Raw genomic sequence first — 57,671 nt, 5'->3', positions numbered from 1 at the left:
TTATGGTTGCTATTATTTTTCTTTACATATTGAGTGCAATTTTTATTTTGGGAGGAGAAATAAACGCGGCGATAATGTTTTATCGCAAGCATTTGCAACATTCAGATGAATGAAAGAACCTAACTATTGCGTGAAAGCCAAGGTATGAATATCCCAATAAAGCCTGCTATCACTTTGTTGATTGATGCGGATGCTTGTCCTGTAAAAGATGAAGTTTATCGTGTGATGAATCGTTATCAGCTTAAGACATTTGTTGTGGCAAATCGTTTTTTGTCCCTTCCGGATGAAGCACTCATTGAAAGAGTGGTCGTTGCTGGTGAATTCAATGGTGCTGATGATTGGATCGTAGAACATGTGCATGAGGCAAGTATTGTTATTACCAGTGATATTCCTTTAGCAGCACGGGTTGTGCAAGCTGGGGGTTTTTGTCTTTCGCCAACGGGGCGTATTTTTGATGTAAATTCAATTGGTCAGGCTTTGGCGATGCGCAATTTGATGGAAGATTTGCGGGGACAGGGCAGTATAACGGGTGGTCTCCGTCCTTTTTGTCGTAAAGACCGTTCTGCTTTTTTATCAGCACTGGATCTCGTTATACAACGTTTAAAAAGACGCGGTTATTAGGTTATAGGGCTTCTTTTATAACAGCTTTTATAAGTGCTTTGGCATCGTCATTGGCCCATGGAGCTGCACCATTGAAGGAAGCAATGAGATATCCCTCTTTATCGATGAGAAATGTAATGGGGAGTCCTAAAGCAAGCCCCTGTTTTCTAACATTGTTGAAAATATCCATTGTTTCATCGCGATAGTAAAGCAAATTATTCGCATGAATATTCTGTAAAAATTGCTGAATTTTTTCAGGAGAAGCAGTTTTATCGATATTAATAGCTATGACATCAAAGTTTTCTCCACCTAATTCGTGTTTTAATTGCGCAAGTTCGGGCATTTCTGTGCGGCAAGGTGCACACCAAATAGCCCATAGATTGATCAGCATCGGTTTTCCAATAAATTCGCTGAGTGTGTGCTCTTTTCCTTGAATATCCTTGAAAGAGAGTTTCTTCATATCTGAGGGCGTATCAGCAAATCGTATGTGGCTAAAAAAGCCTTTTGCTGCTTTTCGGATTGCCATCATTTTTTCTTCTCGTGTTTTATCAATGTTTATTTTTTGTGCTTTTGCTGCTGAAATGAAATTGAAAAGGAAAGACTCTCTTTTGTTATCGTAGTTTGTGGTTGCGTATAAACTCAATGCAATGATAAAGAATGCAAGGGAGAATTGCCTTTTTTTATTGTTTTTTTCGCTGGTGAAAATTTGAGAAATCATAATTTTGTCCTTTGTATGGGTGTTTTCAGAATATGACAGATGAGAAGTTAAAGAACCAAATGTGGAGTGGTCGGTTCGCGGCAGGTCCTTCTGCAATTATGGAAGAAATTAATGCCTCAATTGATTTTGATCAAAAACTTTATCGACAAGATATTGAAGGTTCCCTTTCTCATGCGGCTATGTTAGCGCAAACGAAAATCATTTCACAATCAGATTATAAAAAAATTGTTCATGGTTTGAAACTTATTCGCCAAGAAATTGAAGACGGTAAATTTGTTTTTTCACGAAAGCTTGAAGATATTCATATGAATATTGAAGCGCGGCTGAGCGAATTGATTGGTCCTGTAGCAGGGCGTTTGCATACGGCGCGTTCACGCAATGATCAAGTTGCTGTTGATTTTCGCTTGTGGGTGCGTGAAGCAACGCAAAAGATAGCACAAGCTTTAAAAGGATTGATAGAGCAATTGCTTATTCGAGCAGAACAACATGTTGATACCTTTATGCCAGGCTTTACGCATTTACAATCAGCACAACCGGTAACATTTGGCCATTATATGATGGCTTATGTTGAAATGTTTGGTCGAGATTTATCGCGGATGCGTGATGCTCTTGAGCGAATGAATGAATCGCCTTTAGGGGCGGCTGCTTTAGCAGGGACAGGCTTTCCAATTGACCGTTTTATGACAGCAAAAGCGCTAGGCTTTCGAGAACCAACACGCAATTCGATTGATAGTGTTTCAGATCGTGATTTTGCATTGGAATTTTTAAGCGCTGGCGCTCTTTGTGCAACACATCTTTCACGTTTAGCAGAAGAAATAATTCTTTGGTCAAGTGAACAGTTTTATTTTATTCGTTTATCAGATGCTTTTTCAACTGGTTCGTCTATCATGCCGCAAAAGCGAAATCCTGATGCTGCCGAACTTGTGCGGGCTAAAGTAGGACGGTTGAATGGCGCATTAATGGGGCTGTTAACGGTGATGAAAGGGTTACCCCTTGCTTATTCGAAGGATATGCAAGAAGATAAGGAATATGTCTTTGATGGGGCTTTGAGTTTGGAATTATCACTAGCAGCAATGACAGGGATGATTGCTGATTTGAAAGTTAATAAAGAAGCTATGAAACAAGCCGCTGATTCTGGCTATGCAACTGCAACCGATTTTGCTGATTGGCTTGTACGCGAATCAGGGATTCCTTTTCGCGAAGCACATCATATTACAGGGCGTGCTGTGGCATTAGCAGAAAAAAAACAGTGTCGCCTTCAGGATTTATCATTGGATGAACTTCAAGCAATTTGTCCTAATATCAATGCGACACTTTTTGATGTTTTGACCGTTGAAAAATCTGTTGAAAGTCGCAAAAGCTTTGGGGGAACAGCACCTTCAGAGGTTCTTCGGCAAATTACGTATTGGAAAAAGCGTCTTGTGAGCGCTTGAGTGATTGTATTTTAAAGGTAAAAAAGAGATCGAGATGAGGAAAGAGGACAGATGAAAATTATATTAAAGGGGTTAATGATTGTCCTTTTAGGAGGCGTTTGTGTCGCTGGGTGTGGGCGTAAAGGGTCATTGGAAATGCCTCTTACAAGTGTGGAAAAGTCTGTGCAAGGAACATCTGTTACTCAAAGTGAAGGTGATAAACCTTTTATTCTTGATCGTTTGATAAAGTAGGAGGAAAGTGTGGATTTTTTCTCTTACCATCAAGGTATGCTTCATGCTGAGGGTTGTTCACTTGCTGTTCTTGCGCAGGAGGTGGGGACTCCTTTTTATTGTTATTCCGCCAATGCATTGGTTACACGTTTTAAAGACTATAAAAAGGCATTTCAAGGGATGCCTAGTCTGCTTGCTTATGCGGTTAAAGCCAATTCTAATCAAGCAGTTTTACGGCTTTTAGCGAACAATGGAGCGGGAGCTGATGTGGTTTCAGAAGGGGAATTACGGCGCGCCCTTGCTGTTGGTATTCCGGCACATCGTATTGTTTATTCTGGTGTTGGTAAAACCATGAGAGAGATAGATTTTGCTCTTGCTCAGGATATTTATTGTTTTAACGTTGAATCAGAGCCGGAACTTGAACAGTTATCTCAACGTGCTGTTGCGCTTTCAAAGATAGCACGTGTTTCATTGCGCATTAATCCAGATGTTGATGCGAAGACCCATAAGAAAATTACAACAGGAAAATCTGAAAATAAATTTGGTATTCCATTGTTGTTGGCAAGAGAGGCTTATAAAAAAGCGGACTCTTTACCTGGATTGCAGGTTTGCGGTATTGATATGCATATTGGCAGTCAGATTTGTGACTTAAAGCCATTTGAAGAGGCATTCCTTCTTATTGCAGATTGTGTGCGTCAATTGTGGAGCGATGGCTATGCAATAACGCATATAGATATCGGTGGTGGGCTTGGTATTGCCTATGGTTGTGAACAACATACTGTACCTTCTCCTTTTGATTATGCTGCGCTGGTAAAGAAATATATTGCTCCTTTAGGGATTAATATTGTTGTGGAGCCGGGGCGGAGCATTGTGGGTCAAGCTGGTGTACTGATGACATCTGTTCTCTATTTAAAAAGGGGACAAGGGCGGAATTTTGTTATTGTAGATGCGGCGATGAATGATCTGATGCGTCCAACGCTTTATGATGCTTGGCAAAATGTCGTCCTTGTGAAAAAAGCAGCAAAAGACGCTCCCCTTATTCGTGCAGATATTGTTGGTTCTGTTTGTGAGACTGGCGATTATTTAGCATTAGATCGTTACTTGCCGATTTTGGCACCCGGTGATCTTTTAGCAATTACGCAAGCTGGAGCTTATGGTGCTGTGATGGCGAGTACTTATAATAGCCGACTTTTGGTCCCAGAAGTTCTCGTTCAAGATACGTGTTATGCGGTTATTCGTCCACGTCTTGATTATGCTCAATTGATGGGATGTGATCATATTCCTGATTGGGTTGAGAATTCTTAAGTGTTTTTGGTCTTATTTTTACTAAACTTTGATGAAACAATTTATTTTCTAGAAATTGTCTTGTATGGGGTTTATGATCTTAATGCACCACGATAAAAGGGGATAAATGCTTGTTTATGAAAAATAAAAACATCAAAGGCTTTGCAATGAAGCTTTTGTGTGTGCGCATTTTGATGTGGGGAATCCTTTCATTTGAACGGATGTGGGTACGGTTGTTGCCATTTTTCCTCGTTGTTAGTCTCTTTTGTTCGTTTAGCTGGTTGGGACTTTTTGGCATTTTGGGCTATTGGTCACATTTGCTCTTACTTGGGGTTATACTTGTTTGTGCTGGAGCGAGTTTATTTTTTCTTGTTCGTTTTCGGTTTCCCACAATACGGGAAGTGAATTGCCGTCTTGAACGCGTCAATGATCTTAGACATCAGCCTTTGAATATTCAGATAGATCGTTTATGTTCTGAAAATGATGAAGATTTTAGTGCTGTTATTTGGCGTGAACATCAACGCCGAATGGCAAAACAATTATACCATTTAAAAACTGGATTTATCTCTCTTAATAGTGCGGATTATGATCCTTTGGCTTTGAGGGCTTTGTGTGTTCTTCTTTTTGTTTGCGCTTTTAGTTTTTCTTTTGGTTCACAAGGGGGGCGTTTGGCTGATGCCTTTGATTTTCGTCCTGTTGTTGATGAAAAATTCATGCGGATTGATGCTTGGGTAACACCACCTGCTTATACCGGTGTGGCACCGATTTATTTGACAAAAGATGAGAAAACACAACTAGAAATCCCTGAAGGGAGTAATGTTGTTGTGCGTGTTGTCAATGGGGCTGGCGTTACAGTAAAAGCAAAGTCTGTAGAAGATGGGAGGGAAATTTCGTTTTCAGAGAAAACGGAACAAACAGCTTTGAATGATCCAATCGCTCATTTTGAAACACATTTAAATCATTCAATGAATTTATTTGTATCATCACGTCGTAAAAAACAGCAGTGGCATTTGCAGATGATCAAGGACACGCTTCCGACAATTCATTGGCTGGAAAAACCAGGGCGGATTTTAACGGGATCGTTAGAGTTACGATATGTGGTGGATGATGATTATGGTGTGACAAAGGCTTTTGTTGAAATAGAGCCTTTTCTTCCTCGGAATAAAAGTGCTTCTTCTCTTTATAATGCTCCGGAAATAGAGCTTCTTCTTCCGCGTGGTGGAAAGGGGAAAATGCGGATGGTGCAAGATATATCAGCGCATCCATGGGCGGGTTCGCAAGTCAAAATTACTTTGGTGGCAGAAGATGGTGCGGGGCAGAAAGGGCGTAGCAAAACTTTTGTTATGACATTACCGCAACACGTTTTTTCAAATCCTGTCGCGCGTGCGGTGAGTGAAACGCGTCGTTTATTAGCGCTTGATGCTTCTGCGAGAGAGCGTGTATTGGATATGCTTTCTGCTTTGCTTGTGCGTCCAGAAAGGGGGGTGCAAAATGTAATGCATTTTCTTGTTCTACAAAGTGCGTGGACAAGACTTTCTTTAGCACAAACAGAAGAGGATTTGCGTGGTGTGGTGGATTATTTATGGCAAATTGCTTTGGGTATTGAAGACAATCAGCTTGAATCCGTGCAAAAAAATTTAAAACAAGCACAAGCTGCTTTACGTGATGCATTGCGTTACGGTGCTTCAGCGGCAGAAATTGAACGCCTTATGGCAGATTTACGTCAAGCTATGGATGAGTATATTCGTGCTTTGGCTGAAAAAGCACCAGATACTCAAGTTTCTAAAAATTCTAAAAGCTCAAAAAGCACCAATCTTTCTGAAGCTACACTACAAGAAAAGCTAAATTTAATTGAGGAAATGGCTAAAACGGGCTCTTCTTTAGCAGCTGAACAACTCTTGGCGGAAGTTGAACAGACGCTTGATCATTTGCATGTGCAAAAAGGCAATCAAAATGAGGGAGAAAAAAGCCAATCTGCACAAATGAAAGAAAAGATGGACCAGCTTGGAGATTTAATGCGTCGTCAGCAAGAAATTCTCAATGAAACACATCAGTTAGAGATGGAACAAAAACGCGGAGAAAATGTGCCGGAAACACAGAAAAAATCTTTAAAAAAACGTCAAGCTGAATTGCAGTCTGAATTATCAACATTAGAAAAAGAATTATCAGAACAAGGATTTGAAACAGGAGGCGCATTGAAAAGGGCAGAAGAAAAAATGAATTCTGCGGAAAATGCTCTTGATAATGGAAATCATCAGGTATCTATACAAAATCAGTCTGACGCTTTGGAATCTTTGAGGCAAGGTGCACAAAATGTTTTGAAAAAAATGCGCGAGACACTCAAAGAAACGGGAAATGATCAAAATGCTGATTCTGGTCCTAAGGATCCGTTAGGACGTCCACTTTCTTCAAAAACAGATGAAGGACAAGAAGGTGAGGCACTACCACAAAAAAGTGATCAAATGCGTACGCGGCAGATTTTGGATGAAATTCGCAAACGTCTTGGTAAAGAGCATATTCCAGAAGAAGAAAAAAACTATCTTGAAAGATTGCTTCATTTTAATTAACCAGTGTTGGCTTTTTTCTTAATTGATGTCAGAAACAGTGTATGAAGAACCTCTATGGGGTTCATCTCCAAGAAAATGATTAAAGCGCTTGTAACGCAATAATCATCCTGCTGTACTGATTTTTAATCATTTAAGTTTAAAATATGAAATATTGAAATATTCGCTATTGCGGAAAAAGAGCAGAAGTCCATATAATTTGGGTATATGAAAATCTGTAATGTTTGGAATTTGTTTCTACATGGTATGTTGAATTGGATATCGTTACGCTGAAAGATTTTTATGCTTCTGCACTTGGGCTGCGTGTGCAAAAGACGCTGTGTGACCAATTGAATTTATGGTGGCCTAATCTTACGGATAAACGGATTATGGGGTTGGGTTATGCACTTCCTTATCTTTCTACATTGCGTGAACGTGCCCAACAATGTTTTGCTTTTATGCCAGCTTCCCAGGGTGCTTCGCCTTGGCCTTGTGCTGAGCAAGTTGCTACAGCGCTTGTTTTTGAAGAAGATTTGCCGCTTCCTGATGCGTCAGTTGATTGTATTTTATTGGTACATGCATTAGAATATACAGAAAATTCATTTGAAACGTTGAATGAAATATGGCGTGTTTTAGCACCCAATGGCCACTTGATCGTTATTGTACCTAATCGCTCTGGCTTTTGGGCGCGCAGTATTACTACGCCCTTTGGTTATGGCGAGCCTTATAGTCGGCAACAAATTACACGTTTGTTCGAAAAAACAAATTTTGTTTCTGGGCCAATACAAGAAATTGTACATTATATGCCCTCTACGGGTTATGTTTCGCGGTTGTTCTCATTTTTTTATGAGCCATTTGCACGCTATCTTTTGCCTTATTTTGGTGGACTCTTAATGTGTCAGGCACAAAAACGTGTTTATCAAGGTTTGCTGGTACAGCGTCGTCAATCGCGACGTGTTTTTATTCCTGCTTTATCACCACAAGTGCGAAATATTTTAATTTATAAAGATAATTAATCATTCTGCCATTGGCATAAGAACCGCAAATATAGAAGGCTTCCCTTATTTCAATTTTTGCACATTATATGTGAATTATATGTGAAGGTTTTTTCATCTCGTTTTTGTTTTCATTTAAGATATTAAAATTGTTTTTGAAATAGTAAATCTCGAATTAAAGATTTAAACGATAACCATTTTGATCTGTCATGAGAATTTGTGCATTGGAGGGATCTTTTTCGATTTTTTGTCGCAAACGATAGATATGGGTTTCTAAAGTATGGGTAACAATATTTTCATTATAACCCCAAACTTGTTCTAACAATGTTTCACGGCTGACAATTTTATCATTAGCATAATAGAGACATTTAAGAATTGCTGCTTCTTTTTCTGTGAGACAGATTTTATTGTTGCATTGATCAAGAAGAAGTTTTTGTCTTAGTTTAAAAGTATAGGGGCCAATATGAAAGGTTGCGTCTTCATTTTGTTCATATTGGCGCAACTGTGCTCGAATTCTCGCTAATAACACCGCAAAGCGAAAGGGTTTTGTCACATAATCATTGGCGCCTGTTTCAAGATCCAAAATATTATCGCAGTCTGTATCATGATTTGTTATCATGATAATGGGGGCACGAAATCCTTGGATGCGTAATTTTTTCACGGCTTTGAAACCATCAAGATCAGGAAGTTCAAGTCCCAAAATAGCGAGATCAATATTTTCTTCTTGGATTATTTTCATTCCCTCTTCTGCTGTTTTTGCTTGGAAAATTTCAAACTCTTGATGCATTTGCAATTGTTCTACTAAAATGGGGCGTAGATTATCGTCTTCAACAATTAAAAGAGTATAGTGGTTCATGTTTTTCCTTATAGGCATGTTGAGGCACTGATTGGTAAAGAGTAGTTTCATGAAAAATGAGATTTCATGCAAGAAAAATTAAAACAGGAAAATTAAAAAAGAGCGTTTCTAAAAAATAAACTTTTATAATTTCTATGGTTGCTTGCCGAAAAGAAGGTATTTCCGTCTGCAGAGTATTTTACGTATTGGTTGGAAGCATTTGTTTATGCTCTAGAACGTGTTTTAGCTATTGAGTGTTATCATCTTTACGCTTATGGAGAAATAAAGCCGGCACTATCATACACTTTGCCAGCTCGTGGGTGTTGCGGATAGTCCTTGGCACTTGAGACTCTTCATAAGAGGAATTTTTAGTCCTTTCTTTCACGTTTTTTATCCATACGGGACTTTTCCTGCTTGTAATGTGAAAGAAAATAGCTTTTGATTGATTTAATATAAACAGGTTGGGAATGAGAGAATCCTGCGGTATGAGGGGCTCTCATCCAACATGTAAAACAATGAACACTCAATATGATGCGTTTTTTAAGCGTGAAGATAACTGTGCAACACCTTACACATATGCACTGTTTAGGAGAATTTCACGGTTATTTTTATTGTTTTTTATCCACGTTCAGTTTTGTTTTTTCGTTGCATTTGTGTGCGAAGGGGTCTGTGTGTGATGTTTGTGGTGTTGCTTATTATAATCGTTGAGTAAGCTTTGTCTTTAGCAATGCCGAAAAGATGCATCATAAAGAGGTTTTTTATGCAATGCTATGAAGCATCTTTTTATATGAGCTAATGAATAAAAATTATTGTTTTAAGATAAAAGCATTTCCATCTTAAGGTTGCCCATCAAACAAACTTCTTTCCATTCATCTTCTGTCACGGGTTGCACTGATAAGCGGCTGGCATTAACCAGTACCATATTTGCTAGCTTGGGATTGGCTTTAATTTGTTTTAATGAAACAGGTGTTGGCATGTCACAAAGTGCGCGGATATCCACACATTCCCAGCGTGGATCAGAGCTTGTAGAATCAGGGTGTGCTTCAGCACATATTTCTACAATGCCTACAATTTCTAAACCTTTATTTGAGTGATAAAAAAAACCTTTATCGCCATATTTCATGGCGCGCATATTATTACGGGCTTGATAATTGCGTACACCATCCCATTGTTCGCCATCAGCTCCTTTTTTCTTTTGCATCTCCCATGACCATTTATGGGGTTCAGATTTAAAAAGCCAATAAGCCATGAGTTCTCCTTTTTCATAGACTGTTATGCATTCATCATGTGCATTTTTATAAGCATCTTTGTAACACCATCAACGATGATTTTTAAAATGGGGTAAAGAACGGGCATTATTTGTTTTTTCTTGTTTCAAAATAACGTGTAGCAGAGAAACGCGATTCATTGATATTTCATGTTGTATAAGGGTATTTTGCTCTTTGCTTATCTTTTCAGCTATGGTTTGAAATGCGGTCACTATAAGAGTTTTTTGGAGAAAATTAAGAAAATTGATTCTAAAAAGCTTCAAGATTACAACGGCAATGAAACGAATAGATGATCAAAGATGATGAGGTCAAAGAATGGTTTTCATATCTATACTTCGTGGGAGAGAATAGATCTTATTATGCCGTAAAATACCGTCATTTGAAGTGTAATGATATAAGGCAGTTTTTTGAAACATGAAATTTTTTAGAATGTGTGGTGCATATTTAGGTTTGCGTGTCGAGCTTTGGATTAAGTGAATTGTGTGAGTGGGAAGCAGGTGGAATCCGCTCGATAGGGAATTCGGACTATCTACAGACCGGATTGAGTAGAAATCTTCGTTCTTTAAGATGTGTGTGGGGCGTCAGTGTTATTATGCTTTTGTTCCACGGCGTCCCATCCCGATCAAGGGCGTGGCTTTTTCATCTAATGGCCAGCGTGAACGGGGTGCAATGTCAAGAGAGCTTGTTTCTCCTCGTGCGAGTTTTTGTGCACCGGCAAAAGCAATCATTGCAGCATTATCGGTACACAAGGAAAGAGGAGGAGCTATAAATTCAAAACCATGTTGATAGGCAAGTTCTTGCAACGTAGAACGAATGGCTTGGTTTGCAGCAACACCGCCTGCGACAACCAAAGCAGGAGAACGCTTTCCTTGATCATGAGAGAGAGGATATTGGTGGGTAAAGTGTTGTAGGGCTAGGTGAATACGATCATGTACTGTATCGGTCACGGCGGCTTGAAAACTTGCGGCAATGTCAGCAATATCATTTTCCGTAAGAGGAGCTATGGCTGTTGCGGCTTGTCGAACAGCAGTTTTGAGTCCTGAAAAAGAAAAATCTAACCGTTTTTCACCTTTTAAAGGGCGTGGAAGGGGGATGCGATTTTTATCACCAAATAAAGCTGCTTTTTCAAGTGCTGGTCCACCAGGATAAGGAAGACCTAAAAGTTTTGCAGTTTTATCAAAGGCTTCTCCTAATGCATCATCAATGGTGGTTCCTAAACGTTGGTAGTTACCTACTCCATGAACAATGATTGTTTGTGTATGACCCCCTGAAACTAAAAGTAATAAATAAGGAAAGCTAACGTTGTGCGTTAACACAGCTGTTAAAGCATGTCCCTCTAAGTGATTTACCGCAATAAATGGTTTGCCAGTGGCAAGAGAGAGAGCTTTTGCGCTCATAACGCCTACCAACAATCCTCCTATCAAACCTGGTCCACTGGTGGCTGCAATGCCATCAATATCTTTTAATTTTGTGTTTGCTTCTGTTAGTGCTTGCAGAATTAAATGATCAAGAACTTCAACATGGGCACGAGCAGCAATTTCAGGAACAACACCGCCGTAAGGTGCATGGTGATCAATTTGGCTCCAAACAACATTGGAAAGAATTCGGCTGTTTGATTCATTGTTATATTCAATGACAGCCGCTGCCGTTTCATCACAACTTGTTTCTATTCCCAGCAGACGCATTTTAAACAAAACCTTATATTGAAGCTTCTTTCCTGCGTGCGTACCATGAACAGAAAAAGATGCAAAGTATTTCTCTCAGAATTGATTTTTCTATGAAAAAATATGTGTTTTGGCATTTTCTTTGAATTTCATGATATTGTTGATTAAAAAATAAAGCTGTATTTTTGAGTATAAAATGCAAATGTGTTTTTTAAAACTTGTCTATTAAAGTCTATAATTGTAAATATTATTGAAAAAAATGAGATTTGGAAAATCTCTATAAAGTTATACTCTTTATAAAAAGAATGTAAAACAAACGAAGATATTTGAGAAAAGCTTCATTTTTAAAACTTTTTTCATTTTATTATTTTATCATTAAAAAAAGTGTGCACAAAAAGTGACAGAGATGGTCGATTCTTCAAAACCAAAAGTTAAAACACATTATGCTGGTACGCGCCGTAAGAAACCAGTTATTGAACATGAAGCTGTTCCCCATGATTCAGAGGAAAAAATCCACAATTCTGTAGAGTCTCATGCGCGAGAAAAACAGAATATGCAAGGTCAGGATAAAAGTAGCTCTCGTACAACTTGGCTTTTCTTGTCCTTTTCTGGGATTTTGGGGGGATTCATTGCTTTGGGAATTTTTATGGGGCTTCAATGGGCTGGTTTTTTTCCTTCTTCTTTTGTGGAAAATTCTGCTGGAGGGGAAAAAGCTTTGCAGATTGCTGAAGCCGCAAAAAGTCAAGGTGAAGACACAAAGGAACAATTGAGACGGGTGTTTCAAGAAATCGATGCGTTAAAAACAGAGTTTTCTTCTTTTTCATCACAACAGTTTAAAACAACGAAAAACGATGAATTATCGAAAGAAGAAATCAAAAAAGCTTTTGCGATTTTAGAGGAAAAAGTAAAAGCTCTTGAAGAAACTGTACAAACTTTTGTTAGAGAGTCGAAAGAGATAGAGACGGCTTTGTCTGTTGGGCAGAGCAATGCAAATGATCTTGCTGCGTTAAAACAACAGTTAGAAGCTATACAGGAAGAAACTGCTGTTAAAAATAGTGAGAAAAAAGAAATAGATACCGCGCTCTTTACTGCAATTAGTTCATTAAAAAATGCTATAGAGCGTGGTGGATCTTATAATAATGAATTAAAGCTGTTACAGCAATTATCGCCTTCGATTGATAGACTTGATGTGTTGCAAAAAACAGCTACTGTGGGTCTTCCAAGTTCAGCACAACTTTCTGTTGATTTTTCTCATGTTGCCGATGCAATTGTTGGTACGCAAAATATTGTTGCGTCAGATGCTGGTTTTTTTGACCGAATTTTAGCGTGGATAAAAGGGCTCATTGTTTCGCGACCGATTGGCAATGTTGAAGGGACGACGCTGGGGGCTATTGCGGCACGCATGGAAGTTGCCATTCAAGCTGGTGATTACGAAAAGGCTTTGAGCGAATGGCAATCATTGCCTCAAAGTGCAAAAGATGTTTCAATGGATTTTGTTAAGCAGCTTGAAAGACATATTGCTATTCAACAGTTGTTGCAGCAATTGTTATTGTCTGTGCAACAAGGATCTTTTAAGGCAACAAAGATGTAAATAGGCCCAAGATGATACGTGTTTTTATTTATATTTTTGTTGTTTGTATCCTCGGTTTAGCTTTCGCGTGGGTTGCTAATCACAATGGTATTTTTGTTCTTACATTTTTGCATTTCAGATTTTCTGCTTCATTGCTTACAGTGTTAAGTGTGCTTATTTTGCTTTTTGTAACGCTGGTGCTTTTATGGTGGTTATTGTCTTTCTTTTTTTCCTTACCGCGTGCTCTTTCCAATTATTTGTATAAACGCAATCAAAAGCGCGGTTATGAAGCTCTTTCAAAGGGGATTCTTGCAACTTTTGCTGGTGATAGTATGGTTGCGCAAAAAATGGAAGCACAGGTTGCTAAATATCTTGCAGGAAAACAAGAGCCATTGGTAAAACTCTTACAAGCGCAAACCTTGTCTTTACAAAATAACTCTGTTCGCGCCATCGGTCTTTATGAGGGGATGAGAAAGGAAGATTCGACAAAATTGGTTGGACTTTATGGTTTGTTTCGTGAAGCGATGAAGAGTAAAGCTTATGAGGCAGCGCAACAATATGCCGAAGAGGCGCTGACTTTATCGCCAGCACTTTTATGGGCGCATCAGGCGGTGCTTGATCGGTTAAGTACTGAGGGTAAATGGGATAAGGCACTTACTATTTTTGAAAGAGCGCAAAAAGCTCTTCCGCGTTCTGTTCGCGCGACTCCAGAGCGGCAGCATATACAGGTTTTACTATTAAGTGGGCAGGCACTTTCTTTGTTTGATACACATCCTGTACACGCACGTGAAGCCATTTTGAAAGCCCATAAATTGGCACCTGATTTTGTTCCAATAATAGTTATTGCTGCTGATATTCTTTATAAGTTAAATGAAACGCGTAAAGCGGATAAAATGATTATAGCGGCTTGGCAAAAGGATCCTCATCCTGATTTGGCGGCGCTTTATCTCGAAAGAGAAGAAGGAGCTATTGGGCGATTGAAAAGGGCTAGGACACTTGCTTCTTATAATAAAGATGCATTTGAATCGGCTTTCCTTATTGCTAAAGCAGCTTTAGATGCTGGTGAAACAGCATTAGCGAGAGAGCAGGCAAAAAAAGCATTACAATGTCATCCACGGGAAAGTGTTTATTTATTGTTGGCAGATATTGAAGAGGCACAGGGAAACAATCAAGGTGCTGTGCGTCAATGGCTTTCTTTAGCACTTCGTGCTGAACGTGATCCAGTATGGATGTGTGATGGGTCCATTTTTTCTTCTTGGTCAGCGGTTTCTCCAATCAGTGGACGTTTGGGCGGTTTTGAATGGAAGGCGCCTCCCTGTATGCCTTCTCTCACATTAGAGGCGGACAATATTGTGCCGAAAAAGCAAGGCAAAGAGTATGTTATGGGAAAAAGTGATGGTGTTGAAGATAAGAAGCTTGAAAAATTAACACCCATAGACGATTCTCTTTTGCATAATGTGCAGGTGGAGAAACAAGATATAAAAGAACAAGATGTAAAAATGTTCAGTCAAACTCACTTAAATGTTGATGATCCAGGGGTGAAAACAGAAGAAGAAACATCTTTATCGAGGAAAAAATTTCGTTTATTTTAAATTGCGCCAATGTGATATATGAGTGTTTTCTAAGAAGAAATAATTAACCTAGAAGAAAAAACATCATTAGTCTTGTCCAATAAAATTATTCTCTTATGCTTTAAAAATGAAGTTTTGCTTAGTTGCAGAGGTGATTGGTTAAAAAATGTTTTTAAATCAGAGATGTCTTGATAAAAAACAAAAAAATAACAAACCAAGGATTGCTGTTGTTATTCATCGGCGGTCTACCTATACTGGTCGTTTAGGAAAATTTTTACAACAAAATGGTTTTGTTCTTGATATTTATCGTCCTATTTTTGGACAAAAACTCCCTGATACATTAGAGCATTATGCCGGTGTTGTTATTTTAGGGGGACCGATGAGTGTGAATGACAGCGAAGCCTATATTGGTGAGGAAATTGATTGGATTTCGTTATCACTAAAGGAAAATAAGCCTTTTTTGGGTATTTGTCTTGGAGCACAAATGTTAGCGCGAAATCTAGGGGGGCGCGTTGGTACAAGAAGTGATGGGACTGTAGAAGTCGGCTGGTATCCACTAGAAGCAACCCCTCAAGGGAAGGAATTGATGAATTGGCCAGAAATGGTCTACCATTTCCATGAGGAAGGTATTTATGATTTACCGAAAGAGGCAATGCTTTTGGCAACAGGGCATACATATCCTACACAAGCTTTTCGTTATGGAAACAATGCATGGGGTTTGCAATTTCATGCTGAGTTTACACGTGCTATGATGCGGCGTTTGGTCGTGCGTTCGGCACATAAATTGACTGAAAAAGGTGCTCAACCTGCTTGTGCACATTTGAAAGGTCGTTTAATTTATGATCAAGCTTTAAGCCAATGGTTTGAAGGTGCATTACGACAGATTTTTTGTGTACCGCCCGCATTTGTGTGAGTGTTAGAAACACTATTCATTATCGTTCTTGTTGTGCTGTAAAACAGTATCGTTTAAGGTAGAGATAGAAAACTCATGTAAAACTTTACACATGAGGTATTTTTTGTTAGAAAGTGTAACGGATTTTCTTAAAAAGATCTTGCTGATTAGGCTTATGAGATACTGTACTTTAGAACGATGTATAGGAACTCCTTGAAGTGATCAGTAGATAAAATCCGGTCGATTAAGAAGTTGTATTGTTTATAAACTGACTGTGGTTAAGAATCTTTGTCCTTTTTAGGGTGGGGAGGAAGTTAAGAGATAAAGAAAGTTTTAATGTTGTCTAAATCCTTTCAAATACCGTCATCACAAAAGAGATTTTCTTTGAGCTATTTAATTTGTGGGCTCGTTTGTCTTGCTCTGATATTTATTTATAGCGCACTCTGGTTTTTTTTTCACGTAAAATAGAAGAGCAAGTTTCTGATATATTTGCAAAAGCGTCTTCCTATAATATGGCGGCGGTATGTGAGAATGTGCGCAAGGATGGTTATCCTTTACGTATCGGTGTTGTTTGCGACAATTTTCAATTTTCTTGGCCTTTACATGGGGTTTCTTTATCGACGGGGCGTTTGACGGCTGGTGCACCAATTTATGCACCTCATTTGGTCGAGTTTAATGTTCATTCTCCTGCATCCATTGTTTTTTCCGGACAAACTTCTATAGTATCGCGTTGGCGCAATTTGGTTATTGAAACAGAACCTTATTGGAAAACGGGTAAAACATTGAAGTTTATAGCTGAAGGGCTTGAAATTTCACCACTTTCCTCTTCCCTTGAAGATAAAAAACCTCAAGAAGCATTAGGAGCACAAACAACAGATAAAAAAACGACACAGGAAAATGTAGAAGATCAGGCATCTTTGCAAAATACGCATGACATGATTACTCAGCCGTTAGAGACAAAAGATACGCCTCAAAAAATAACGGCAGAATTTTTGCGCTTTGATCTGAAACATGAAAATAATGATTTATTGGGAAATATAACTTTTGACGGTTTTGATGTTTCTCTGGTTTTTACATCTTCTTTTGTTGATGTCCCAAAAATTGATGGTAACTTGAAAGTGATTTTAAATGACATCTCTTTTTTGTCTGAAGATGAAGGAAAAAATTGGCAACAGCGACTGTATGGAAAAAGTGGGCTTTTAAAGCAAGGTGAATTGACTTTTCATACAGGCGGTGGGTTACGTATTAGTGGACCTTTTTCTTTTGATGAAGAAGGATATTTGACAGCAGAATTCGAACTTGTCCATATTCAGCCCATGAAGCTTCTTAACACTTTGCAGCGCTTATTTCCCGCGCAGGACAATAATCTTCAAGCGTTATTTTTTATTTTGGGTGCACTGCCTAAAAATGCCGATGGCGCTCCCGTTCTCCCCTTGCTCATTAACAATGGGTGGGTAAAATTAGGTTTTTTAAAACTTGGTCGTCTCGCTCCACTTTAGGTTTTATACCCAAGCCTTTTTTCATTTTTACCACCAAATTTCGATTTTTTCTGATTTTCACACTTTTTTGCAATTTTAGAGTGTCAAAATCTATTTTAACAAAATGCGTATTTAATGGTAAAAAAATAGCTGTAAAAATAAAAAATTACCACTTACTCCTAACTAATCCCACCTCTTTTCACTTAGTACAAAATCTTATGTCAAACTACATATAGCAACAGTGTTTGTGTGGAAAAAGTGGCATTTTAAAGTATGCTGAATTGCCTTTTTATACAGGTAGTGTGGTGCCGTGTTAGGAACCTTTTTTCTTTATGTATGGAATTTGAGTATATTGCATATGTCTGTTTAGGGTGACCTTTGAAATAGGTAAAACAGCCTAGTTGGATGAGAATATGAAGTTGTAAAGGGGAAAATGGACGTCCATCTTTTCATTTATGGAGTAAGAAGCTAAGGGGGGCACCATCATATTTATATTTTCCCACTCCTAATGTTTATACAGCTTTTGGCATTTGAGGTGGTTTATGAGGGGCATTTAGTTCTTTCTTTAATATTTTTTATCTATACGGTTTTCCCATTTGCAATATGCAAGGGGAAATGCGTTTAGTTGATTGAATATAAACAGATTTGAAATGAGACAAACTTAGAATATCAGCTTCTCCTTCAACATAAAAATAATAAAATTATGATTGTAAATCAATATATTATATTTTTATGTTGAAGGATGTTTGACAGTAAAATTTGAATTTATTTTTTATTTTAAGTGCTTTGTCTAAAAATGCGGGATAGCGCTTCCGTTCTTTCCTTACTGATTAGTCATGGATGGATAGAACGGGAGATTGAGTGGGTCGTTTTGTATTTGCTTTAGGTTTGAAAGCCGGTATTTTGTAGTTGAGAAATCAATCCTGCTGCAAAAGTAAAACGAGAAATATTGAGATCATTTTCAATAAGGGCACTAATGTGGTTTGTAATTTTGTGAATATGATCTTCTTCTGTTTTTTTCCAAGTGTCAAAAGGATCTTTTTTCTTTCCATAATTTTTGAGGATTTTCATAACGATTTGCCGTAAGCTTTCAGAAACATTTTCTTTTGCTTGGCTTAAAGCCATACTATCATAATAATCTACTACAGGAATTATACGACTTGCTTCGTTAATGCGGTTTATACGAATGATTTGCGCAAGTGAAAAATAGATCTCTGCGGTTTTAATAAGATCACTGTTGCTTTTTTTTGCAATTAAAGAAATATCACAGATTGTTGAAGCAGCTTCTAAGAGAGCTAATTGTTTCGCTAATGCTTTTGGTGCTCCCTCTTCGCTGTAGTGTAATGCTTTTTCTTCAATTTTTTGCTTAATATCGTTGTCGTGAGAATGCATAAGCTCTTGTTCAATAACGCTACGGGCTTGCTTTATTGTTTTTACAATTTCTTCTAATGGACGTGAGAGATCTATGTTGTGTAAACCCCAATTGGTTGTTTCAAAGAGCATTGGGGTCATTGCTGCGTAGAATTTGTTTTGGACAAGACCGGGTATTTTATTATCAAGCTTATCAATTTGCTCAGACAATTGAGGAATTTCAAAACCATCGCGAATGGCAATGAAAACGCGAATAATATTTTCAGCTTTTTGTTCTGTTGCATCGTGTAGTCTATTAACAAAAGTGGGGCCTCCACGATTTACAATATCGTTGGCAATCAGCGTTGCTATAATATTACGACGCAATTGATGGTTAATGACTTCCTTCTTAAAATTTTCTTGAATTTGTGTTGGAAAATAGTTCAGCAAGGTTGTATTGAAATAGTGATTATCAACAATGGGGCTATTAGCAATTTCTTCTTTTAAGGTTAATTTAGCATACGCAAAAATAACAGCGAGTTCTGGACGGAGAAGACCTTTGCCTTGGGTTGTTCTTTGTCGTAAAATTTGCTCATCAGGGAGTATTTCAACTCTACGATCTAGAAGCTTTTTTTGTTCTAAATCGTGCATAAAGCGTATTTGATAGGGCAAATCAGTAGTGCTTTGATTTTCCGCCAAAGAAAGAGCAAGGGGTTGTAGATAATTGTTGCGCAAGACGAGTTGCTCGACTTGAGGTGTCATTTTTTTCAAGAGCTTATTGCGTTCTTCGCGGGTTAATGTTTTGGCGCGTAGTGCTGATGCAAGAACAATTTTGAGATTGACCTCAATATCAGAACAATTCACACCAGCAGAATTATCAATGGCATCCGTATTGCATCGACCACCATTTAAGACATATTCAATCCGTCCACGTTGTGTAACACCAAGATTAGCCCCTTCGCCAATAATTTTTGCACGCACTTGCTCTCCGGTAATGCGTATCGCATCATTTGCACGATCACCTACTTGGGCATCATTTTCTGTTGCTGCGCGGATATAAGTACCAATGCCGCCGAACCATAAAAGATCAACAGGGGCTTTGAGAAGAGCAGAAATAATTTCAAAGGGTGTTCCTGTTTGTTTTTCAAAACCAATGGCTTGTGCTGCTTCAGGTGAGAGAGTAATGGTTTTTTCTTTTCGTGAGAAGATGCCACCGCCCTTTGATAATTTGCTTTGATCGTAATCTTGCCAGCTGGAGCGAGGAAGTTTAAAAAGGCGCATACGCTCTGCATAGCTTTCGTCTATGCTTGGATCTGGATCAATAAAGATATCGCGGTGATCAAAAGCGGCAATCAATTTTGTTTGTTTGGAAAGCAGCATCCCATTACCAAAGACATCGCCAGACATGTCTCCAACACCGACACAGGTGAAGGACGTTGTTTGAATATCCTGATCAAATGTTTCTCTAAAATGTCTTTTGACAGCTTCCCATGCACCTTTGGCTGTAATACCAATGGCTTTGTGGTCGTAACCTGCTGAGCCTCCAGAGGCAAAAGCATCATCGAGCCAAAAGTGATTTGCTTGGCTGATGGCGTTGGCGGTATCAGAAAAAGTTGCTGTTCCTTTGTCTGCTGCGACAACAAAATAGGGGTCAGGGTCATCATGACAGATGACATTGGGGGGAGAACTTATTTTGCCGTTAATCAGATTGTCTGTAATGGAGAGCAAAGCTGTGATAAAGTCTGTATAAGCTTGTCGTGCTGCTTCTACGATGAGAGCACGGTCATTTGTTTGGGGAAGCCGATGGGGATAGAAACCACCTTTTGCACCTGCAGGAACGATAACCGCATTTTTAACTTGTTGGGCTTTGACTAAGCTGAGGACTTCGGTGCGATAATCTAATGCACGGTCAGACCAACGGATTCCGCCACGAGCGATAGGTCCAAAACGCAAATGCACCCCTTCAACTTCCGGTCCATAAACAAAAATTTCTCGGTAAGGGCGTGGTTCAGGCAAACCCTCAATTTGGCGCGGATTTAATTTGGTGGCTAAAATACGCCGTGGACTTCCATCGTCAAGAGGCGTAAAGGCATTTGTTCGTAAACTCGCATCGATAAGGTTGCAATAACGGCGTAAGATGAGATCATCATCTAAACCAGATACTTTCCGTAATTTTTCTCCAATACGCTTTTGAATAACCTGTTGGCTTTTTTCCCGTTCTTTTTCTGTATGGCTTTGGTGAAATTTTAAATGAAATAAAGTATAAAGATCTTGGGTAATGTCAGGATAAGCATTTAAAGTTTGGGCAACGCGATCTTGCGAATAAGGAATACCAGCTTGCTGGAGATAGCGCCCATAATGGCGCAAAATAACAATTTCATACCAATCAAGTTCAGCTGTTTGGGTGAGCGCGTTAAAAGCGTCATTATCAGCATTTTGTGCCCAAATGGCCTCAAAGGTTTCGGCGTGTTTTTGACTGTTTTTTTCAAAATCGATACAGAGTTGGAAAGTGCTTTCTAGCTGCATATCATGAAGATACACAGAGTGCCCATAGCCATCTGGTAATTCAAGGGTTTGTTCAGCAATAACGCGAAATCCCATATTTTCAAGGAGTGGTACACGTTTGGAAAGGGCAAGAGCTTCATGGCGGTGAAAAAGCCGAAGAGAAATGGTACGTTTTTCTTTGTTTTGTGCGTGATAAAAGTTCACGAAAAGGGGCTTCTCATCATGAAGATTTAAAATATGTCCGGCATCGTTAATAGCGTCTTCAGCTGAAAATAAATCACGATAGCTGTTGGGGAATTCGCTGGCTAGACGTGTTTGTTGCTCTGTTGTTTTCTGAGCAAGAGCGATGGCTTGAACGCTGTCTTCCCAACTTCGTGCAATCGAACGTACATGTTGTTCAAGTGTGGAGCGCTCGTGAAGGGGAACAGTTTCGTTTCCTTTGCGATGGATGATATAATAGACACGTATAAGGGTGCTTTCCAAAAATAGCGGATAAGATTCAAAAAAGTCGCCTTTATAGAGCTCAACAAAATGTTCGCCAACTTTTTCACGCAGGCTGCTGCTATATTGGTCACGCGGTACGTAGACAAGGATAGAAACAAAGCGTCCAAAAGAATCAGTGTGGGCAAGAACCCGTAAACGTGGGCGCTCATCTAATTGTAGAATAAGTTTGGTGTTTTCTGTCAATGTATCAACATCAGAGCGAAACATTTCATCTCTTGGATAGGTTTCTAAAGCACTGATAAGTGCTTTTCCTGAATAATCGGCGTGATTGTGTCCAAGACGTTGAATAATAGTTTGGGCTTTTTCTTTTAAGAAAGGAATTTGCAAAATAGAACGTGTATAAGCTGAGGAGGTAAAAAGCCCTACAATGCGTAATTCTCCACAGAGTTGGTTTTTTTTATCAAAGATTTTAAGACCAATATAATCGAGCCAGACAGAACGGTGAATTTTGGAGCGGCTGTTAGCTTTTGTCACGATAAACAGATTATCGCTTTCCATGAAGGATAAAACTTCTTGAGGAGGTTCTTTCATACTTTCATCGTCAACAATATGAATAGAAGCATCCGTGAGTATACCAAGTTCAATATTACTCGCTGTAAAGGATTTTAGGGGTTTTTGGTCTTTGATGAAGTTGTAGGTGCGCATACCAAGGAAAATGAAATTATCGTCCATTAGCCAGTGAAGAAATTCAATAGCTTTTTCGCCTTCTTGTTTGTAGTGCGGGGGAAGACTTATTTGGTAGGCATGAATATGCTTTTTAACTTCTTCAAGCATAGGCTTCCAGTCTTGTACAGCAGCATTCACCTGTTCAAGAACTAAGGTGAGTTCATTTTCAAGTTTTTGTATTTGCTGTTTGTTTAATGACTCGATGTGAATTTGCATCAGACTGATGCGTTTTCCAGAAGCACAATCAAGAATAGGATGCGCAATCAAATAGATATGGTTTTTGTGTTGATTGAAAACATTTAAAATAGAATCGAGAAGGAAGGGTTTGTTATCATTGACAAGCGTGATAGCGGTTATAGGCTTGTTATTACGGGTCAAATTTTGTTCAAAGTAGATAGTATTTTTTCCCGTCTGATGGAGATTAAAAGCTTTTACTGCGACGGCTGCGGCTTTTTGAAGTTCTTTATTTTCGTAATAAACAATATCTTCTTCATCGGTTTGAGCAAAAAGGATTTGTTCTATTTTATCTTGGGTGTTTTTTGTTTCTGTTTTTTTTGGTTGCAACACATCCACTCTCCCTTTTTGCTCTTAGGGGTCTTCTCTTCTCTTTATTGAAAGCTGACCATCATATTTTCGTATACTGTAACACCTTCTTCCTGAAGAAAACAGCTCTTTATTTGGAAAGAATGAGTTTGTTTTTGCTATTTTTTAGTAATAGTTTGTACTTTAAAGAAATATTTTGCGTCAGAGAAAGGGCATTTTTAGTATTTTTGTATGTTAATAGTTTGTTTTTTTAAATATACAAAATGTAAAGTAAAAAAAGAAGCAGAAGTAAAGAGAGAATGGCGCGTTTACCAGCAAGACTTTTAAGTGGTTACCAAAATTTTATAAACAATCATTTTTTATATAAAATAGCACATTATCAGCAATTGGCGATTGAAGGGCAGAAACCTGAAGTTTTGGTCATTGCTTGTTGTGATTCGCGTGCAGTGCCAGAAATGATTTTTGATGCTAAGCCAGGGGAAATCTTCACTTTGCGCAACGTGGCAAATGTGGTTCCTCCTTTTTCTCCTGATGATCAATATCACGCAACATCAGCAGCTCTTGAATATGCTGTGCAATTGCTCGAGGTGAAACATATTGTCGTTTTTGGTCATGCCCATTGTGGAGGCATTCGTACTGCTCTTAAGGAGACATGTAAATCTTTATCATCAAATGATTTTATTGGTCAATGGATAAGTCTCTTAGCACCAGCAGCAGAAATCGTTTTGAATAATAAGTCGCTGTCTTGGCCAGAAAAACAGACGGCATTAGAGCAGCTTTCTATTCGCCATTCGTTGAGAAATTTAGAGACGTTTCCGTGGATAAAGCTTCGCAAAGATCAAGGTTTTTTGACATTGCACGGGGTTTGGTTTGATATCTCTAGCGGGAAATTATGGAGTATGGAACAGGAAACAGGTTGTTTTATGCGTGTTGAAGTTGAAAGTTTTGAAGTATAGTATTTGCTGTTTTTATTTCTTCGTATAAAAAGACATTTTATGATAAAACTTGACAAAGCTGGGGTTTTATTGTTTGAAGGAGCAAGCTTTCAGTGACAAAATTAACTTGGAGCCACCGACTGAGACCCCAGTTTAAGGGTATAAAGAGATCTCAGAGGTCAACATCCGACGGCGCGATGCGTTCTCGGATGCTATTTTGGTTTGTTTGTTATGCAACAATGAGGTAAATGATGTTTGAATCCTTGCAAGAGCGACTTGGTTCTATCCTGTCTCATTTGACGGGACGTGGCGCTTTATCGGATCAGGATGTTGTAGAGGCGCTGCGTGAAATTCGTCGCGCTTTATTGGAAGCTGATGTTGCTCTTGATGTTGTACGCTCTTTTACCGATAGGGTTCGGGAAAAAGCCGTTGGGGCCGAAATCGTTAAATCAATTAAACCAGGCCAGATGGTGGTTAAAATTGTTCATGATGAATTGGTTCATATTCTTGGAAATGAAAGCGTTCTGAGTGATTTAAATGCACCAGCTCCAGTTGTTATCATGATGATTGGTTTGCAAGGTTCCGGAAAAACAACTACAACAGCAAAGCTTGCGAAACGGTTCACTGATAAGCACAATAAAAAAGTTCTTATGGCGTCATTAGATACACGTCGTCCCGCTGCACAGGAGCAGTTGCGCCAATTGGGAGAACAGGCGAAACTTGCAAGCTTGCCTATTATTGCGGGACAGCTGCCCGTTGATATTGCATCACGTGCCGTGCAGGCTGCTAAATTGGGTGGTTATGACGTGCTTCTTCTTGACACAGCAGGACGTAATCATATTGATGAAGCTTTGATGCTCGAATTGGCTGAAATTAAAGCATGTTCCCTTCCTCATGAAATTATGTTGGTGGCTGATAGTTTGACAGGGCAAGATGCCGTTCATCTTGCTCGTTCTTTTGATGAGCGTGTAGGGATTACAGGGATTATTTTAACACGTATGGATAGTGATGGGCGTGGTGGTGCTGCTCTTTCTATGCGTGCGGTTACAGGTAAACCAATTAAAGCAATTGGAACTGGTGAAAAAATAGATGCTTTAGAAGAGTTTCATCCCAGCCGTATTGCTGATCGTATTCTCGGAATGGGGGATATTGTTTCTTTGGTTGAAAAAGCTGCTGAAACAATGGATCATGAGAAAGCTGCTGCTTTTGCAAAAAAAATGCAAGCCGGAAAATTTGATCTGAATGATCTTGCAGAACAGTTGCAGAAAATGAAAAAACTGGGTGGAATGGGCGGTATTATGGGCATGTTGCCAGGAATGGGGAAGGTCAAAGAGCAGATTGCGGCCGCGGGGCTTGATGATCGTTTGTTTGATCGTCAATTGGCCATTATTTCATCTATGACACCGCAAGAGCGGGCGAATCCAGAGCTTTTAAAACATAGCCGCAAACAACGAATTGCTAAGGGATCTGGTACAACGGCAGCTGATATTAATAAACTTTTGAAAATGTATCGCCAAATGGCTGATATGATGAAAGCTATGGGTGGTAAAGGAAAAAGTGGTTTTATGGGAAAAATGTTGGGAGGACTTGGTTCCAAAATGGGTTTTGGTGGTATGGGAAATTTGGGGGGGGATTCTCCAGCTATGCCTGATTTGTCGGGATTGGATCTAAAGCAATTCTCAACACTTCAAAAGCAAATTGAAAATGGTAATGGAGGGAAGCTCTTGCCCGGACTTCCCAAGCGTGGACCTACATTTCCTGGTCTTTCCAATGACATTGCTGATAGGGGAAAATTTCCTCAGCATCCTAAGAAAAAATAAGATGTAAAGAGGGAAAGGAATATGATGCAGGAAACAGTATTAAACGAATTGGCACATTTACGAGCATCTATTGATAATTTTGATGCAACTTTGATTCATATCTTAGCAGAGCGTTTTCGTTGTACGAAAGCTGTTGGGCGCTTAAAAGCGCGTTATGATTTGCCTAAAGTAGATCCTCTGCGTGAGCAATATCAGGTAGAGCGTTTGCGGCAATTGGCTATAGATAGTCATCTTGATCCTGATTTTGCTGAAAGATTTTTAAAATTTATTATTAAAGAAGTTGTGCGTCATCATGAAGTTATTGCTGAAGAGCAAAAAACAAAAAAAGTTAATTTAAACGAAAGCCAGAGCTGACAATAGGAGATAAAATATGGCATTGAAAATTCGTTTGTCCCGTGGAGGTTCAAAAAAACGTCCTTACTATCATATCGTCGTTGCAGATGTTCGTAGTCCGCGCGATGGGCGGTTTCTTGAACGTGTTGGTGCATGGGATCCAATGTTGCCTAAAGATGGACCGAGGGTAAAACTTAATGAAGAACGTATCCAATATTGGCTTGGACAAGGGGCTCAACCAACAGATCGCGTTTTACGGTTTTTAGATGCAGCTGGCTTGAAAAAGCGTCCAACCCGTAATAATCCACATAAAGGTGAACCGGGTAAAAAAGCACAAGAACGTATAGCAGCAGCAAAGCAAGCGGCAGAAGAAGCAGCGGCAGCGGCTGAAGCAGAATCTGCTTCAGCATGAGAAGCATGATTGTTTAATCAACGTGTCTTTAAAAGCTTTAGAAAAATAAATATTATCCGTTTTTGTCTATCAAAAACGGATTTTCTTTAAAAAGCTGCTTGTTTAAACAGCGCTGGTTTTATAAAAATCAATGGTTTTAAAAGTCAATAGCGCGGCCTTTAATTTCCCAGTCTCCATAGCGGGAAGGGTCTTTGCCGCCGCGTCCGCCGTTTTCTAAAGGTTGTTCTTTTTTGGCTGCGTTTTTTCGCCTTTCTTCAGCTTCTTTAAGGGCGCGTTGTGCTGCGGGAGAAAGAGATTGCTGTTTAACAACAGTTGCATTTTTTTTGCTTGTTTTCTCATCTTTTTTATTCATTTTACACCTATTCCATTGAAGAAGCAGAAAGAAAACACCATCATATAATATTGATTGACTTTTATCATGGAGTTTTTTGAGTAATGAATATAATGCGTACAGCCATGCTTTTGGCTTTTTTAACTGCTCTCTTTATGGGAGTTGGTTATCTTGTTGGAGGGGGTGGTGGCATGGTCATTGCTCTTTTGATGGCAAGTGGTTTAAACTTTTTTTCTTATTGGAATTCGGATAAAATCGTTTTACGCATGTACGGGGCGCGTGAAGTTGATCAGCATTCAGCACCAGTTTATTATAAGATTGTAAGCGATTTAGCACAAAGGGCTTCTCTTCCTCAACCAAAGGTTTATGTTATTGAGAATGCACAGCCAAATGCTTTTGCGACGGGACGTAATCCGCAAAATGCTGCTGTTGCTGCAAGTACTGGGTTGTTAGAGCGGTTGAGTTCAGAGGAAATTGCCGGTGTTATGGCGCATGAGCTCGCACACATTGAGCATCGTGATACCTTAACAATGACTCTAACCGCAACGATTGCAGGGGCAATTTCAATGCTTGGTAATTTTGCTTTCTTTATGGGAGGACCGCGTAACTCTTCAGAAGATTCTCATGGCGCTGGGGCAATTGGAGGATTTATTGCACTGCTCGTGGCACCTTTTGCAGCAATGCTGGTGCAAATGGCGATTAGTCGTACGCGGGAATATGCTGCGGATCGGAGAGGGGCTGAAATATGTGGTAATCCTTTATGGTTGGCTTCGGCATTGCGTAAGATTGCTGATGGGGGACGTGGGGTATATAATGAAGAAGCAGAGCATAATCCAGCAACCGCGCATCTGTTTATTATTAATCCTTTGAGCGGTGAGGGAGCGGATAGTCTTTTTTCTACACATCCAGCAACTGCAAACCGTATTGCTGCTCTTTATCAGCAAGCAGAAGAGATGAAAGGGGCTCTTGCCAAAAGTGTGGGATGGAATAAAGAAGATACTATACATGAAAAAAGCAACGGGATGAACTATGGAGATTTTCATAGTGGTCGGGCTCATGCATTAGGTGAGCAAGAAAACAGTTCTTTTCAGCGTGTTACAAAACGTCCTTCTTGGCTTCGTTATGAAAATTCAAAAAGATCTCGTTCATAGAGTTACTGAGGGAGTTTTTAAGGAAACAGTGATATAAAGGTGGTGTTTTGAAACACAAAAAAGCGGGGCATGTGTCTGAAAAAAATGTTCCAGGATTAGCTGTTCGGCAGGTGTGTGTGCGTCTTTTGGGGGCGGTAGTTGATAAGCACACGCCTTTGTCTGGTTTGACGGATAATGAACACGGACATCCACAATATTTAAAGCTTTCACAACGAGATCGTTTGTTATGTCGGGCTATTTTAACAGCTTCATTGCGTCATCGAGGGCAGATTACGGCAGCTCTCTCACGCCTTTTAGCGCGTCCTTTGCCTTCACAAGCACTTTCACTCCAGCATCTTTTGCATATCAGTGTTGCACAAATTCTTTATCTTGATATTCCAGATCATGCGGCTATTGATTTAGCTGTGCGTGTGGCGAAACTTGACCCTCGAATGCGCCGTTTTTCAGGGGTGGTGAATGCTCTTTTACGCAATATTGCACGTGAGGCGGTGTCTTTACGCCAACAAATTCCTTCCATTGAAGGTGTGCCAGCGTGGTTTAGACAGCTTTTAATGTCAGCTTATGGAACAGAAAAGGCGCATCAGATTATAGCAATTCAAAGTGTGGAACCCCCTTTTGATTTGACAGTGAAATCTGATAGTGTTGGATGGGCTGAAAGGCTTGGTGGTGTGGTGTTGCCCAATGGTTCTGTTCGATTGAATCGTCTGGAGTGTTCTGTTTCTGATTTACTAGGCTATAGTGAAGGAACTTGGTGGGTTCAAGATTTTGCTGCAGCGTTGCCTGCTTGTTTATTAGGAACACTTCGGGGTAAACGAGTTGCTGACCTTTGTGCGAGCCCTGGGGGAAAAACAGCACAATTGGCTTTACAAGGAGCGCAGGTGACAGCAATTGAGCTTTCTGCTAACCGCGTAAAGCGTTTAAAAGAAAATATGGAACGGCTTCATTTTTCAGTTCACATTTGGCAGGGCGATGTGAGAAATTTCCATCCCACACAGCTTTTTGATGCGGTTCTTCTCGATGCTCCTTGTTCTTCTACTGGAACGATCCGTCGTCATCCAGATATTTTATGGACGAAATCGAGGGATGATATTGTCAAGTTAGCGGCGTTGCAAAATGATTTACTTGTCGCAGCAATTTCCTTGGTAAAGGTGGGGGGACGGATTATTTTTTCCAATTGTTCATTGGCAAGAGAAGAAGGTGAAGATCTTATTGAAAAAATTTTATCGACACGCAATGACATTGTTTTAGAACCTATTTATCCAGAGGAAATGGGAGCACTGGCACATTTGCTTTGTGGGGGGATGTTACGTACAACGCCTGCGGATTTTTGTCATAAAAATTTTGATGCTGAGAAAACCGCATTTTTAGGAATGGATGGTTTTTTTGCTGCACGCTTACGAAAAATTGCTTAATTAACGCTTCATTTACAAAAATGGTCGAAATTGTATTTGAATCAGCATAAATGGAGATGAAATTTTGGCGGTTGCGGTAAAAGCTCCTCAGGTAAAAGTGGCAGCCTGTATCGATACGATACAGAATGTTATGCGGCGTTTATGGGTTGGACCATTGTTTCGTTGGCGGTTTTCAGGGTTTCGTCCTCATAAAATTTTAGCGCATCCCATGGATTTGCATGTGGCTGATCCTATGATGGCGCATGAATTTTATCATGGTCGTTTTGCTTTTGCTGGTCACATTGTTCATTCTGGTGCTGTTTCGCCGTTTGCATTGGTTCCACCAACGCTAGAATGGGAAGCAGCTCTACATGATTTTCATTGGTTGCGCCATATGGAGGCAGCAGGAAGTGATTTAGCTTCTGCACACGCACGTTCTCTTTTAGAAGATTGGTTTGACCATGCTGGCAAGAAGGTAAAAGGGCTTGCTTGGAGTGGTCCTGTTGTGGCGCGGCGCTTGATTTCATGGATTTGTCACTCGAAAATGTTGTTAGAAGGAGCAAGTGAGCGGTTTGAAAAACGCTTTTTACGTGCGCTTGGTTTGCAATTTCGTTATTTGCGCGTAACAATTTGCAGTATGGAGCATGATGACCGACGTTTACAAGCAGCAGCGGCTTTGACGTTCGCATCTCTTGCTTTGCCTGTTTCTGTGGCAGTGAAAAAAAAGGTACAAACCACACTTATAAAAGAGCTTTCCCGTCAAATCCTAGTTGATGGTGGGCATATTTCTCGTAGTCCTGTTATTTTGCTGAATTTGTTATCGGATTTATTGTCGTTACGGCATCTTTTTATGCGTAGCAATGAAACAGCACCACGTATTTTGATTGATTCTGTTGAGCGTATGTTGCCAGCTTTACGATTCTTTATCCATGAGGATCAAACGTTGGCTCATTTTAATGGGGTTGGTCCCCTTGTGTCGGAACGGTTATCGTCCCTTTTGGAGCTTGATGAAACAGGAGGGCATCCTTTTAGTTATGCCCGTTATTCAGGATTTCAGCGCTTAAAAGCCAATCAAACAACAGTGCTTGCAGATACAGGAAAGTTTCCACCCCGCTTTGTAGCACAGCAGGCTTGTTCGGGATGTTTGTCTTTTGAAATGTCTTCACAAGGGCACCGTTTTATTATCAATACTGGTGTTAATCCTGATGGTCGGGAAGATTATCGACATTTAGGGCGTGTTACTGCAGCACATTCAACAGCTACGCTTAATGATTGTTCAGTGGGTGCTTTTTATCAGAAAAAGAAAAATGGCGCGCCATTTTTGTTTGATGGACCAACGGATGTTCAAGTGCGCCGTATAGAGGATTCAGAGAAGACGGGTTTTATTGCGAGTCATAATGGTTATGTGCGACCCTTTAATTTTATTCATGAGCGTGGTCTTATTTTGGCAACAAATGGAGATATGATCGAAGGTTTTGATCGCTTTTTTATGCCAAATAAAGGGGGAAAGAGACACAAGAGTGTGCAAAATGAACAAGATCATGTTGCTGTTCGGTTTCATCTTCATCCACAAGTTGAAGTTAACTATGATGGCAAACGTGTGTGTTTAGCTGTAAAGAACGAGAACGTGAAGAGCGAACAAGTATGGTATTTTATATCGCCTGACGCAGATATTTGTCTTGAAGATTCGATTGATTTTGCAGAATTAACAGGTCCACAGCGGACACAACAGATTGTTTTATATTTTCGTCCTGCATTTCAGGAAAAAGTTCGTTGGCGTTTTATCCGTAAAGCGTTTGATAAAAAATCAGAACATTATTCCAACCCATAGTATATTGCGTTTTATCTTCGTGTCGCAAAACATCATCGTTTATTGTGGTAATATTCTCAAAATTTGAAGATCATATAAATTTTATACATGAAGCATTTTATTAGAGTATAGGTTGGATGTTTTTAGGCAAGGTTTGCTCATAGAATCTCATGAGGTGATGCTAAGAGGGATTGGCTCCCGAAAAAAGAGTTTTTGACAGACCACTGTTGATAGATGAGTACTGGTTAAGGATCTTCATTCTTTAAAGATGTGGAGAGAAAATAAAGCTGTTGCTTATCTTCGATAAGTTCTTAAGTGTGCTGTTGGGATCAATATTTCTCTCTGAGAGAGTTGCATTAATAGGGTTACGCTCCCTCACGAAAAACAGAGCGCTATTTATTGCGTATTTACGGACGTATATTAAAGAAAAATCCCTTAATACTTCCAAGCCTATTTCGTGATGATGTCTGTGATGGGTATAACGGTAAATCCATGAAGCACCCCATCTTTACGCAAGGAGCAATTTAGCATCATCACACTATTTATTAGTGCCCAATTTTTGTAACAGCTCTTGGCACTAGAGATGATTCATAAGAGGCATTTTTAGCCTTTTCTTAATAGTTTTTATCCACACAGGATCCCCCGCTTGTAACGTGCAAGCGAATGGTTTTTGTATTCAACATACATAGATTTTAAATGGGAGAATCTTACGGTATTCGGGGTTCTAATTCAATATGAATAACGCTAAATTATCATTATAAATCAAATGTTTTACATCATAGAAGCACTGAGAATTCAAGAAACAACACATAGCAACGTCCGAGAAAAACAACCCTTCTGCTCTTTGTTATTATAAATGAAGTCATAATAACAAGCCACAAAATGCACGTTTTTTCACAGCAAAGCACTCTCTCAAATGCTTCAAACAACGTTTATAAAGATTTACGCGAATAACGTCGTGCAATCAAATTAATATCACCGCGACAAATTCCAAGATCGCTGAGTTCATATGTTGAAAGACACCTTAATGCATTAACGGTTCGACGATAACGGCGCCAATTACTATAAAAACGTAGAATATTCATATCCTCTACTCAAACTTTTCATTTCACTCTTTGGTTTAAGAATAGAGCATATTACTAAAAAGAGTTGTGTTATAATATCATAACAGGTATGCATCTACATACAAGATAATATCCCTTTAACATTTTGCTCATGTGAAAGGGAAGCCATTAAAGTATTAACAACAACAATATCTTATCCCTAAATAATGGTTAAATTATGTGCATTTTCTGTGGTGATAAACGTCTTCACGAGTAGATTCTTTGGATTGAATAACTGCTTCCATTTCAATAGTGATCAATAGTCATACGATGATTATGAAAAATTCCTTGAAACATTTGTCTCATATAATAGAGAGAATCAGCAAAATTATTAATGGCGGAAGTGTCGTGTTCCTGTGAAAACCATCGCTAAACCCTGCGCATCAGCAGCCGTGATAACTTCTTCATCACGCATGGAGCCTCCTGGTTGAATAACTGCTGTTGCTCCTGCTTCAGCTGCTGCTAATAAACCATCTGCAAAAGGAAAAAATGCATCTGATGCAACAACCGATCCTTTTGTGAGAGTTTCTGTTAAGCCTGCTCTTTGCGCACTTTCTGCTGCTTTACTTGCAGCAATTTTTGCTGAATCGATGCGGCTCATTTGTCCGGCTCCAATTCCAACTGTTGCGCTATTTTTCGCGTATACAATAGCATTTGATTTAACGTGTTTTGCTACACGAAAAGCAAACTGAAGATCACGCATTTCATCTTGAGTTGGTGCCCGCTTTGTCACTACTTGCAATTTAAGATCATCAACCACCACGTTATCACGCGATTGCACTAAAATGCCTCCTGCAAGTGTTTTCGCAAGAAGTCCTCCACAGCGTGGATCAGGAACTCCACCTGTAATGAGCAAACGAAGATTTTTTTTCTTGGCAATAATTTCACGTGCCGCCATTGTGGCATCAGGAGCAATAATCACTTCTGTGAAAATTTTAACAATCTCTTCAGCACATTCCTCATCAAGGGTTTGATTTAAAGCAACAATTCCACCAAATGCCGATACATTATCACACATAAGAGCTTTCAAATAAGCTTCTTTCAAATTTTCTCCTTCCGCAACACCACAAGGATTGGCATGTTTAATAAGAGCGACAGCAGCGGTTTTTTGCGGATCAAATTCTGCCACAAGCTCAAAGGCTGCATCTGTATCATTCAGATTGTTATAAGAAAGCGCTTTGCCTTGTAAAAGTTTTGCTGTTGCAATACCAAAACGTTTTCCATTATTGCGATAAAATGCTGCCTGTTGATGTGGATTTTCCCCATAGCGCATAACACTCTCAAGATGACCAGAAAAACTCTGCCACGATGGAATTTCAATTTTTAAATCCCGTGCAAACCACGATGCTATTGCCGTATCATAAGCGGCGGTGTGTGCATAAGCGCGCATTGCTAGCTGATGACGCATAGATAAGCTTAAACATCCATTATGCTGTTTTAATTCAGCTAGAATCGAATCATAATCTTTTATCGCTGTTACAACACCAGTATAAGCATAATTTTTTGCCGCGGCGCGAATCATCGCCGGTCCACCGATATCAATATTTTCAAGAATCGTTTGCCCATCGGCTCCCGATAAGATCGTCTCTTCAAACGGATAAAGATTCACCACCAAAAGATCAATTCCATGAATGCTGTTCTTTTCCATAGCTTCCCTATGGCTAGGATCTTCTCTTACCCCTAACAAAGCACCATGAATCAAAGGATGGAGTGTTTTTACACGCCCATCCATTATCTCAGGAAATCCGGTAACTTCAGCAACATCTTTTACGGGTAAACCAGCTGCTATGAGGGTTTTGGCTGTTCCCCCTGTTGAAATCAATTCAACATTGTAAGTAGCATGAAGGGCTTGTGCAAAAGCAACCACACCCGTTTTATCAGACACAGAAAAGAGAACACGACGAACCCGATGAAGATCAGGTATGGGAAAATTTTTGGCAACAACACCCATAACAGAAGCCTTAAAAATGAAAGAGTTAAAATTCTAGTAAAACACGCTTATAGATTTATAGCATAAGCCTTTAGCAAAATACACTGAAAGGATAAACTGTCTTTTTAGAATATGGGATGACTCACCTTTTTTTATTATCCTGTAAAAACACTCTCATTTGAGATGTGGTGATAGGTATAAAGTCTCATTGAGACATTAAATGTTTTTTTGTTGCTTATAACTCAACATCTCATCTTCATAGCAGTTTTGAAACAAAAAATGCATCCGTATGTTCTCTGCTATATTAGCTTTTATGCTAGATGAAGGCGAAAGTATTGCGTATATCAATTGGAGTAATCTCTGAGATGGGAAACAATCTAATGAAGCAAGAATATAAAATTATAAAGGCAAAAATGAGTGCCTATCTTTCCTATCATTTTTAAATTTGGCTGTATGTTTTTCAAAAGCGTTTATGACAATGTTTTTTTAGAATGAATTTTTTTTAAGAGTGGAGATAATGCATTGTTTCACATTTTTGGGCATTACATTTTTAATGAATCATCCCTCGTTTTATGATGGTTTTTTGAAGAGTGTCGCGTAAATCTTTTGTGGATGGTATAAAGATTCATTGTATGCCTATGATCTTTATTTAACAAAGGCGCAAGTTAGTAGATTCTGTTCTCTTTATCAGTTTCCAAGATTCTAAAAATTTTTGTTACTTGAGATGGAAGAGGTCTTTTTTTAGTTTTTTTGCCGTAGCAGAAAAAGAAAAGCTCCTAACACACCAGCAGCTAAAATAAACCACGTGATTGCATAAACGAGATGATTATTTCGAAAATGGACAATCGTAAGACCAACGACGGGAAGGTTTGCTTGTGGAGATGTTTTTCTGGCATCAATGAAATAGGGGGCAACAGTGGACAGACCAAGTTTTTGTGCCATAGCAGGGAGATCGCGCGTATACCATAAATTCTTGTCCGGATTATTTTTACGCGGGAAAAATCCATTTTTTTCACTCATGCGTAATAAACCTATAATTGTTGTTTGTTCTGTGTCTGTGGTCGAATTTTGCTGAGATGAGGCATTTGTATGCGATTGCTCTGAGTTTTGAAAATTGTTACGTTCATCCATGGGGATAAAGCCACGGTTGATAAAGATCAGTGTATTATCAGCCGTTTGTAAAGGAGTCAAAACCCAATAGCCTGTAGTATTTTGAGCGGCAGCAGTGACTAAAATATTTTTATCTGTTAAAAATTTTCCTGTGGTAACAACAGGTTGATATTCATTTTTTTCAAAAGTAACATCTGACCATTGATTTTTTGGGGGGGCTTTTATGGGGGGCAAATGAATGCGCTGATTGGCACTGGTGATGAGATTTGTTTTCCAGTTTAACCGTTGTACTTGCCATATACCTAATGCACTGAAGAGAAGAAAAAAACAAATACATAAAGTTCCAAACAAAAAAGAAGAAAAACGGCAAGAATCTTCCTGAAGCTTTGTCATGGGGGGCTCTTTTTTGCTCATGATTTATGCTTCCTTTCGGGACAATAAGTTTTTATTCTAACATGGTATGTATTTAAAAAAAACATTTTGTACGCTTTTTGGTGGAATTTGCACGCCTTATTGAGGAAAAAGATGAAGAATGAGCCAGTAAGATATGAAAAAGGTTTTATAAAAGACTTGACCTTTTGTTGTCGACCCCCTATTAGAAAGAGACTTCCCAATGATGCCCGTTCAAGGTTGCATTGTGCGTGTTTTACGTTCATTGTGTCCTTTGGGTATGGGGATTTGAAAGTTTTTTAGAGTTTAAGGGTGAAGTTTATGTCTCGTGCATGTGAATTGACAGGGAAGACGGTTCTGTATGGTAATAATGTTAGCCATGCGAATAATAAGACTCGGCGTCGTTTTTTACCAAATCTTTGCAATGTGACATTGATTTCAGAAGTGTTGCAGCAAAGTTATCGCTTGCGCATTTCAGCAAGTGCGTTGCGTTCTGTTGAGCATCGTGGTGGACTTGATGGTTTTTTAGTCAAAGCAGATGATAAAGAGTTGTCGCAACGTGCGCGTTTGCTAAAACGACAAATCATTAAGAAAAAAGCTGAGCAAGAAGGTGAGCAAAAGGCTGAACAAGCAGCGTAATTGTTAGCGCCATTCTTTTTGATTTATTGGCGCTTTTATTCCGGTTTTTTTGTTCTAGAAGTTAAGTTTTTTTCAGGTTGATCGTTTAATTTTATTGGTTCCGTATTATAGGTTAAAAAAATGCCCTCAAGCAGTCCTTTACGAGAACAGCAAAAGAAGAGGTATATTGTTTTTTCTATTTTAGCAATGTGCCTTGCTGTCACTGCTTCTAATATTTTTGTTCAATATCCTGTCTACTGGTTTGATTTAAATGAGCTGTTGACTTATGGGGCTTTTACCTATCCATTTGCTTTTCTGATTAATGATTTGACCAATCGTTTTTATGGTCCATCTGCTGCGCGGCGTGTGGTTTATGCTGGTTTTTTTGCGGGTATCTTTGTTTCTTGGATATTGGCGACACCACGGCTTGCACTTGCTTCTAGTTTTGCATTTTTATTTGGGCAACTCCTTGATATTGTTGTTTTTACTCCTTTGCGACGTAAAACATGGTGGAAAGCACCTTTAGCAGCAGCGTTGGTTGGTTCGGCTTTGGATACAGTGCTGTTTTTTGCTCTTGCTTTTTCTAGCTCTTTTGCTGTTCTTGATAAGATAACAGGCTATGCTGATAGTTCACTGGTGGAGAGTACTGTTTTGGGAGGGATAGGCATGCCAGTTTGGCTCTCGCTTGCTTTTGGTGATTTTTCGGTAAAAATTGTTATGAGCCTGTTTATGTTGATTCCCTATGGAACAATTCTTAATATTGTAAAGCTTCCTCTTTATCAAAGTCATTCAAAGGATGATTCTCCTTTTGTAGGAGGGGGGGTCAATTGAATTAACCTTAGCAAAAAGAGGAACAAAAGTTTATGCTTATGATGCTTTTTAAGCCGCTTGTTGTTTTTTGGCAGATGCTTTAGAGGGATGCTTCAGCTCTTGCAGAAAAAGTGAGAGAATATGAAGATATGACTCCCGTAATGTTTTATAATCTCCAAAAAACTTTTGGGAATATTAAAAATCAATTAGAAATTGCTGCCGTTTTTTCTTACTCTTAATTGCTCTTTTTTTCGGAACAACACTTTCTGGCGGTATGTCTCTAGGACATCCTCGATTCAATTATCATTCTATTGAACGACTTAAAGATTTTAAGATTGAAAATTTCACAGTGGAACACAGAGATTTTTCAAAAAGTACTCCTAAACACTTTAACGATTTTCTTTATTGTGATCCTCCATATCTTATTAATCAAAAACTTTACGGTCACAAAGGCGATAAACATAATTCTTTTGATCATCAATTTCTTGCTGAACTTTTGAGAAAGCATCAAGGGTGGGTTTTATCTTATAATGATTGTGTGGAAGTTAGAGAGCTTTATAAAGGACATATAATACTTAATCCTGAATGGATTTACGGTATGGGAAACAATAAAAAATCAAATGAACTCGTAATTTTGAGTAAGGATCTTTAGGAAATTGCATGAAACAGGTAGAAAATGGAAAAGCCTTTGAATATGCTTTGCTATGGGTTTTAAAAAAGCAACAAAGGCTTCTATAGAGTTTAACTCGTCCTTTAAAATAGCGGAGTCTTTTTATAATTTATTTAATGATACTGAAAAAAGGCTTTTAAATCTCGCTTCTATTGAAGCAGCTGTTTTCTTACAGTTACATGATAAAAATATTAGAAAGACGAAAACTATTGTTCTTCAGGAAGATTTTGTTGGGATCAAAGGAGATGTCTGTGATATTATTTTAAAAGTTCCTGAAAATCCTATTGGTATTTCTGCAAAACATAATCATAGCGCTATCAAACATCCTCGCCTTTCCGGTAAAATAGATTTTGGTAAAGAATGGGCAGGTTACCCCGTGTAGCAGCCTTTATTTCAATGAAGTTAGACCTATTTTTGATTATTTAGCAGAGCTTAGAGATAAGAAGATGTTCTTTAGAGATATAGAGGATAAAGACAGCAGAGTTTATCTTCCAATCCTGGAAGATTTTTCTAAAGAACTTTAAAGGCTTTGTTTAGATTATCAAGATAAATTTGTGAAGCTATTGTTTCAGTATGTTATAGGTTCTTATGATTTTTATAAGATTATGATAGATACAAGATCTAAACAAAAACGGGTTATTATTCAGTCTTTTAATTTGAATGGCACTCTGGGATATGGTCGTAAATGGAAAATTCCAAGCAAAATTTTATCAGTTGCAATAAAACCAGAAAGTAAAAACAAACTCATTATAATTTTTGAAGATGGTTGGAGCATTTCTTTTAGAATTCATAATGCATCCAGTAAAGTAGAAGCTTCTTTAAAGTTTGATGTTCAATTTGTGGAATTATCTTCCCAGGTTGTTAGTCATCAAATTCCGATGGTTTAATGATAGAAATAATTTTTTAAGATGTAACTGTTGGCTGTTTCAAGTTAGGTTTATTTCTTATGAATATGAGGCATTTTATCACTAAAAAGTATTTCTAATTGTTTTGTTATGGCGTCGGCGAGTTCTTCAGCATTCATAATTGTTACAGCACGCTGATAATAACGTGTGACATCATGACCAATTCCAATGGCAATGAGTTCGATGGGGGAATGTGTTTGAATTTCTTGAATCACTGCGCGTAAGTGTTTTTCTAGATAATTGCTGGCGTTGACCGATAGTGTCGAATCATCAACAGGAGCACCATCAGAAATGACCATGAGGATGCGACGTTGTTCACGCCGCGATAAAAGGCGTTGATGAGCCCAAATTAAAGCTTCTCCGTCGATATTTTCTTTTAATAATCCTTCTTGCATCATCAAACCTAAATTGCGTCGTGCGCGACGCCATGGGGTATCAGCACTTTTATAGATGATATGGCATAAATCATTAAGGCGTCCAGGATTATGGAGTTTGTTTTGGGTAAGCCATTGTTCGCGCGATTTTCCTCCTTTCCAAGTTTTAGTGGTAAAACCTAAAATTTCAACTTTGACACCACAACGTTCAAGAGTTTGTGCCAAAATATCAGCACAACTTGCGGCAACGCTAATGGGGCGTCCGCGCATTGAGCCCGAATTATCAATGAGGAGTGAAACAACCGTGTCCCGAAATTGGGTGTTGCTTTCCATTTTAAAAGAAAGGGGTTGCATGGGGTCAATAATTAGACGTGGAAGCCGTGCTGTATCAAGATATCCTTCTTCAAGGTCAAAGTTCCAGTTGCGATTTTGTTGCGCCATCAAGCGGCGCTGGAGACGGTTTGCTAAACGTCCAACGATGTTTTGAAGATGATTGATTTGCTTATCAAGATAACGGCGTAAGTGATCTAACTCGTTTTCAGAACAAAAATCTGTTGCTTCCAAAATTTCATCAAATTGATGGGTGAAGATTTTATAATTGCCAAGTCTTTCCATTTGTTCCGAATCGGAAAAAAGGTGTTTGGGTCTGCTCGGCTTTTCTTGCCAAGGTCCATTTTTTTGCTCGCCGTCAGCTTGATCATTGTTGTTTGATTGTGTCGCTTGTGTTTTTCCGTCGTCTTGCACATCACTTTCTTGTTCAGTGCTGGTTTGTTCTTCACTTTGAGCGTGTTTTTTGTTTTTACTCTCTTCTTCTGCTTGGTCTTGAGGTGCACATTCGTTTTTTAATTTTTTATTGTTTTTACTGTTAGAAGCTTCAGCTTGTTGCACTGTCATTTTGAGTGTAACAAGCATTTGGCGAACAATCTGCGCAAAAGCTTGTTGGTTGTAAATATGATGTGGGAGCTCATTGAGTTCTGCCGCTGCTTTTTGTTCGAGTTCTTGACGCCACAATTCTAAGACAGGACCTGCTTCTCTTGGAGCTGTGCGCTTTGTTACTTTTTCACGTAATAAAAGTGCAATCGCTTCTTGGATGGGGGCTTCACTTTGGTTGCTAATTTTATCATAATGGGCTCTTTTGTATTTATCGGCGAGCATGATATCAAGATTTTTTGCAAGTCCCTCCATGGCTAAAGTGCCAATTGCTTCAACACGTGTTTGTTCGAGGGCATCAAAGACAGCACGTGCTTCTGATTCTAGTGGAGCAAATTGCATGTGAATACGGTTATCATGCCATGCTTTGCGTAGAGCCATGGAATCACCTAATCCGCGAGTAATGGTGATGTCTTTATTCGTTGCGTATTGAGGTAATTCTGGTAAACGTGCACAACTTTCGCTTAAAGATGGTCGGTTATGACTGAAGGAAACTTCAAGGTTGTTTGTGCCTGCAATTGCACGCATACAGGTGGAAAGTGCTTTTTTAAAAGCTTCAGCATTAAGAGTGTTGTTGGAAGAGTCCTTTACCGGATTTTTGTTGTCGCCAATATTGGTAGCCATGAGTGACAAATTCCTTAAGGCGAAACACCATGAATGAGTGATTCGGGAAGCTCTTGTCCAAAGGCGCGTTGATAAAATTCTGCAACAGTGGCACGTTCGAGTTCATCACATTTATTGAGAAAGGTTAATCGGAAGGCAAAGCCGACATCTTGAAAAATTGTTGTATTTTCTGCCCAAGTAATAACGGTACGTGGACTCATGACAGTTGAAAGATCTCCATTGATAAAAGATTGGCGTACCATATCAGCAACATAAACCATTTGTGAAATTGTCTTTTTCCCCTCAGCCGTTTGAAAAGATTTGACCTTTGAACAAATGATATCAACCTCTTTATCATGGGGTAAATAATTGAGTATCGTAACAATAGACCAGCGGTCCATTTGAGCTTGATTGATCTGTTGGGTACCATGATAGAGACCGGTTGTATCACCAAGACCAATGGTGTTTGCTGTTGCAAAAAGACGAAAGGCTGGATGTGGAGAGATGACACGGCTTTGATCAAGTAAGCTTAGTTTTCCAGAAGTTTCAAGAACGCGTTGGATGACAAACATAACATCGGGACGCCCCGCGTCATATTCGTCGAAAACAAGAGCAATATTATTTTGATAAGCCCATGGCAAAATGCCTTCTTTAAATTCAGTGATTTGTAAACCATCTTTTAAAACGATAGCGTCTTTTCCTACAAGATCGATACGACTTACATGACTATCGAGATTAATGCGAAGACAAGGCCAGTTGAGACGTGCGGCAATTTGTTCAATATGCGTTGATTTCCCTGTACCGTGATAGCCAGAAACCATTACACGACGGTTAAAGGTAAAACCTGCGAGAATCGCTAAAGTTGTTTGCTGATCAAAAAGATAATCAGGATCGATATCAGGAACATGGGAACTTTTTTTGCTAAAAGCAGGGATTTCCATATCTGTTTCAATATGAAATAGATCGCGAGCACAAAGTGTAATATCGGGCAAATTTTCAACGGTAAGATTTGTCATTGTGTTTTTAGAAGGGAGGGACGCTATTTATTCATTAGAAAACGATACAAGAGTTAGAGCATTTATGCAATGCTCTATAATGAAAGCCTTAGATGTGAAGGAAGATTTTTACGTATTCTATAATGTTTTGCAAAAAAATAATATCTTGCGCAAATAATGATGGTCTAAATGAAAATAGGCTCATATAAGTACATGTTTTTAGCACAAACCAGATTTTTTTAGCAAATTATAAGCATGTAAAACATCACGAAAGCGCTCTTCTGAAGCACGATTACCACCATTGGAATCAGGATGGTGCTTTTTTACCAACTCTTTATATTTCATTTTGATGTCTTCTGCTGAAGCGTTTGCCTGTAGTCCCAGTGTATCAAAAGCTTTTGCTTCTAAGGGCTTTAATTTTCGTGAGAAATTATTGGTTGAATGCCGCTCAGTAAAAAGCGTGAAGGGATCGCGCATGCGATTTTGATAGGCAGCTGTTCCAGAGCGAATCTTTGCATAATTAGCGGCTGTTTTTTTCGATGTACCATTGCTCAGATCTGTAGGCCATGTCGGACGATGTCCTGTGAGAGCATCCTTTTGAAATTTTGCGATATCTTTATTGCTAAGACCAGAGAAGTAATTAAAATTTTTATTATAGGCGCGTACGTGTTCAATACAAAAATATAAATATTGTCCTTCGTGATTTCGACCTGCTGGTGCTTTATGGGACCCTGTTTTTTCACAACCTTCCCACTGACACTGTTGCGCTTCTGGCTCAGCTTTTTGTTTTTTATTTGAGCTTATGCGAATTGAATCGAATAATTTAGATGTTATTGTCATACTCTTGGTTTATGCAAAATTGATTAATTTTACAAGAATTGACTTTTGAAAAATTTGTTTTCACACTTATTTTATTATGAAAAAGGTGTATTTTTGCACGTTCATTTTGTTTGAGGAATGAAAAATGTTTATAGAAACAATAATCAAGAGAAAGCTTCAGGATGCTTTTCATCCGCAAAAGCTTGAAGTGATTAACGAAAGTCATCTTCATGAGGGGCATCCTCACAATGAACATGCTTTTGATGGTAAAGGAGAAACACATTTTCGAGTGAAAATTTTATCTTCTTCTTTTTCCAATATGACACGCGTAGAAATACATCGAGCGATTTATAAAGTTTTACAAAAAGAGTTAGCTACTTGTGTCCATGCCTTGGCACTTGAGGTTGAAACACTCTAATTTTTTTGATGAGACGTTTTTTAGGAACGGGGATGGGCCTTTTGATAAATTTCTAACAAATGGTCTGTATCGACATGGGTATAGATTTGTGTGGTGGAAAGACTAGCGTGCCCAAGAAGTTCTTGAATCGTGCGTAAATCTCCTCCCCGTGATAAAAGATGGGTGGCAAAAGAATGGCGCAGTGTGTGAGGCGTTGCAGTTTCTGGTAAACCAAGGCTTGCTCGTAAGTTGCGTACAGTTTTCTGAATAATGGCGGGCTGTAGGGGGCCGCCTCGTGCCCCGCGAAATATGGGTTGGTTATCCACTAAAGGATATGGGCAACATTTGAGATAATTTTGTACAGCTTCGTAAACAATTTTGATGAGAGGAACAAGGCGTGTTTTGCCGCCTTTTCCTGTTATAAATAAACTTGTTTTTTCAGGATCAGAAAATTGTTCTGGTGTGAGGCTTAAGGCTTCTGATATTCGCATTCCACAGCCATAGAGAAGCATGAGGACAGCCGCATTACGAGCGCTAATCCAAGGTTCATTTTCTAGCTGGTTTTCTTGTTTGACTATGTGAAGTGCTGATTTGATCGCTAAAGGTTTTGGGAGTGATTTTGGGTGTTTGGGGCTTCGGATAAGTTGAGCCGCGGGAACATTGACGATTCCTTCACGTGATAGGTACTTGAAAAAAGAACGTATGCCTGCCACTCCGCGGCTTAAAGAGCGAGCACTTACATTGTTTGTACGCCGATAAGCAAGATAAGCACGCAAGTCACTGATGCGTAAATGAGCAAGATCTGTAAGGGTTGGTGTATGGCTTAAGTGTTGACAGAGAAAAGACAAAAATTGCCGCGTATCACGTTCATAGGCTTGCACTGTTTGTGCTGACATACGACGTGTTTGGACGAGACACTCTAACCAATTTTTCCTTGCGTTTAAAATTGCATGGTCTGCTGGAATGAGAGGAATATTTTTATCTTTTCTCTTGTCGTTTTTGATAGGCATTATCTAGTTGAGAGTTTCTTTCTTTTTAGATTTTTCATCGTTAGAATGACCATTCTTGTTTTGGGGTTGCTCTTCACGATTGATAAGTTGCTTTTCACCTTTGAGAGAGAGTATTTTTAAGAGATTGTGCGTTGACATCAAATGCGCAAAAATTAATCCTAAAAAGCCATTTTTATGAAGCTTGGCAAGTTGGCTTGCTGATAATTTATTCAATTTTTCTTCATCAACAACCCAAAAATGTTCCAATTGCGCTGAGAGTCCTTTATCGTTTTTCACATTGATAGATTTCTGGCTTAGAAGATCCATTTCCACAAGAGCATCAATAAACTCAGAGGTTTTCTCCATAGCGATTTTAAAACTTTCAAGAAAACGAATACGTTCTTCCATAAAAGGAGAAATAGAGCCGTCGGAATTAAAAAGTTCTGTTCCTGCAACTTCATTAAACATACCTGACTGTTGATCAAAGCAAACAGAAAGTTCTTTTTCATTGCTAATTTGTGCTAGAACAAAAGGATAGCGACGGACAAAAGCAGGGACATAAGTATTGGTTTTCCAACTTTTATCAGAAGCGATATAGTCATTCTCGTCATTAGAAAGACCTACAAGAGCCGCGGATGTGTAGTGCCGTTTTTTTTGTTCATCTTCGGCGCACATAAATAAAATGGGATAGTCTAGTGCTGCTTGAAAATATTCAGTACTTGCTAAAGGAACCCAGTGAGTATCCTTGGCAAAAGACATATCACTTGGAGGAGCAAATTTTAGATTTTTATGGGAAACTTTGTTGATTGGTGTGATATCTTTGTAAAATAGCATAATATTTGCCATAAGACTTTCTCCTTTATTAATTTGTTTTTTGTTACCAAGAAAGTTCTTTTAGAAGATTGTCTCATATGGCAACAAGATTGAATAGAAAACTATAAGATTAAAGGGTTCATTTTTGAGAGATAATATTTTTGCATGAAGTATAATAAAGAAAAGCTTAAAAATAAAGTCTATCTTGCCATTATTGGTATGCCTCATGGTATAAAAGGAGATGTTTTTGTTAAAATTCTAAGTGCTGAGCCACAGCGTTTCAAGTCCTACAGCACTCTTTATGATGATATGGGGCGTTCTTATGAAATTGTAACTCTTCGTATACAAAAAAATAAGGCGATTGTACGTTTTAGAGGGGTAGAAAATCGTAATGTTGCTGAGTCTTTAAAAGGTATTCGCCTTTATGTGATGCGTAATCAATTAATTGATGATCTGGATGAGGATGAGTTTTATCAAGTTGATTTAATAGGCTTGCGTGTTCAAGATTTTGGGGGAAAAGTCGTGGGTGAAGTGTGTGGTTTCTTTAATTTCGGGGCTGGTGATTTGCTTGAAATACGTTTGAATACGGGTAAAAGAGTTCTTATTCCCTTTAGTAAGGTGGCGGTACCAGAAATTTGTATGGATTCTGGTTTTCTTGTTGTTGATCCCATGGCAGCTGGTTTAAGTGATGGGGGAGACAATGATAAAAAGGAAATAGCTTGAATCTAAAAATAAAGATGAAGGTAAAAATAACCGATGAATTTCGTCAATAAAAAGTGGAGAGTGTGAAAATATTAAAAATGCACTTTTGAGTAGATATTGTAAACACTTTATCTTGAGATAGTCCTGAGTTTTTAGAGTCTTTTTTTAGTGCAAGTATTTAGAAGGATCGTATTGAATATGATGCAGATCAAGGAGATTTATATTAACGCTATAGCGTTAAAAGTCTTGTTTGTGCTATTTTTGCTATTAAGAGTCTGTTTAAGAAAATAAGGATGAGAAATAAAATGAAGTTTCAGGCGCGCGTTTTAACCCTTTATCCTGAAATGTTTCCTGGTTTTTTAGGGTATTCTTTAGCAGGGCAAGCTTTGGAGCGCGGAATTTGGTCACTGGAGACGGTACAGATTAGGGATTTTGCTTTGGACAAACACCATAGCGTTGATGATACACCTGCTGGTGGGGGGGCTGGTATGGTAATGCGGGCGGATGTATTGGCGGCTGCTCTTGATTTTTGTCCACAGGATTCGCCAAGATTGTTGATGAGTCCACGTGGGCGCCCTTTTGACCAAGCTTATGCGCATAGCTTGGCTCGTGATACGGGTGTAACGTTAGTTTGTGGACGTTTTGAAGGGGTTGATGAGCGAGTCATAGAAGCACGAGAATTAGAAGAAGTCTCTATAGGTGATTATATTCTTTCAGGGGGTGAAACAGCTGCATTGGTTATCTTAGATGCTATTATACGTCTTTTGCCTGGAGTGATGGGGAATGCAGCTTCTGCGAAGAGTGAAAGTTTTGAAAATGGCTTGCTGGAACATCCGCAATATACACGTCCTTCCCTTTTCGAAGGGCGGGGTATTCCGCCTGTGTTGCTCTCAGGTCATCACAAAGCGATCGCAGATTGGCGTCAAAGTCAAGCCGAATTGTTAACACGTCAACGTCGTCCTGATCTTTATGCGCGTTATGATAAAAATCATCAGAAAACTTGATTCATATGATAAGGTGGTGTATTGCATGGCTCTCTTTTTAGAGAGTTTTTTTATAAAAGGTTTTCTGTAGTTCCAAAATTAAATGAAGGAATGGTGTATTCGCTCCTGTGTAAGGCATAGCCTAAAGAGCTCCTTATTCTTAATAAAGGCTTTTTTGGTAAGAGTTGAGCGCTCTGACTGTTCGATAAAGAACATGAAGGATAAAAGAAATGAATATTATCGCACAACTTGAAGCTGAACAATGTGAAAAAATTGAAGAAAAGCGCCAATTTCCAGCCTTTCAGCCAGGAGATACAGTCCGTGTCATGGTGCGTGTGACGGAAGGTACGCGGACGCGTGTTCAGGCTTACGAAGGTGTTTGTATTGCGCGTTCAGGCGGTGGGTTGAATGAGACCTTTACAGTACGCAAGATTTCTTATGGTGAAGGGGTGGAACGGGTGTTTCCTGTTTATTCTCCGTTGATTGAAGGTGTTGAGCTGGTGCGCCGTGGTAAAGTGCGCCGTGCAAAACTCTATTATCTTCGTGGTTTGAGAGGTAAAGCTGCGCGTATCGCTGAAAAGAGAGATTATCGGAAAAAAGCTGAAAAGGTTGTTGAGAAAGTAGAAGCAGCAGCTGTAAGCACAGATGTTGAAAAGCAAGTTGCTGAGTAAAGATTATATCGGCTAAACTTTATGCAAAAGCGGCATAAAAGCCGCTTTTTGTGTCTTTTGTGATTCGTTTTGTCTTTTAAAAGGCTTGGAGGGGACATAAAAATGTTTAATCTATCAATTTTTGCCTCTTTTTATTCTTAATAACGGGTGAATTTAGATATCATTGCATATATCGTGGATACTCAAAAAGATAAGTTTAATCTGAAAAAATGCCTATTTATATTTGAGAAAAGATGTTAGACCTTTGACGTGAAGATAAAATTGTATTAGATTAAGGCGAGTTTTGCGGATTATATCCGTGGAGTAATCGGTTTTTTTATGCGTGACTTTTAATCCGTTATTTGAGACAACCGACCTGTAATATTGGTATCTTGAGATGCCAAACAAGTAAAAACGAGATAATATATTTAGTCGTTTTATGCGGACTTTCTCGTTCATTGCGGTTGCAGTAAAAACCAGGTCAGGATATTTTATGACAGAAACAACTAGGATAAAAGAGCGCCCTCGTTCCCCTCATATAAGTATTTATCGTTGGACAATTACTATGGCTATGTCCATTGCGCATCGCGTTACGGGTATGGCACTTTATGTTGGAATGGTCTTTCTTGCTGTTTGGTTAATTGCTATTGCTTGTGGGGAGGAGACATTCAGAACGGTTCACGAGATTTATAGTTCTTGGTTTGGATTGTGTATCTTGTTTCTTTATACTTTGGCAGGGGTTCATCACATGGTTGGTGGTATTCGCCACATTGTTTGGGATATGATGCCTTGCCTTTTGGCAAAAGAAAAGGCAACAGTCACTGCTTGGGCGACAGTGTTTATCTCTCTTATTGTTACTTTTGTAATTTGGATTATTGGATATAGCGTTGTTTAGCTGGGGGTGAAAAGAGATATGAAAAAAGACTTTCGAACGGAACTTGGAAAAGTACGGGGGCATGGGAGTGCTCATGAAGGAACAGAGCATTTTTGGCTACAGCGTTTGACTGGGCTTGTCAATCTGCCGCTTTTGATATTTTTTATTGTTCTTATTCTTTCGCTTGTAGGCAAGGATTATAGTATTGTGCGTGCACGGCTTGCACATCCCGTTGTGGCTATTTTGATGGGATTGATGACTTTTTCAGTCCTTTATCATATGAAACTTGGTATGCAAGTGGTGATTGAAGATTATATTCCACGTGAAGGTTTCCGAATATTCTTTTTGACGTTAAATATTTCATTTTGTTTTCTTATAGGTGGTGTCATTATTTTTTCTCTTTTGAAAATTGCATTAGGGGGTTAAACAAGTATGGCGGGTACAGGATCATCTCTGGGCGCTAGAGCAGGTAACGCCCCTTATCGCACTGTAGATCATAAATTTGATGTTGTTGTTGTTGGGGCAGGTGGTGCAGGATTACGTGCAACACTTGGTATGGCGGAACAAGGATTAAAGACAGCTTGTATTACGAAGGTTTTTCCAACTCGCTCACACACGGTTGCAGCACAAGGGGGGATTGCTGCATCGCTTTCAAATATGGGACCTGACAATTGGCAGTGGCATTTATATGATACCGTGAAAGGTTCTGATTGGTTGGGTGATACCGATGCAATGGAGTATTTGGTGCGTAATGCACCTGCTGCTGTCTACGAATTAGAACATTATGGCGTTCCTTTTTCGCGGACGCAAGAAGGCAAAATTTATCAACGTCCTTTTGGTGGACATACGACACAATTTGGTGAAGGTCCACCTGTTCAGCGTACTTGTGCAGCAGCTGACCGTACAGGCCATGCCATTTTGCATACGCTTTATGGACAAAGCTTAAAGCATAATGCGCAATTTTTTATTGAATATTTTGCACTCGATCTTATCATGACGGATGGGGTTTGTACGGGGGTTGTGGCATGGGATCTCGATGATGGTACAATACATCGTTTTTCTGCCAAAATGGTTGTGCTTGCAACCGGTGGTTATGGACGGGCTTATTTTTCTGCGACATCGGCGCATACCTGTACGGGTGATGGTGGTGGAATGGTCGCACGCGCTGGATTGCCACTTCAGGATATGGAATTTGTGCAATTCCATCCGACAGGGATTTACGGTTCTGGCTGCTTAATTACAGAAGGAGCTCGTGGTGAAGGAGGCTATTTAATCAATTCTGAAGGTGAACGCTTTATGGAGCGCTATGCACCTTCCTTTAAGGATTTAGCTTCACGTGACTTGGTTTCGCGTTGTATCACACTTGAAATTCGTGAAGGACGTGGCGTTGGACCTAAGAAGGACCATATTCATTTGGTTCTCAATCATATTGATCCTGCAATCTTGCACGAACGTTTACCGGGAATTTCGGAATCAGCACGGATTTTTGCAGGTGTGGATGTAACAAAAGAGCCTATCCCCATCTTGCCAACGGTTCATTATAATATGGGTGGGATTCCTACCAATTACTATGGGGAAGTTCTCAATCCGACGGCTGATTCGCCTGATCGTATTCAACCAGGGCTGATGGCGGTAGGAGAAGCAGGATGTGCTTCTGTTCATGGGGCTAATCGCTTGGGGTCAAATTCATTAATTGATCTTGTGGTGTTTGGTCGTGCTGCTGCCATTCGCGCGGGCGAAGTTATTGATCGGAATGCAGAAATTCCACCCATCAATGAAGAAGCTGTTGACGAAATTATAGGGCGTTTTGATCGTTTACGTTTTGCACAAGGGGCGATACCAACAGCTCTATTGCGTGAAAAAATGCAACGCACAATGCAAGAAGATGCGGCAGTATTCCGTACAGAAGATTCTTTGCAACAAGGATGTCAACGGATGAATAAAATCTGGGGGGAATTGTCTGACCTCAAAGTTACAGATCGTTCTCTGATATGGAATTCTGATTTGGTTGAAACATTAGAGCTTGAAAATCTCATGGCGAATGCAATTGTGACTGTTCATTCTGCACAAGCTCGTTTAGAAAGCCGTGGCGCTCATGCTCGTGAAGATTATCCAGAGCGTGATGATAAAAACTGGCGTAAACATACGCTTTCACATTTGTCAAAAGAGGGTAAGGTGACGTTATCATATCGACCTGTCCATGTGGACCCGTTAACATCTGAAGCTGATGGTGGGATCGATTTAAAGCGCATTGCACCTAAAAAACGGGTTTATTAAGGGGAGACACGAATTATGGTACAAATTAAGCTTCCCAAAAACTCTCAAGTCAAACCGGGGAAGGTTTGGCCTAAACCTGAAGGTGCGACAGAGCTGACAGAATTTCATGTTTACCGTTGGTCACCAGATGATGAGAATAATCCTCGTCTGGATACTTATTACGTAGATCGTTCTGCTTGTGGTCCAATGATTCTTGATGGGCTTTTGTTTATTAAAAACCATATTGATCCAACTTTGACACTTCGTCGATCTTGCCGTGAAGGCATCTGTGGTTCATGTGCGATGAATATTGATGGAATCAATACATTGGCTTGTACCAAAGGGATGGATGATGTAAAACACCCCATTAAAGTCTATCCTTTGCCTTCCATGCCGGTTGTTAAAGATTTGGTTCCTGACTTGAAGCGCTTTTATGCGCAACATCGAGTCATTGAGCCTTGGTTGCAAACAGTTTCTCCTGAACCTGCGAAAGAATGGTTACAAAGTCACTCCGATCGCCAAAAAATCGATGGCCTTTATGAGTGTATTTTGTGTGCGTGTTGTCAGACTTCATGTCCAAGTTATTGGTGGAACGGTGATCGTTATTTGGGCCCCGCTGTTTTGCTTCAAGCTTATCGCTGGATTGCGGATTCACGTGATGAGATGTGTGGTGAACGTCTTGATAATTTAGAAGATCCTTTCCGCCTTTATCGTTGCCATACGATTATGAATTGTGCGCAAACTTGTCCAAAGGGATTAAATCCAGCAAAAGCGATTGCTGAAATTAAAAAACTCATGGTTGAACGCCGCATTTGAAAATTTACTGATTGATGAAAATAAAGAGCAAGGTAGAAAATTGTATCTCCTTTTAGCAATTAAATCTCCAAAAGAGGGTCGGCTGCTTATGAAGACGTAGTAGCTATAATCATTCTAAAAGCGAAGTAATCCCTAAAAATTAAGCAATCCTTGTAGAAGCAATCCTTGCAATGGCTGAGTAGAAAACTCATAGTTGAATATTACTTTGAAAATTGACAGATTAATGAACAGTAAAAAGAAAAACAGAAAATTGTACGTGTTTTTTGCGCCTATTGAGGTTTGATCTCTAAAAATTTATTGGCTTTTATGAGGCGGTTACCACAGTTATTATTGCCTTTAAAAAGTCATTAGTCTTTCGGGTAAACTGTATTTTAAATAGTGTTCTATGTAAAAACAATAAAATCAATATGCCATGTGTTTTTATTTTTATTAAATTCGTATCAGAATTTGCACTTTAATACAGATTCAATTAATCATTTTTTATAAAAAAGATAACTCTGTATAAACATAGCACAAAAAATAAATGCTGATACAGATATTATAACGCATGTAAATTATTCATATGAAATACAAAGGAGTGATCATTATGACAGTTCGTCATTTTACGATACGTTTATTATAGTATCGAAAACATTGCTAATATTCATGGATTTGGAATTTTTGATAACATCATTTACATATATTTACATCATTTACATATATTTAAAGGTCATATTTTTTATTTTAAAGATTGGATTGTTAATCGCATTAAAAAACAAAATTTATAGTTCTCAAAAAATCGAGAACGTAAAATCCCTATCTATTGTAGAGATAGATCATACAGTTAAGGGGGAAGTAATTTAAAACTATTGTAACGTCATAGATTTAAATTCATTAAAGAGCAGATAAGACGTTTGAAAAAATAGCAAATTTATAGGTTTTTCTAAAAATTTAGAAAACGGTAGTAAGAATTTTAAGAACACGTGTTGCTAATGTGGAATAAGGAATCTTTATAGGTTTGTTTGAGTTGAATGAATTCAATCATCAAAGAAAACATGTTGTATTTTGATGAGTTTCGTAGGTTTTGATTTTATATGTTTTTATCTATAAAAATAGAGATTTCTAGGTTTAGGTCTTATTTATATTTCATTTTTTCTTGTATGTATGCTTAAGAAAGTTGTTTAAGCAGTAAAAGTGTTTTTTATTTTTCAGCATAAAAGATATTTCTTAACATGAAAGAGAGGTTTCCAAGAATTAACGGTATAATCAGTCATTGTTTTGGTATTTATTCTGTTGTGCCATAAAACACTATCGTGTTTAGTATGTGGTAATTAAAGTAGTTAGAAGGTGAAATCTGCTAGGCGAGGGGTGGATTGTTTGCAGGTTAGTTGCGTGTTAAGAGGCTTCGTCCTTTAAGGTATGATAGGTGGAGTCTGTTAGCCAATTACGTAAACTAGAGCGAAATCTACGTGGACAGGTTTTTAACCTAATCTCTCTTATATATTGTGATAGAAAATTCATTTTAATAAGGAGCACGACCGGTTACAGAAAAAAGAAATCATTGCGAAAAAACAAGCGTGCTTGTTTTAAAATTTTTAATGCGTCTGATCATAAGGGCACGCGAAATCTCCTGTAGTATCACGCAGACCTTTCATATTCTCGAGTCAAGAATTGTCCATATATCCTCTTCAATCTGATCTTCACGAATTGATGCAAGAGATGGGTACGAGTACCTGTAAGAATAAGCAGACGCAAAGCCAGTTGTATCATTATTGTTGCTTTGCAGAGTGTTTGATAAAAATCTGGAATATTTTTCCAATTCATTGCCGGTTTATTAATGACTTTATGGCGTTGTTTTTCTAAAAGAGCTTTTGCTGTTGTAGCTTTTACCTATCAGATGGGAGTTGAGAGTATTACTTATCTCTCTGTTGGCGTAATCTCTGAAACCGCTACACAGTCTCCTAATTTGGGGGGAATATGAAGCTGTAAAGGTGCAAACCAGTTTCCTTTTTTCAGTCATTTTTTAGTTCAGTTTTATGACTTTCAAAAGCGCCTAGAGTAATGTCTTTTAAATAATAGAGATTACGCATTGCTTTACGCTTTTGTTTCTCCCGTTCTTTAATAAGATCACAACCTTTATGCAAAACAGAACGCCTCAAACCAAATACGCTTGGCTTGTCAATTTACACGCTTGTTTTAAAGAAACCTTTCTTTAAGCTTCCCAAGCTCATTTCGCGACAGTGCTCGTGGATGGTATAATGGTAAAGTTCCGATGAACAATATAAAATTTGTAGAGCATTTCTATCTTTACACTTCATAAAAGAGCAAGCTGGGCGCCATTATACACTTTGCCAACTCCCAATGTTGCGACAGTTTTTGGCATTTGGGACGGTTTATAAGAGGCATTTTTAGTGCTTTTTTATACAGTTTCATTCTACACGGTTTTATTTATTTGGAATGTGCAAGAGACATGTAATGAGAGAATCCTACGGTACTAAGATCTTTTATTCAACATGCAGAATAATGAATACTCTTTATAAATCAATGTGATGTATCTTAAGAAGTGGGATTTTAAATCTGTGCTTTTAGGAATTTTCGTTTTTTAAGGTGCAGAGAAGAGAACAGGAATATTCAGAGTAGAGCTTACCTTGTGTAATCTATGGATATCGTCTTTAGGATAGGGACATAAGCCACGTGATATGGTTAGCAAAGCTTGCTTAAGAGAAATTTGGTTGTTTACGAACAGTCGGAGGTTAAGAATCTTTCTTCGTCCGAAGAAGACGTTGATATGCCACTATACTTTTTATTACCAAATAGAATGTGGTTTATAGATGCTAAATCGAAATGATAGTTTATTTCGTATGAGGTTTTCCGTATCTGGAGATTGTTTGGTTAAAAAACATATTTATTAATCACTTGAAAATAGCACTTAGAATTTTAAACGATAAGTTTTGGTCTTGATGACGATAATTATTTGTGATGATCAAAAGTACCCATTTTACGAAGCTTTCATTGATAGGTGAATCAAAATTTATTCTTTTCTTTTGTTGAAATATTTATTTTATAGCTATTTCTTTTTGCATCAAACATATCGTTTCAAAAGATAAATGGAAAAAATGATCAAAGGTAAGAAAATAGAGAGAGCCTTATGTATAATTTGGTTTTCTCATAAAGTTGTTGTCTATTAACTTTTTTCTTCTTTTATTCATGAAGAGTGTAGAAAATGCATTGGAGAAGCAAAGAAAATAGGGAAAGTTAAAAAATAGCCGTAACAATTAGTTACGGCTATTTTTTGTTTGCATCATATTACCGAGAGAGGAAGCTCCCCTTAAGCAATTTTTGATTTAGCAAAAATCGGGTCGTAAAAGACTTCAGAGAGTTTTCTATCTCTAAAGAACAACACTACGTCAACTGTTGTATAGAGAACGATTTTTATCATTTCTAACTCGAGTTGCCGGCCAACTTCTGATCTTTTAATCAAGGTGGCACATCGTTCAAATGTCTGCAAAGCGCTGTTGGCATGCGTTGTTGTAATCGATCCGGGATGACCAGTGTTGAGTGAATTGAGATATTCCCATGCTTCATTACCTCGCAATTCAGCGAGAAAAATTCGGTCGGGCGACTGACGCATACACGCATCTAGGCATTCTTCAGCTGAAACACGGCCTACATTATTACCATAAATCATATGTACATGATTGGGATGATTGGGTAGAAAAAGCTCATGAACATCTTCAATTGTGATAATACGCTCCTCTACAGGGACCTTTTCAATTAAAGAGCGAGCAAATGTTGTTTTACCAGATCCTGTCTTACCTGCAATAATAATGTTGCGTTTGTGAAAGACGCATTCTTGTAAAAAGTCAAGAATTTTTCCATCACGTTTATGTTGCAAAAGTTGAACTTCAAATGGCTCCAACCGTGTGAAGTCCTGCTTCGATAACAAGTTATTTGCTTCTTTTTGCGAAGGTTTGTTAAAACTTACGTCGGAGAAATCATCAAATGCACCTTCTTCTTTGAGTTCTTCTAACGTCTTAACTATAAGAGAATGTTTACGAATTACAAAGGAAAGAGCACCATCAACGACAGCTGGCGTTTGTATAATTGTACCACGTTGTCCACCAGGCAATAGCACATAATTAATACTTTTGGGAGCCATACCGTTATAAACGATAATAGCTGTAATGAGCGTTTGCAAAAAAGTGGTTGTTAACTCTGGTACGCTATGTACTTGCCAACCCTTAAAGCTTTTCGTCCATACTTCACAGGGGCGGCAAATCGATAATTCAGTGATCGAGGGATCTTCTAAGAAACAATCAAGCGGTTGTAGAAGCTGAAAAACTGCTTGATCTTTCTGTATTGGGTTAACGTGTGACAAGACTGTAGACATCGCTGAAATCCAGATCACGAGCAACAAAAATATTTACTCGTTCGCCTTGGTTTTTGTAAAGTGTTGGTGTGATATTGATGGAATTTTGAAGAACATCGATTGCTATAGATTCAGGATCCTGAGCACCTTTATTTTGTGAGTTTTCTTTATTTTTTTTGCTGATTTTACTAACATTTCCTTTTACCCATTCTCCTAAATCACCGATAATGCTTACCATAATTGCACCACCAAATCTCTCCCAAAAGTGTCTATCAACCCAGCCACCAATACCCGCTTCACCCAGAGGACCTGTGCCGGGTGAGTCAAGATTGACAACAACACCAGAAGGCGTTTCGATGCGTAACCATTGCACAAACACACGCGTTTGTCCTTGTTGTATGCCACTTTGGTAAAAACCAACGACTTTAGAACCACGGTCAAGCAAAACAACACGACCACTTGTGGAATAAATATCGCGTGTTAAATGACAGGTCGTCATTCCGGGTTGTGATGTAATGATCTTTGTTTCTAACGTGCAATCTATTTGTGTTCCTTGCGTAATCAAAAAGTCACGGTTACGAAGTTGCACCGCATGTGATTGACCTAAACGTACGGGCTGAAGGTTATCAAATAATACGCCACTACCTCTATCATTATTCGATGCTTTATTATTTGTATCTGTAGATCCTTCGCTACCACCGCTGTTAAGGCTAGAACTGAGCATACGTTTGCGTGCTAATTCTTCAGAATCTTGGAGCATATGTGGAGGAATGGCTGTTTGAAGAAGCTTACTCAAAGCCGGTGGAATATCCAGGTTTGAATCTTCTATTTGTGCTGATTTTTCTGCTTCTTCTACAATCTTCGGCTCTTCTATAATCCGAGGGACATAGTTTGGTATAATTTGCTGTACTATTTGTTGTGGTTTTTCTTCCTCAACTTCCACGGTATTACGCATTTTAAAAGCTTTCCAAGTCAAGGCAATCGGTATCGTTACTATGACAATAAGTCCTACCACTAACAATGCACGGGTACCTGGAATTGTCGGACGACGTTCAGAACCTAGTTCCGACCCTCCATAAGTACCTTCAATATGTTTTTGCTCGACGTTATCCAGTTTTGTACCTTTTCCCTCTCCTTCCTTATTGTCAAACATCATTTTCCTCCTTTATTGATACGATAAACCACCGAAGATACTGTCCCTGTTGTGTTTGGTACGCCATTGGGGTCATAGGCTTCATTAAAAACAGCTAGAGCGCGTTTACCAAGTCGTATGAGCCATTTAGGATTGACCTTATGAACGGCGATAATATCATTAGAACTGCCGATAACGGTGCGTGGTATTAAGCTTTCATTGCCTTCAGCATCTACGACATAAATCGATGGCATATCCATGTTAGCGGGAAATTTGAAGTAAGTAATACGCCCATTGTCCCAAGCATTTATCGGAGCAATATCTTGATGACCGCTCATAGTATAACTGAGATTATAGCCTTTGACGCTTTGGTGAAAACCACGTTCAATCGCAAGGCGTCGGTTGTTTTCTTCTGACTTTTCATCATTTGAATCGGGATAATGGAAAGCTAATTCATATGTTGATCCTGCACGGTCATTTCGAAACTGTAGTCGGAATTTGTAACTCCGTTTGTCAGTTACAACGATGAGATTGGTATTGGCAAGTTCTGCTTTTGGTTTAATAAAAATATGCCGCCCTTTATGAGCAAAGGCATAGGCTTCTGAATCGCCAAAGGCATGAGTGATATACTGTTCACCTTCTTCAAGAATAATATGTGTTGCCACACCAAGAACTGTTTCAATTTGAACCACATCGGCTTCGTTATATGTTATATAGCGAATGCGGTGATCATATTGTGAATTTGATGGACTTTTGAGCGCCTGCACAGGTACCGTATAAAGAGAAGAAAACGAAGACAATAGAACAACGAACGCAAGTTTTTTCATAACAATCAATTCCTTAATCATTTAACAGTATTTCTGGGTCAGAACGGTAACTTGTTATTTGAAAACCAAGGGGGTTAAGCAATCGATCAGATGATTTCATGGGTGCACTGACATAGGTGTAACCAATTGTTGCAATCTGGTGCTGTTTTGGTCCGGTAGTAGCACCGCTGCTGTCAAGTTGCTGAGTCGTAAAACGTACAGTTGCTTGACCGAGTCCATTAAGCTGGATTGATCGTACTTTGACTGTGATACGTGCTTTATTGGAAAGCACTTTGTCCCGTGCATTTTCTCCATCATAGATTTTATAATATTCTTGTTGAACAGATGCCGCACTTAAAAGTGCTGTTGTGTCATAGTTCAGTTGAATCGTATCGTAGTCGTAATTTTCGCGGTTAAGCACATATTGGTTTAGCCAATATCTATCTACAACTTCACCATAGCTTTCTTTGTGTTCACGCATGACTGAGATAACATCAACTGCACCCGTCGTGTTATCAACGCGCAATACTAAGGGAGTTGGAGCTGGTTGAGAAAACCCAACGACTCCACATATCATACCGAATAAGCCAAAAAGACCAACAGTACTCGCTACACGCCATGCCGTTCTGCGCGATCTTATAAATTCATTAATAAGATCACGTTCTAAGCCACGGCTTTCTTCATAATAACTGCTAAGTTGTTCGGCTTTCACTGGTTTTACTTGTTTTGTTTTCATCTGTCTCCTCGCTTAATTTCGGCAGGGATTGTTTTATTAATAGGCACACGGTTCCTATCATTGGGCTGTTTGAGCTTTGGTGCTAATACACAAGCCGATA

49 protein-coding genes and 2 pseudogenes (1 of these 51 running past the window's edge) are annotated in these 57,671 nt (G+C 38.9%); 31 read left to right on the top strand and 20 right to left on the bottom strand.

All coding sequences use genetic code 11. The features are described 5' to 3' along the window. Positions 1-113 carry the 3' portion of a YihY/virulence factor BrkB family protein gene (locus ACFIKQ_RS00255; RefSeq protein ID WP_375635322.1) on the top strand. 742 nt of this gene lie to the left of the window's left edge, so only the last 113 of its 855 coding nucleotides appear in the window; its start codon lies off the left edge, out of view; the stop codon is at positions 111-113. A 31-nt stretch (positions 114-144) separates the two neighbouring features. Continuing rightward, positions 145-621 (top strand): YaiI/YqxD family protein, encoded by a 477-nt coding sequence (locus ACFIKQ_RS00250; RefSeq protein WP_375635465.1) that lies wholly within the window; start codon positions 145-147, stop codon positions 619-621. A gap of 1 nt (position 622) precedes the next feature. Here ACFIKQ_RS00250 and ACFIKQ_RS00245 read toward each other — a convergent pair whose 3' ends face one another. Further along, complete coding sequence (locus tag ACFIKQ_RS00245; RefSeq protein WP_375635321.1) at positions 623-1,318, bottom strand: TlpA disulfide reductase family protein; 696 nt, start codon at positions 1,316-1,318, stop codon at positions 623-625. A gap of 32 nt (positions 1,319-1,350) precedes the next feature. On the opposite strand from ACFIKQ_RS00245, the gene argH reads away from it, so the two are divergent. The 5 genes from argH to ACFIKQ_RS00220 all read left to right on the top strand — a co-directional run bounded on the left by argH (position 1,351) and on the right by ACFIKQ_RS00220 (position 7,804). Beyond that, positions 1,351-2,751 carry an argininosuccinate lyase gene (gene argH, locus ACFIKQ_RS00240; protein ID WP_375635320.1) on the top strand — a complete coding sequence of 467 codons (1,401 nt, stop codon included), beginning with the start codon at positions 1,351-1,353 and terminating at the stop codon, positions 2,749-2,751. A 51-nt stretch (positions 2,752-2,802) separates the two neighbouring features. Further along, positions 2,803-2,982: an LPS translocon maturation chaperone LptM gene (locus ACFIKQ_RS00235; RefSeq protein WP_375635319.1), complete on the top strand. Its 180-nt coding sequence runs from the start codon at positions 2,803-2,805 to the stop codon at positions 2,980-2,982. Positions 2,983-2,991: 9 nt separating this feature from the next. Next, positions 2,992-4,266 carry a diaminopimelate decarboxylase gene (gene lysA / locus ACFIKQ_RS00230; RefSeq protein WP_375635318.1) on the top strand — a complete coding sequence of 425 codons (1,275 nt, stop codon included), beginning with the start codon at positions 2,992-2,994 and terminating at the stop codon, positions 4,264-4,266. A 116-nt stretch (positions 4,267-4,382) separates the two neighbouring features. After that, positions 4,383-6,812: a TIGR02302 family protein gene (locus tag ACFIKQ_RS00225; protein WP_375655532.1), complete on the top strand. Its 2,430-nt coding sequence runs from the start codon at positions 4,383-4,385 to the stop codon at positions 6,810-6,812. A gap of 221 nt (positions 6,813-7,033) precedes the next feature. Continuing rightward, on the top strand, positions 7,034-7,804 hold the full coding sequence (locus ACFIKQ_RS00220; RefSeq protein WP_375635316.1) for a class I SAM-dependent methyltransferase: 771 nt from the start codon (positions 7,034-7,036) through the stop codon (positions 7,802-7,804). A 154-nt stretch (positions 7,805-7,958) separates the two neighbouring features. Here the strand turns inward: ACFIKQ_RS00220 and ACFIKQ_RS00215 are convergent, their stop codons facing one another. The 3 genes from ACFIKQ_RS00215 to tsaD all read right to left on the bottom strand — a co-directional run bounded on the left by ACFIKQ_RS00215 (position 7,959) and on the right by tsaD (position 11,571). Further along, positions 7,959-8,639 (bottom strand): response regulator transcription factor, encoded by a 681-nt coding sequence (locus ACFIKQ_RS00215; protein ID WP_375644326.1) that lies wholly within the window; start codon positions 8,637-8,639, stop codon positions 7,959-7,961. A gap of 793 nt (positions 8,640-9,432) precedes the next feature. Further along, a complete protein-coding gene (locus tag ACFIKQ_RS00210; protein ID WP_375635314.1) occupies positions 9,433-9,867 on the bottom strand; it encodes an EVE domain-containing protein in 435 nt (144 codons plus the stop codon). Between the two features lie 609 nt (positions 9,868-10,476). Further along, entirely contained in the window at positions 10,477-11,571 is a 1,095-nt protein-coding gene (gene tsaD / locus ACFIKQ_RS00205) for a tRNA (adenosine(37)-N6)-threonylcarbamoyltransferase complex transferase subunit TsaD (RefSeq protein WP_015857065.1), read from the bottom strand. 385 nt (positions 11,572-11,956) lie between these two features. Here tsaD and ACFIKQ_RS00200 point away from each other — a divergent pair, with 385 nt between their 5' ends. The 4 genes from ACFIKQ_RS00200 (at position 11,957) to ACFIKQ_RS00185 (ending at position 17,082) form a co-directional block, all read left to right on the top strand. Further along, the gene (locus ACFIKQ_RS00200; RefSeq protein ID WP_375646902.1) at positions 11,957-13,141 is read left to right on the top strand and encodes a mitofilin family membrane protein; all 1,185 of its coding nucleotides are present in this window, start codon (positions 11,957-11,959) and stop codon (positions 13,139-13,141) included. Between the two features lie 11 nt (positions 13,142-13,152). After that, entirely contained in the window at positions 13,153-14,712 is a 1,560-nt protein-coding gene (locus ACFIKQ_RS00195; protein ID WP_375635312.1) for a heme biosynthesis protein HemY, read from the top strand. Positions 14,713-14,857: 145 nt separating this feature from the next. Beyond that, the gene (locus ACFIKQ_RS00190; RefSeq protein WP_375635311.1) at positions 14,858-15,604 is read left to right on the top strand and encodes a glutamine amidotransferase; all 747 of its coding nucleotides are present in this window, start codon (positions 14,858-14,860) and stop codon (positions 15,602-15,604) included. Between the two features lie 422 nt (positions 15,605-16,026). Continuing rightward, positions 16,027-17,082 (top strand): DUF2125 domain-containing protein, encoded by a 1,056-nt coding sequence (locus ACFIKQ_RS00185; RefSeq protein WP_375635464.1) that lies wholly within the window; start codon positions 16,027-16,029, stop codon positions 17,080-17,082. 861 nt (positions 17,083-17,943) lie between these two features. Here the strand turns inward: ACFIKQ_RS00185 and ACFIKQ_RS00180 are convergent. Then, on the bottom strand, positions 17,944-22,653 hold the full coding sequence (locus ACFIKQ_RS00180) for an NAD-glutamate dehydrogenase (protein ID WP_375655530.1): 4,710 nt from the start codon (positions 22,651-22,653) through the stop codon (positions 17,944-17,946). Between the two features lie 275 nt (positions 22,654-22,928). On the opposite strand from ACFIKQ_RS00180, the gene ACFIKQ_RS00175 reads away from it, so the two are divergent. The 4 genes from ACFIKQ_RS00175 (at position 22,929) to rpsP (ending at position 26,129) form a co-directional block, all read left to right on the top strand. Continuing rightward, positions 22,929-23,585, top strand: a complete 657-nt coding sequence (locus ACFIKQ_RS00175) for a carbonic anhydrase (protein ID WP_208439374.1) — start codon at positions 22,929-22,931, stop codon at positions 23,583-23,585. A gap of 230 nt (positions 23,586-23,815) precedes the next feature. Then, positions 23,816-25,384: a signal recognition particle protein gene (gene ffh, locus ACFIKQ_RS00170; protein ID WP_375635463.1), complete on the top strand. Its 1,569-nt coding sequence runs from the start codon at positions 23,816-23,818 to the stop codon at positions 25,382-25,384. Between the two features lie 24 nt (positions 25,385-25,408). Then, positions 25,409-25,738 (top strand): chorismate mutase, encoded by a 330-nt coding sequence (locus ACFIKQ_RS00165; RefSeq protein ID WP_273787741.1) that lies wholly within the window; start codon positions 25,409-25,411, stop codon positions 25,736-25,738. Positions 25,739-25,754: 16 nt separating this feature from the next. Next, the gene (gene rpsP / locus ACFIKQ_RS00160) at positions 25,755-26,129 is read left to right on the top strand and encodes a 30S ribosomal protein S16 (protein ID WP_273787601.1); all 375 of its coding nucleotides are present in this window, start codon (positions 25,755-25,757) and stop codon (positions 26,127-26,129) included. Positions 26,130-26,265: 136 nt separating this feature from the next. Here rpsP and ACFIKQ_RS00155 read toward each other — a convergent pair whose 3' ends face one another. Further along, positions 26,266-26,481 carry a DUF1674 domain-containing protein gene (locus ACFIKQ_RS00155; RefSeq protein ID WP_375644324.1) on the bottom strand — a complete coding sequence of 72 codons (216 nt, stop codon included), beginning with the start codon at positions 26,479-26,481 and terminating at the stop codon, positions 26,266-26,268. A gap of 83 nt (positions 26,482-26,564) precedes the next feature. On the opposite strand from ACFIKQ_RS00155, the gene htpX reads away from it, so the two are divergent. The 3 genes from htpX (at position 26,565) to ACFIKQ_RS00140 (ending at position 30,833) form a co-directional block, all read left to right on the top strand. Further along, complete coding sequence (htpX, locus tag ACFIKQ_RS00150) at positions 26,565-27,611, top strand: zinc metalloprotease HtpX (protein WP_375644323.1); 1,047 nt, start codon at positions 26,565-26,567, stop codon at positions 27,609-27,611. A gap of 47 nt (positions 27,612-27,658) precedes the next feature. After that, on the top strand, positions 27,659-29,023 hold the full coding sequence (locus ACFIKQ_RS00145) for an RsmB/NOP family class I SAM-dependent RNA methyltransferase (RefSeq protein ID WP_375652524.1): 1,365 nt from the start codon (positions 27,659-27,661) through the stop codon (positions 29,021-29,023). A gap of 64 nt (positions 29,024-29,087) precedes the next feature. Continuing rightward, positions 29,088-30,833, top strand: a complete 1,746-nt coding sequence (locus ACFIKQ_RS00140; protein WP_375655529.1) for a heparinase II/III family protein — start codon at positions 29,088-29,090, stop codon at positions 30,831-30,833. A 911-nt stretch (positions 30,834-31,744) separates the two neighbouring features. Here ACFIKQ_RS00140 and ACFIKQ_RS00135 read toward each other — a convergent pair. From ACFIKQ_RS00135 to ACFIKQ_RS00125, 3 genes are all read right to left on the bottom strand, one after another. Then, on the bottom strand, positions 31,745-31,897 hold the full coding sequence (locus tag ACFIKQ_RS00135) for a DUF1127 domain-containing protein (RefSeq protein ID WP_375635308.1): 153 nt from the start codon (positions 31,895-31,897) through the stop codon (positions 31,745-31,747). Positions 31,898-32,246: 349 nt separating this feature from the next. Next, complete coding sequence (gene purH / locus ACFIKQ_RS00130; RefSeq protein ID WP_375652523.1) at positions 32,247-33,866, bottom strand: bifunctional phosphoribosylaminoimidazolecarboxamide formyltransferase/IMP cyclohydrolase; 1,620 nt, start codon at positions 33,864-33,866, stop codon at positions 32,247-32,249. A gap of 720 nt (positions 33,867-34,586) precedes the next feature. After that, entirely contained in the window at positions 34,587-35,369 is a 783-nt protein-coding gene (locus ACFIKQ_RS00125; protein WP_273787608.1) for an SURF1 family protein, read from the bottom strand. A 297-nt stretch (positions 35,370-35,666) separates the two neighbouring features. Between ACFIKQ_RS00125 and rpmB the strand changes: the two genes are divergently transcribed. The 5 genes and pseudogenes from rpmB (at position 35,667) to ACFIKQ_RS00100 (ending at position 38,330) form a co-directional block, all read left to right on the top strand. Continuing rightward, positions 35,667-35,984 (top strand): 50S ribosomal protein L28, encoded by a 318-nt coding sequence (gene rpmB / locus ACFIKQ_RS00120; protein WP_273787609.1) that lies wholly within the window; start codon positions 35,667-35,669, stop codon positions 35,982-35,984. Between the two features lie 120 nt (positions 35,985-36,104). Beyond that, positions 36,105-36,794, top strand: a complete 690-nt coding sequence (locus ACFIKQ_RS00115; RefSeq protein WP_375655527.1) for a VUT family protein — start codon at positions 36,105-36,107, stop codon at positions 36,792-36,794. 253 nt (positions 36,795-37,047) lie between these two features. Further along, entirely contained in the window at positions 37,048-37,425 is a 378-nt protein-coding gene (locus ACFIKQ_RS00110; RefSeq protein ID WP_375655525.1) for a DNA adenine methylase, read from the top strand. 52 nt (positions 37,426-37,477) lie between these two features. Then, positions 37,478-37,825, top strand: coding sequence for a HaeIII family restriction endonuclease (locus ACFIKQ_RS00105; RefSeq protein ID WP_375655523.1), 348 nt, complete (start codon positions 37,478-37,480; stop codon positions 37,823-37,825). Continuing rightward, positions 37,794-38,330 (top strand): annotated as a pseudogene (locus tag ACFIKQ_RS00100) (HaeIII family restriction endonuclease). The gene ACFIKQ_RS00105 and the pseudogene ACFIKQ_RS00100 overlap by 32 nt, the downstream one beginning before the upstream one ends. Before the next feature lie 50 nt (positions 38,331-38,380). Here the strand turns inward: ACFIKQ_RS00100 and cobT are convergent. The 3 genes from cobT to ACFIKQ_RS00085 form a co-directional block, all read right to left on the bottom strand. Beyond that, positions 38,381-40,276 carry a cobaltochelatase subunit CobT gene (gene cobT, locus ACFIKQ_RS00095; protein WP_375635301.1) on the bottom strand — a complete coding sequence of 632 codons (1,896 nt, stop codon included), beginning with the start codon at positions 40,274-40,276 and terminating at the stop codon, positions 38,381-38,383. A 14-nt stretch (positions 40,277-40,290) separates the two neighbouring features. Then, positions 40,291-41,271, bottom strand: coding sequence for a cobaltochelatase subunit CobS (cobS, locus tag ACFIKQ_RS00090; RefSeq protein ID WP_375646893.1), 981 nt, complete (start codon positions 41,269-41,271; stop codon positions 40,291-40,293). A 198-nt stretch (positions 41,272-41,469) separates the two neighbouring features. Continuing rightward, on the bottom strand, positions 41,470-42,090 hold the full coding sequence (locus tag ACFIKQ_RS00085; protein WP_375635299.1) for a J domain-containing protein: 621 nt from the start codon (positions 42,088-42,090) through the stop codon (positions 41,470-41,472). A 124-nt stretch (positions 42,091-42,214) separates the two neighbouring features. Here ACFIKQ_RS00085 and ACFIKQ_RS00080 point away from each other — a divergent pair, with 124 nt between their 5' ends. Beyond that, complete coding sequence (locus ACFIKQ_RS00080; protein ID WP_375635298.1) at positions 42,215-42,487, top strand: BolA family protein; 273 nt, start codon at positions 42,215-42,217, stop codon at positions 42,485-42,487. A gap of 20 nt (positions 42,488-42,507) precedes the next feature. Here ACFIKQ_RS00080 and ACFIKQ_RS00075 read toward each other — a convergent pair whose 3' ends face one another. Both ACFIKQ_RS00075 and ACFIKQ_RS00070 read right to left on the bottom strand, forming a co-directional pair. Beyond that, positions 42,508-43,476 (bottom strand): tyrosine recombinase XerC, encoded by a 969-nt coding sequence (locus tag ACFIKQ_RS00075; RefSeq protein ID WP_375655521.1) that lies wholly within the window; start codon positions 43,474-43,476, stop codon positions 42,508-42,510. Between the two features lie 3 nt (positions 43,477-43,479). Then, a complete protein-coding gene (locus ACFIKQ_RS00070; RefSeq protein WP_015857041.1) occupies positions 43,480-44,301 on the bottom strand; it encodes a SapC family protein in 822 nt (273 codons plus the stop codon). Positions 44,302-44,433: 132 nt separating this feature from the next. Between ACFIKQ_RS00070 and rimM the strand changes: the two genes are divergently transcribed. The 7 genes from rimM (at position 44,434) to ACFIKQ_RS00035 (ending at position 50,549) form a co-directional block, all read left to right on the top strand. Then, a complete protein-coding gene (gene rimM, locus ACFIKQ_RS00065) occupies positions 44,434-44,991 on the top strand; it encodes a ribosome maturation factor RimM (protein WP_375635296.1) in 558 nt (185 codons plus the stop codon). Positions 44,992-45,275: 284 nt separating this feature from the next. Further along, on the top strand, positions 45,276-45,974 hold the full coding sequence (gene trmD, locus ACFIKQ_RS00060; protein WP_015857039.1) for a tRNA (guanosine(37)-N1)-methyltransferase TrmD: 699 nt from the start codon (positions 45,276-45,278) through the stop codon (positions 45,972-45,974). Between the two features lie 209 nt (positions 45,975-46,183). Beyond that, positions 46,184-46,624 carry a 50S ribosomal protein L19 gene (rplS, locus tag ACFIKQ_RS00055; RefSeq protein WP_375655519.1) on the top strand — a complete coding sequence of 147 codons (441 nt, stop codon included), beginning with the start codon at positions 46,184-46,186 and terminating at the stop codon, positions 46,622-46,624. 472 nt (positions 46,625-47,096) lie between these two features. After that, entirely contained in the window at positions 47,097-47,498 is a 402-nt protein-coding gene (gene sdhC, locus ACFIKQ_RS00050; protein WP_015857037.1) for a succinate dehydrogenase, cytochrome b556 subunit, read from the top strand. Positions 47,499-47,516: 18 nt separating this feature from the next. Next, positions 47,517-47,903, top strand: a complete 387-nt coding sequence (gene sdhD, locus ACFIKQ_RS00045; protein WP_375624899.1) for a succinate dehydrogenase, hydrophobic membrane anchor protein — start codon at positions 47,517-47,519, stop codon at positions 47,901-47,903. A 6-nt stretch (positions 47,904-47,909) separates the two neighbouring features. Beyond that, entirely contained in the window at positions 47,910-49,754 is a 1,845-nt protein-coding gene (gene sdhA, locus ACFIKQ_RS00040) for a succinate dehydrogenase flavoprotein subunit (protein ID WP_375655517.1), read from the top strand. Between the two features lie 15 nt (positions 49,755-49,769). Continuing rightward, positions 49,770-50,549 (top strand): succinate dehydrogenase iron-sulfur subunit, encoded by a 780-nt coding sequence (locus ACFIKQ_RS00035; RefSeq protein ID WP_375644314.1) that lies wholly within the window; start codon positions 49,770-49,772, stop codon positions 50,547-50,549. A 1,374-nt stretch (positions 50,550-51,923) separates the two neighbouring features. Here ACFIKQ_RS00035 and ACFIKQ_RS00030 read toward each other — a convergent pair. The 6 genes and pseudogenes from ACFIKQ_RS00030 to ACFIKQ_RS00005 form a co-directional block, all read right to left on the bottom strand. Next, positions 51,924-52,911, bottom strand: a pseudogene (locus tag ACFIKQ_RS00030) (integrase). Between the two features lie 945 nt (positions 52,912-53,856). Further along, positions 53,857-54,918 (bottom strand): P-type DNA transfer ATPase VirB11, encoded by a 1,062-nt coding sequence (gene virB11, locus ACFIKQ_RS00025; RefSeq protein ID WP_375635292.1) that lies wholly within the window; start codon positions 54,916-54,918, stop codon positions 53,857-53,859. After that, a complete protein-coding gene (virB10, locus tag ACFIKQ_RS00020) occupies positions 54,893-56,050 on the bottom strand; it encodes a type IV secretion system protein VirB10 (RefSeq protein ID WP_375644411.1) in 1,158 nt (385 codons plus the stop codon). The genes virB11 and virB10 overlap by 26 nt, the downstream gene beginning before the upstream one ends. Then, the gene (gene virB9, locus ACFIKQ_RS00015; RefSeq protein WP_375635291.1) at positions 56,050-56,856 is read right to left on the bottom strand and encodes a P-type conjugative transfer protein VirB9; all 807 of its coding nucleotides are present in this window, start codon (positions 56,854-56,856) and stop codon (positions 56,050-56,052) included. Before virB9 ends, virB10 begins: the two co-directional genes overlap by 1 nt. A 13-nt stretch (positions 56,857-56,869) precedes the next feature. Then, a complete protein-coding gene (locus ACFIKQ_RS00010; RefSeq protein WP_375635290.1) occupies positions 56,870-57,571 on the bottom strand; it encodes a virB8 family protein in 702 nt (233 codons plus the stop codon). Next, a partial coding sequence (locus ACFIKQ_RS00005; protein ID WP_375655649.1) for a TrwH protein occupies positions 57,568-57,671 on the bottom strand: 104 nt, incomplete at its 5' end. The genes ACFIKQ_RS00005 and ACFIKQ_RS00010, both read right to left, overlap by 4 nt.

Source organism: Bartonella sp. MR63HLJHH, from assembly GCF_042194155.1.
GTDB lineage: Bacteria > Pseudomonadota > Alphaproteobacteria > Rhizobiales > Rhizobiaceae > Bartonella > Bartonella grahamii.
This window is presented reverse-complemented; position numbering and strand designations above follow the sequence as displayed.

Excerpts from the sequence above, each read along its gene's own strand:
- ACFIKQ_RS00250 (WP_375635465.1), top strand. The coding sequence starts at position 145 with ATGAATATCCCAATAAAGCCTGCTATCACTTTGTTGATTGATGCGGAT.
- ACFIKQ_RS00245 (WP_375635321.1), bottom strand. The coding sequence starts at position 1,318 with ATGATTTCTCAAATTTTCACCAGCGAAAAAAACAATAAAAAAAGGCAA.
- argH (WP_375635320.1), top strand. The coding sequence starts at position 1,351 with ATGACAGATGAGAAGTTAAAGAACCAAATGTGGAGTGGTCGGTTCGCG.
- ACFIKQ_RS00235 (WP_375635319.1), top strand. The coding sequence starts at position 2,803 with ATGAAAATTATATTAAAGGGGTTAATGATTGTCCTTTTAGGAGGCGTT.
- ACFIKQ_RS00225 (WP_375655532.1), top strand. The coding sequence starts at position 4,383 with ATGAAAAATAAAAACATCAAAGGCTTTGCAATGAAGCTTTTGTGTGTG.
- ACFIKQ_RS00215 (WP_375644326.1), bottom strand. The coding sequence starts at position 8,639 with ATGAACCACTATACTCTTTTAATTGTTGAAGACGATAATCTACGCCCC.
- ACFIKQ_RS00210 (WP_375635314.1), bottom strand. The coding sequence starts at position 9,867 with ATGGCTTATTGGCTTTTTAAATCTGAACCCCATAAATGGTCATGGGAG.
- tsaD (WP_015857065.1), bottom strand. The coding sequence starts at position 11,571 with ATGCGTCTGCTGGGAATAGAAACAAGTTGTGATGAAACGGCAGCGGCT.
- ACFIKQ_RS00200 (WP_375646902.1), top strand. The coding sequence starts at position 11,957 with ATGGTCGATTCTTCAAAACCAAAAGTTAAAACACATTATGCTGGTACG.
- ACFIKQ_RS00195 (WP_375635312.1), top strand. The coding sequence starts at position 13,153 with ATGATACGTGTTTTTATTTATATTTTTGTTGTTTGTATCCTCGGTTTA.
- ACFIKQ_RS00190 (WP_375635311.1), top strand. The coding sequence starts at position 14,858 with ATGTTTTTAAATCAGAGATGTCTTGATAAAAAACAAAAAAATAACAAA.
- ACFIKQ_RS00175 (WP_208439374.1), top strand. The coding sequence starts at position 22,929 with ATGGCGCGTTTACCAGCAAGACTTTTAAGTGGTTACCAAAATTTTATA.
- ffh (WP_375635463.1), top strand. The coding sequence starts at position 23,816 with ATGTTTGAATCCTTGCAAGAGCGACTTGGTTCTATCCTGTCTCATTTG.
- ACFIKQ_RS00165 (WP_273787741.1), top strand. The coding sequence starts at position 25,409 with ATGCAGGAAACAGTATTAAACGAATTGGCACATTTACGAGCATCTATT.
- rpsP (WP_273787601.1), top strand. The coding sequence starts at position 25,755 with ATGGCATTGAAAATTCGTTTGTCCCGTGGAGGTTCAAAAAAACGTCCT.
- ACFIKQ_RS00155 (WP_375644324.1), bottom strand. The coding sequence starts at position 26,481 with ATGAATAAAAAAGATGAGAAAACAAGCAAAAAAAATGCAACTGTTGTT.
- htpX (WP_375644323.1), top strand. The coding sequence starts at position 26,565 with ATGAATATAATGCGTACAGCCATGCTTTTGGCTTTTTTAACTGCTCTC.
- ACFIKQ_RS00135 (WP_375635308.1), bottom strand. The coding sequence starts at position 31,897 with ATGAATATTCTACGTTTTTATAGTAATTGGCGCCGTTATCGTCGAACC.
- purH (WP_375652523.1), bottom strand. The coding sequence starts at position 33,866 with ATGGGTGTTGTTGCCAAAAATTTTCCCATACCTGATCTTCATCGGGTT.
- ACFIKQ_RS00125 (WP_273787608.1), bottom strand. The coding sequence starts at position 35,369 with ATGAGCAAAAAAGAGCCCCCCATGACAAAGCTTCAGGAAGATTCTTGC.
- rpmB (WP_273787609.1), top strand. The coding sequence starts at position 35,667 with ATGTCTCGTGCATGTGAATTGACAGGGAAGACGGTTCTGTATGGTAAT.
- ACFIKQ_RS00115 (WP_375655527.1), top strand. The coding sequence starts at position 36,105 with ATGCCCTCAAGCAGTCCTTTACGAGAACAGCAAAAGAAGAGGTATATT.
- ACFIKQ_RS00110 (WP_375655525.1), top strand. The coding sequence starts at position 37,048 with ATGTCTCTAGGACATCCTCGATTCAATTATCATTCTATTGAACGACTT.
- ACFIKQ_RS00105 (WP_375655523.1), top strand. The coding sequence starts at position 37,478 with ATGGGTTTTAAAAAAGCAACAAAGGCTTCTATAGAGTTTAACTCGTCC.
- cobT (WP_375635301.1), bottom strand. The coding sequence starts at position 40,276 with ATGGCTACCAATATTGGCGACAACAAAAATCCGGTAAAGGACTCTTCC.
- cobS (WP_375646893.1), bottom strand. The coding sequence starts at position 41,271 with ATGACAAATCTTACCGTTGAAAATTTGCCCGATATTACACTTTGTGCT.
- ACFIKQ_RS00085 (WP_375635299.1), bottom strand. The coding sequence starts at position 42,090 with ATGACAATAACATCTAAATTATTCGATTCAATTCGCATAAGCTCAAAT.
- ACFIKQ_RS00080 (WP_375635298.1), top strand. The coding sequence starts at position 42,215 with ATGTTTATAGAAACAATAATCAAGAGAAAGCTTCAGGATGCTTTTCAT.
- ACFIKQ_RS00075 (WP_375655521.1), bottom strand. The coding sequence starts at position 43,476 with ATGCCTATCAAAAACGACAAGAGAAAAGATAAAAATATTCCTCTCATT.
- ACFIKQ_RS00070 (WP_015857041.1), bottom strand. The coding sequence starts at position 44,301 with ATGGCAAATATTATGCTATTTTACAAAGATATCACACCAATCAACAAA.
- rimM (WP_375635296.1), top strand. The coding sequence starts at position 44,434 with ATGAAGTATAATAAAGAAAAGCTTAAAAATAAAGTCTATCTTGCCATT.
- trmD (WP_015857039.1), top strand. The coding sequence starts at position 45,276 with ATGAAGTTTCAGGCGCGCGTTTTAACCCTTTATCCTGAAATGTTTCCT.
- rplS (WP_375655519.1), top strand. The coding sequence starts at position 46,184 with ATGAATATTATCGCACAACTTGAAGCTGAACAATGTGAAAAAATTGAA.
- sdhC (WP_015857037.1), top strand. The coding sequence starts at position 47,097 with ATGACAGAAACAACTAGGATAAAAGAGCGCCCTCGTTCCCCTCATATA.
- sdhD (WP_375624899.1), top strand. The coding sequence starts at position 47,517 with ATGAAAAAAGACTTTCGAACGGAACTTGGAAAAGTACGGGGGCATGGG.
- sdhA (WP_375655517.1), top strand. The coding sequence starts at position 47,910 with ATGGCGGGTACAGGATCATCTCTGGGCGCTAGAGCAGGTAACGCCCCT.
- ACFIKQ_RS00035 (WP_375644314.1), top strand. The coding sequence starts at position 49,770 with ATGGTACAAATTAAGCTTCCCAAAAACTCTCAAGTCAAACCGGGGAAG.
- virB11 (WP_375635292.1), bottom strand. The coding sequence starts at position 54,918 with ATGTCTACAGTCTTGTCACACGTTAACCCAATACAGAAAGATCAAGCA.
- virB10 (WP_375644411.1), bottom strand. The coding sequence starts at position 56,050 with ATGTTTGACAATAAGGAAGGAGAGGGAAAAGGTACAAAACTGGATAAC.
- virB9 (WP_375635291.1), bottom strand. The coding sequence starts at position 56,856 with ATGAAAAAACTTGCGTTCGTTGTTCTATTGTCTTCGTTTTCTTCTCTT.
- ACFIKQ_RS00010 (WP_375635290.1), bottom strand. The coding sequence starts at position 57,571 with ATGAAAACAAAACAAGTAAAACCAGTGAAAGCCGAACAACTTAGCAGT.